The following is a 52,825-nucleotide window of genomic DNA, read 5'->3' on the forward strand; positions in this document are numbered from 1 at the left end:
AGTTCCGGCTGTCGGACTGCGGCAGTGGTGTGTGGGGGAGCCTGGCCTTCGACCCGGCGCATGTCGGGACCGGCTTCCCGTTTCCCGCAGATCTCGCTGATCTGAATCCGCGTGACGCGGACTGCCTTGTGCCTCTCGGGACGGGGCAGATCCTGGTCCGGGAGCACCGCGGCGGCTCGGAGGAGGGGGACGTTCTGCACCGCTGACCCTGCCGGAGCGGGCGCGCCCGGCCATGGCAGCGGCCTCCGGATTTTCCGCAGAAAATTCCGAGACTCGGAGATCCATGGGCGGCTCAGCGGTTCGGACTGTCTGCAGCACGTTGTCGCGCCGTCGGACACCTGCCCTCGGAAGCAGCTCTGGCGGACCCGGATTTTCTGCGGAAAATCGGAGCCGGGGAAGCCTGGAGGAGCCTGGCTTGTCCGGCTCGCGGGACCGGTTTCCTACGCCATTGGACCGTGGCCGGCAGTAGGTTGTCACGATGACCGACTCACTGCCGCCCGGTGGCGTTGTGCTCGATGCGGATGAACTGGATGCCAGATGGGCGGACGCATGGCGGCCGGAACAGATCGCGAAGCGCTTGGACGGGGTCAGCGTGACCTGGTGTGTCGCAGCAGGTTGGGCGCTGGACCTGTTCCGCGGGAGGCAATCGAGGCCACACGGCGATCTGGAGATTGCGGTGCCGGCGGCGGGATACCCGGAGATTCGGGACCGCTTCCCCGAGTACGTGTTTGACGCGGCGGGTTCGGGGCGGGTCTGGCCGGCTGCGGGAGCCGAGGCGCTGGCGGCCACACACCAGACCTGGGTGCGGGATCCAGCAACCGATCAGTTCCTGTTCGACGTCTTCCGCGAGCCGCACGAGGGCGGGACCTGGATCTGCCGACGGGACGAGAGTCTGCGGCTGCCGTACGAAACGATCATCGAGTGGACAGCCGAGGGGATCCCCTACCTGGTGCCGGAGCTGGTGCTGCTGTTCAAGGCGAAGGCGGCGCGGTCCAAGGATCAGGCGGACTTCGACGGCGTCCTGCCGCTGCTGAGCCCGGCACGGCGGGACATCCTCAGCGGGTGGCTGAAGCGTGTGCACCCCGGTCACCCATGGCTGGCGGAGCTGGCGGGGTAGTACGTGTCGGACGGTCAGGCGTAGCTGTCCGGATTGATCCGGACGCCAGGGATCGAGCGTCCGCGGTGTCCGGCCGAGTTCGGCCTCCTGGCCGGACACTCTTGATCACGTCGCAGGCTCAGCCGAACTCGGGTCCGGCTACGTCTCAGATCGTCAGCGGACGCTCCACTCGCTGCTCGGAACGCAGTCGCGCGTCGTGCCCGTGGCCCTGCTCGGTCACGTAGTCGAAGAGCCGGTGGGTGAGCTCGGGCCGTACCTGCCGGACCAACCGCAGGGTGTCCAGCCATATCTGCGGACTCTGCAGGGCGTTGACAGCCACACAGGCCAGGGTGCCGGTTCCCGGTAGTAGAGCGTCACAGCTGGCGGCCACCGTCTGCTGGTGGCGCATGCCGAAGCGCAACGGCACCACGCTCACGAACGACGGGTAGTTCCCATGAGCCCATTCGGCATCGTCGGCAACCTCCCACAGGTGGCATCAGCCCCCTTCGTCAGAGTCCGTCTCCGCCGGGCTTCGGATTTTCTGCAGAAAATTCTCCGCGCGGCCTGCTGTCACGCCGGGCGGACGCGGACCGGGAGCGAGAGGTACGCCAGGTGATCCGGCTCTCCCGCGACCGCCCCTGCTGAAGAGCCGAGCCGCAGAGTTCGTTGTGTGCGCGGCCCGGTTCGGCCGGTTCATGAGTAGCCGTACTCGACTCCGAGCCCCTTACCCACTCCCCGGCTGGAGCTGGCGTCCTCCGTCGGCGACGTCAGGCGAGCATGCGACGTGCCGTCTTGCGCAGCTGCTCGTCCAGGTGCTGGGCGCTGTCCGCGAGCTGGAGCTCCAGCAGGCGCAGGGCGGCGTCCGGACCTCCGCCGGAGGACGAGGACTTCGGCGTCCTGGAAGGCTCAGTCGGCGAAGCGGTGGATGAGGGACTGGGCGGGGTGGTGGCGAAGCAGGTGCGCTGGGTTGGGCGGAGGGGTGTGGGCGTCCTCGGGGGAGAAGCCTTGCGTAGAGCCCGTTCCGGCCCGGGCCGGAACGGGTGGGCTGCCGTAGGGCGAGGCATTGGTATCGGCGTGGGGGAGCGAGGGTACGGCCGGCGAGCGCGGCCAGTGCCTCGCGGCGATCGGGTCAGGAGGGTCGGTCGCGAGGTGTGGATCGCCGAGTGACCGAGATCGTCTGGGTGCGGTGGCCCGCGAGGGTGGCGGTGGGGACGTGGGGGAGGAGGTCGCCGGCGAGCGCGGGGTCGGGGCGGGTGGTGCTCGGCAGCGAAAGGGAGAGGGCGACGAGCAGGATGCCGAGGTCCCAGCGCGACCGCTCGTGTGGCAGGACGTCGACGCCTCGGCCGGTTCCAGCAGGGCCAAGGGCGGCGGCAGCGCGGATGGCGGGCACCGGGTCCGTGAGAGTCGATCGGAGACCGCGGTGGACGGAGGCCGCATCCGGCCGGAGCTGCGAGCAGGCCGCCCGCTCGTGGACGGTGTGTACCGCCGTGTGTGCGCGGAAGGGGACACGGCGGACGACGACACCGAAGCTTGGTGCAGTGCCTGACAGAAGAACATGAACACGGTCGTGCGGGGGCCTGGTCCCGGTCGTCGGAGTACACGGCGCGTATCGAGCCCGGGATGTTGCTGCCATCGCCGTAGGCGGCTCCGAGGGACGGTCAGTCGGTCGTTCCCAGCTCTTCAGGTGATCTCACGTCTGCGACCCTTGGGATCGGCTGACACCGCTCGCAGGATGCGCTGGGGGACCCAGCCCGGGCTGGAGGGACGCGATCCCGCTCCCGGAGCCGGGCGTCATTCCTTCTGTTCCGCCCTCCGATTTTCCGCGGAAAATCCTGCGGATCCTGGTGGCTGCATTGCTGTGGGGGCCCCGGGCTGCCGGGCAGGGACTCAGGCTGCGTTGAACGATCACTCTGCCCAGGCGGCTCTTGGTGGGCAGGAATTTTCTGCGGAAAACTTCCGTGCCAGGGCCATGGCCGATCCGGCGCACGGAGGGCGAGATGTCAGTGCTGTCGGGGATGCTGAGGGCCTGTTGTCATCCAGCAAGGGGGCCGCCAGGTGTCGATCCGAATTGCCAGCCGTCGTCGTTCGATGGCCTCACTGACCGCTGGGTTCCCCGGTGCCGAGATCATCGACGTTACCTCCAAGGGACCGGACCCGTGGGTGCGGTTGAGCCCGTTCTATCCTCACGGCGGCATCCCGGTCCCCTATAGCGACGGTGTGACCAGCCAGTCGGTGGAGGGAATCTGGCAAGCCCTCAAGGTCTTCCAGAACTCCGATGTCGACCCCACGAAGCTCGCAGTCACCACGATGATGGGGCTGAAGCGGACGGTGAGCCGATACGGCCCGGTTCAAGGCCACCGAGCCGGTCTGCACGGCGAGCGGCTGCTGCCCTACGAAACGGCTCGGCGCCGGATCTACCTGCCGGCCTACCGGTGGATCCTCGAGCACTGCGTCGGCGACCTGGTCGAGCTGCTCAGGAGCAAGGAGAACGTCGTACTCCTGGACTACACCACCAACGGGGACGTCAACGATCCCACCAGCCCGCTCTCCCACGCCGCGCTCATCCAGTTGCACATCGAGGGGCACTGGCCCAGTGAAGACGAGACTGAGGCTTCCGGCGGGATCACCGATCGCATGCCGTAAGTGGTCCCGCGTCGGACATGCCGGGTGCGCGGAGGATGCTGAGGGCTCGCAGCCATGGCCAGGACTGACCCACTGATTTTCCGCAGAAAATTCTGAAGGGACTTCGGGTAGCTGAGGTTGGGGCCGCGATCCGCCCCAGTCGGCCAACGACCCCGCCTCGCGGAGTCGGGCACGATGGCTGACAGCATTGGGCGAGGGGCGCCGGCGACACTGATTGCCTGGCACTCCCGGCACTCCCAGGTTCGGGGAGCCGACTCCCTGCCCTCGCGAATTTTCTGCGGAAAATCCCGGACGTCGAGCAGAGCCAGTGCCGATTCGTCCGGACGTCGACAGATCCTGCGCCACCGACCCGCAGTCGCCTCGGCTTGACGGCCACCGTTGCGTCGGCTGCCGGGGGGACAAGTTCGCTCCCCTGACGACTCCGGATTTTCTGCGGAAAATTTCGGAGCGCCGGTCGGCCGAGCTTCTCGGCAACGCCACGTCCGATGCCGAGCAGGCGGCACGGCAGTTCCTGGCCTGGCTCGAACCGGGGACCGGGGCGGCCGTCCTGCCGATGACTCACCGTCCTGGACGAGGTGGCCGATCCCGCTGACCTCACTGGGTCGTGGCCGCCCGCCAGCCCGCAGGGGGCGGACCCTAGTCACCAGCCCCACACCGGCGCTGCCGCCTGGGACCTGTCCACCGAACGCGCCGACTCCCTCTACCCTCCTGGTCTGGCCCGCCCCATGCTCAGGGATGGCCGTCTTCCTCTCGTCCACGGCATCGCCGAAGCCGTTCTCGACAGCCCTCCCGTCCTCGCTCACCTCTGGGTCGGCCGGGCCCCAGCGCCCGGGCACGCACCCGGCGCCCAGGTCATCGCACGGCCAACCTCGCGGTCGCCGCGCGCCAGGCCGGACAGCTCGCCATCGCCCGACGGCGACGGGCGGAGGCCGACAGTGAGCGCAGCCTGGGCGGTACCCACGAGGCCGCGCTCCTGGTGCGCGGCAACCTCATCAGCACGTACTCGGACAGCGGATTTCCGTCTCGAGGCGCTCGCGAACGCCTCCCGGCGCGCTGCCGATGTCCTGGATTCGGACGGACAGCCCCAGGCAGCCACCACCTACTGCGCTTGCTCCGCGACCGTCAGGGTGATCGGCATTGCGGCACCGACCAGTCCTATGGGCGGCGCCGGATCGTGAGCGGATCAGCAGGCTCTCGGATTTTCCGCGGAAAATTTCTCGTGTCCAGTGTGGCCGCAGGGCACCGTGTGGAGGTTCAGGGCGGACAGCCGGGGCCTCCAGCCGTCCTCGGTTCCAGGGGTGGGCCCGGTGCACTCCTGGCGCGTGACGGCCTCAGGTTTTTTTCAGACGTCACGGCGCCAGCGATCGGCGGCGAAGCGGGACAGCGCGACCTCCAGGTCGAGCGGTATCACCTCGGTGAAGCCCAGGTCCCACACCCTCACCCAGCCGTCCGAGTCCGTGAGGGATCGCGGCGTCTCCCGTCCGGCCACCGGCTTCATCGCGAGACAGTACGAGACGTTCAGAGTGGGGGAGCCGGTCTCCACGTTCCTGCCGGATCGGACCCTGAGCACCCGTACCTCCGCCACGTCATCCCACCGCAGCCGTAGCCTGCGGCCGTCGTTGAGCTCCACGCACTCGCTGTCGATGCGCAGCCGCGTCGCCACCGCCCGCAGGGCCATTGCCCCCAGGGCGAGGACGCCGAGCACAGCCAGCAGTAAGGGCCACCACCGCACCAGTAGCAGCCAGGTCTGGCGCAGGTCGGTACGGAAGCCGGGGCCCGAGGACATCGGGGAGACCACCAGGAGGAACACGGAGATCAGCGCCAACAGGTCGAATGCGAACGCTCGCAGGACCCCGATGCTCCGCATACTGCTCTTGAGCACCACCTCGTGTGGCCCTGCGGAACTGCCGGGCCTCCCGCCGACTGCCTCGCCCGCGAGCCGCTCTCTGAGCCCGGCGTGCCGAAACTGGTAGATCCCGCCGACCCGTCGCAGCACGCCCAGCTGGTGGCCGTCCTCGAGGAAGCCCAGAACGTCCCGTGGCAGATGCCGACGCCCCGCCAGGATGAGGCGCGTGGCGGTCCAGCGGCCCCATCGGCTGAGGGCTATCAGCACTGCGGCCGAGCACGACCAGCCGATGAGGAGACCGCCGCCGATGAGCAGTGGATCGCCGTTGAGCCAGTGGAAGATCGCCAGTGAGGTTCCCGCGATGGTCGGCGCGACCACTGCGGATTCGACCAGAGCGATCCTGCGCTCGTCGCGCAGCAACTGCCTCGGCTTGGCCGCGATCTCGGACTCGGCCGACCGGGTCAGGAGCACACCGGCGAGCAGGGGAAGAGCGAAGAGGCACAGGTTCGCCGTCATGCTGCCGGGCAGGGCCACGCCGACGGCTGCCGTAGCGACGGCCGACACTGCCAGGAGGAGGCGGCCACTGATTCCGGGCGCCGGCCGTCGTGGGCGATCGTCGAAGCCACTGAACAGGTGCCGCGTGACGATCCTTCCGAACGCCGTGGCGATGATGGCGACCGCGGCGACGGCCCCGAGCACCTGGCCCATGCCCGGGATCCCGAGCCCGGGCCGCGGGGGAGAAGCCCCCAGGAGGGCGGCCAGGCCCGCGATCGCATAGCTCGCAGACGTGCCGCAGACGGCTACGGCGATGATGACGACGGCGCCCCAGACGCCAGGCTCGGTCAGCGGGCTCCGCACCTGCCACCAGGCGATGTCCTGCGTGCGTCGGCGGTGGAGTTCGCCGGCCAGGTAGCGGACGTACGCGGGCGCGCTGCCGGACCTCCAGCGGCGCACCGGTCCGGGGAGGTAGGACGGCCGTGGTCCCTGCGCGCAGACGGCCGGAATCAGCCCGTCCAGGAGATGGCCCTCGATGTCGGTCTGCGTGGGCAGCCGTGTCGCGTCGAGCAGCTCACGAGGATCGGCGTCCTTCGGCGCGTACACCGTCCCCGCGAGCCAGAGCATCAGGGGCGAGGAGAGGGTGGTGGCGACCGGCCCTTCGGGGTCGCTGTCCATCGCATCGAAGAGCGACTGCCAGGATCCGATGCGGTCCCGATGGCACATCTGGGCGAGGTAGGCCCTACCGGCCTCGGGCGGGACCGGGCAGGCGCGCAGCACCGGAACACCTCGCAGGAAAGGCGCCGCGTCGACGGCCTCCTGGTAGGCCTCTGGTCTGGATGCCAGGACCAGAGGATCTCTCGTCCCGAACGCTTGTTTCAGCGCCTTCACGGCTTCCTTGCGGGCCAGCGGGGGTAGTTCGTCGAAGCCGTCCAGCACCGGAACGATCCGTCGGTTCTGCACCAGCGACTTCACCATGTACTGGTCGAAGCCTCGGACGAGTCCTCCGTAGTCCTCGTTCATCCGCCTGATGACCCAGTCCTGGAGACTGACTTCGGGCTCCCAACCTGACAACGACAGGACGACCGGAACGGCCTCCCCGGAACCCGGCTCCCTGCCCTCCAGCAGCTCGACGACGAGAAGGACAGCCAGGGAGGACTTACCTGCCCCGGGCGGCCCGGTGATCACCAACTGGTGTAGTGAGAGCGTCTTGACCCGGTCGACCAGACCCTCGAGCCCGACCCGCTCAGAGTGCTCCTCGCCGGGCCCGCTCTGGTGTCCCTGGTCCAGCTTCCACGGAATCACCATCGGAACCCGTTCTCGCAGACCGCGGACGTTGGCCTCGTCACGCCACTGGTCCAGGACCTCGCGGGCCAGCCCGTCCAGCGCATCGTTCTCGGCGTTGACAGCGAAGGCAGACCGTCCGCCAGCGGGGGCGGAGCCCACATAGATGTCGCGGACGCTTCCCGCCTGGATCACGTTCCGAGGCGAACCCTCGCTGTGGTTGTGCACCTCTTCAGTCATCCCGACATGCTGCCAGGCCGGCGTCTGCGGGCGACGGGCTTCTGGCGGACCGGGACGGCGGCTCTTTGATGGCTCGTCCGGACGGATAGACGCTCATAGCTGCGGGCGGTCGTGGATTTCGCGTTGAGCGGTGTCTGCATTCAACGCCGAGAACATAAAAGACGTAGTAAACGGTCAGTAGACATCGCGGGTCAGAAATGACCTGCTCACGCCAGCCTGGCCTGGTGGACCGTCAGCCGGGCTGGCGTGCTGGCACTCCGCAGGATCGGAAGGACGGCAACGTCGTCAGAGTCGGGCCGGGCCGCTCGCATGATCCGACGGTCGCTCTTCGTCGGAGCCTGGGTGGGGGAGGAGTTCGGCGATGATCTCGGTGCCGAGTGCGTATGCCGGCACGCCGGCGGTGATGAGTGCGGTCTCGGCGACGCCGATGAGATCGGCGATGCAGGCTCCGGCGTGGAGTGCGCCCTGGGCGTGGATCCGAGCGGGGTGTGGGCGGCCGAGGGCCAGCAGCTGCCCGAAGTGGACGAGTTGCTGGACGCGTGCTCCCAGCGGGCTGTCGGTCAGCACGATGTGGCGCAGTGCCGCGATCGCCTCTTCGGTCGGCAGCCGGCCGAACTCCTGGGCCAGGCGCAGCCGGTCCTGGACCCCGCCGGGAACGGTGCCGAGGGTGGAGCGGTAGCGGTCGCGTACGGCTTCCGTGCGGGAGGCGAGGGTGTCGTCCGTCATGACGCGACCCGCGCGATCGCGGCGCGCACGGCCTCCTGGGCGCCCGGGGGGAAGTCGACGGCCCCGCCGATCGCCGCGGCGGCGATCTCGGCTTGGGCGCTCTCCTCGATCGCCACCACGAGGTGGGCGGTGGCCGCCGAGTCCGGGCCGAACACCAGGAGGCCGTGGTTGGCCAGCAGGACGGCGGCCGTCGTCGGGCGCTGCTGCAGCACGTCGGCGATGCCGCGCACGGATACGTCCGATCCGCGCGGTCCCCAGGGAACCACGGGGACGTCCTCGGCCTGTCCGAAGCGCAGCATCGGCTCCGTGCGGCAGGGCAGTGGCCGGTGGGCCACGGCGAAGGCGGTCGCGGAGGGCGAGTGGGTGTGGATGATCGCGCCCACGTGGGGGCGGGCCCGGTACACGGCGCTGTGCATGGCGATGATCTCGGCGCTGACGGACTGCAGCTCGCCTTCGAGGACCTGCCCGTCGAAGCCGACGGTCGCCAGCTGTTCGGGCCTCAGGCCGCGGACGAATCCCGGTGTCAGCAGGAGGCGCTCACCGTCGAGCCTGGCGCTCAGGTTGGCGTGCCCGGAGTGGGACATCACCCCGGCCGCGAAGAGCTTCTCCGCGGCTTCCACCAGCTGGTCGGCCCGTTCGTTCCGTACGTTTCTGTCGCTCATGGCGGTGTCTCCAAGCGTGTTGCCAGCGGCTCTCGTTCGCCGCTGTCCTCGTGCCGGCCACTCTTCTCCTTGAACTAAGGTTCAAGTCAAGTGCCCGATCGACGAGGAGCAGGAGGAGCAGAACGTGCGCATGACGATCGGCCGACTCGCCGAGATCACCAAAGTGCCCGCTTCGGCCATCCGGTACTGGGAGCGCCACGGCCTGCTGCCCACGCCCGAGCGCGAAAGCGGGCAGCGGCGCTACCCGCCCGAGGCCGCCGAGCGGATCACGGTCCTGCGCACGTGCCAGCAGGCCGGGCTGAGCCTGGCCGAGATCGGCGAGTTCCAGCAGGAGCAGCCACGCCGAGAGGCCATGATCCGCGCCAAGATCACCGAGATCCAGCAGCGCATGGTCGATCTCGACCACGCCCATCAGCTCCTGACCCACGCCCTCAGGTGCAGCGAAGAGGACATCGTCAGATGCCCGAAGTTCCGAGAGCAGATGGCGGCGTGGCAGACGCCGGATCCGGCGCCGTGAACCGCGTGTGGTGCCGACCCCGCCGGTGATCCGCTCACCAGCGGATCACCGGCGGATCACCGGCGGTTCGGTCCGCGTGCATACCCTCTGGCTTCCCACCTGTACCCGGGCGCTACCGTGCCACCATGTGCATCTCGACCAGTGAGGCCGCGTTCTCCGGCACGATCGTCTATTGCGGTCGGCAGCAGCACCCGCTGCACGGTCTCGTTCATGTCCTGGGCTACCAGAACACTGCCGTCAACCTCGCTGATGGTCCGAACGCGATGCTGCTGCACGTGCCGACCAGCCGGCTCACCCCCGGGCACTTCCTCACCGTCGGACGCAGCGGTGATGTTCTTGAGCGCATGGTGGCCGCCGTTCGACCCATCGCGGTGGCGGTCGACGAGATCACGTGGATGAGCTGGGAGCCAGAGACCGTCAAGATCTTCGAGCACGACGTCTACACAGTGCTCCTGGCCGCTGACCCCACCGCGATCCCTGCCGCACTGCAGCTGGTGCCGTCACACCGGCGGCCGGACCTCAACCCGGACCTCATGCGTTTCTACGCCGACCACTTCCCCGACCACACCATCGCCGTCTGCTGCTTCGACAACGCTGACGCCCAGCGCGCCAAGCCCCTGCTGCTGTGGTATGAGCCGCTCGACCCCGACCGGCTGACCGTGCCCGCGCTGGACTGCCACACAGGAGCAGCCCCGGACCTCGACGCCGCCGTCCCCGTGGATCATTGGGTCCTGTTCTCCACCGACCAGGCTCCCTCCGAGTGGGGCGAACCTGTTGACTACCCCGGGGACATGCGCCACAGCCTGCGTTCCTTCCTGCCCACCGCTGTCGTGGGCCAGCACTACGGCGGAGGAGATGCCCTGCTCAACGGAGACTTCACCATCAGCCACAGCGACCTTCTCGCCGGCGACCTCGACCGCATCGAGCGCTGCCAGCCGACTCGCCGCTGACCCGGCGCAGCAGCGCTCCGAGTAGTTCCGCACCGGTATCCCTCCCCGATGCCCAGCAGCGCGACCGGGAGGACGTGGACGCCCACCCCCTCACAGGGCTGTTCGGCCGAGACGACCCGCCTACACCTCCTCGACGGCGGCTCGTTCGGGACTACGGGCGCCACCCGAAGTCTCACGGCAGTGCCTGCCGGATGCTCCACCGGTGCGGATGTTCCGGCCCGGCGGGGCAGGTGAAGACGTTCAGCAGCCCGTACCGGCCGAAGACCAGCCGGACGGGGCAGGGGGTGGGTGGCAGGCGGGCTGAAGCAGTGCCAGGCTGCGGGAGGCCGTGGCAGGCCGTGGGAAAAGCAGCGTGTAACGGTTCGGGGCGTCGGAGCCAAGTAGAGACGTAAGGCAGTGCTCGTCGTCCCAAGGAGTCATCCGTGTCAGCGGAGCATCCGATAGCGCCACCCTCGCGTGACCCGGCGGCGTTCGCCGTGTTCTACCAGCAGCAGTTCGATACCGTGCTCGGCTTCGTCACCCGGCGCACCGACAGCGTGCACCTGGCAGCCGATCTGACGGCCGACATCTTCCTGACGGCGCTGGAGCAGGCCGACAGTTACGACGCCCGCCGTGGCGCGCCCGTCGCCTGGCTGTACGGCATCTCCCGCAACGTGATCGCTGCGCACTTCCGCGGCAGTGTCCGCGAGCTCAACGCGGTGGCCAGGATCGCCGGCCAGCGGATGCTGGACGAGCAGGACGTGTCCGCGATCGAGGGACGCATCGACGCGGCCCGCGAGGCCCGCGGGCTGGCTGCCCAGCACGCCGCCCTGTCCGAGCCGCTGCGTGCGGTGCTGGACCTGGTGGCCGTCGACGGGCTGGCCGTCCGTGAGGCTGCCAAGGCGCTGGGCATCAGCGCGGCCACCGCCCGGGTGCGGCTGCACCGGGCCCGCAAGGCTCTGCAGAAGGCCGCCCCGCAGGCCACCAGTACCGCCGGCATCAGCGGCGCTACCGGCACGTCCAGCGCTACCGGCACGTCCAGCGCTACCGGCACGTTCAGCGCTACCAGCATGTCCAGGACCACCAGCACGTCCAGCACCACCAGCACGTCCGTGAACGCACTCCTGGAGGCCGCCTCGTGACCACGCCCCTGCACTTCCGGCAGCAGCTCGGCGCCGAACTCGCCGCCCGTGCAGCGGACTTGCCCGCCACCGGCGCCACGGCTCGGATCCGGCCGCGCCACACCCGCAGGCTGGTGGCGACCGGCCTCGGGCTGGCCGCCGCGGTCACCGCGGTCGTCCTGGTGCCGCACAGCGGCTCCACCGGCGGGACCGCCGCGCCACAGGCCGGCCCCGCCACCTCCCGGACGGACGGCGGCGGCTCGACCGCGGTGCAGCTCACCACCGCCTCCTACTCGGTGACCCCCAACAAGGACGGCACCGTCTCCTTCCAGCTGATCGGCGCCGACTGGTCCGGGCTCCAGGGCGCCCTTCGCTCGGTGGGCGTGCCCGCGCTGGTCATGACGCCCTCGGACTCCTGCCACACCCCGGTGGCCACCGACGGCAGCCGACTGGAGTCGGTGATGTCGCTGGATCCCGCCAACGGGCGCATCGCGGTCCTGCACCCCGCCGCCATCCCGCCCGGTGAGAGCCTGCTGCTGCTCGACAAGGACCCGAAGGGCGCGGTCCACCCGAGCACCGTCGGGAACCTGGAGATCTCGCTGACCAGGCAGACTCCCGCTTGCTTCCCGCTCTCCCAGACGAACGAGGTCGGCGTGGGCTGATCCGTCCGTAGGCCCACCCTGCGGCCGTGACGGGCTGTGGCACGGCCTTCCGGCAGTCTCGGCGGGCGCCCCGACGATCGTCGGGGCGCCCGCGCAGGTCAGCGGCGGCGCAGTGACGGGTCGAGCAGCGCGGGCGGGGTGTCGGACTTCTCGTGTGCGGCGAGGTCGACACCGGGTGTCACGATGGCGTCGATCGCGTCCAGCACGTCGGCGGAGAGCACGGTGTCGGCGGCGGCGAGCTGCGCGTGCAGGTGCTCCCGTGTGCGGGGACCGATGAGCGCGCCGGTGACGGCGGGGTGCGCGGTCACGAAGCCGAGCGCGAGCTGGATCATCGTCAGACCGGCGTCGTCGGCGACCTTGGCCAGTTGCTCGACCGCGTCGAGCCTGGCCCGGTTGGACGGGATGGTGGTGTCGAAGCGCTGCGGCATGAGCGTGGAGCGGTTGGTGGTGACCTCCCGGCCCTCGCGGATCGCGCCGGACAGCCAGCCCGAGGCCAGCGGGCTCCACGCCAGCACGCCGAGGCCGTACTCCTCGGCCACGGGCAGTACGTGGGTCTCGATCCCGCGCTGCAGGATCGAGTAGCTGGGCTGTTCGGTGACGTAACGGCTCAGGTGGTGTTCGCGGGCGGCCCACTGGGCCTGCACGATGCGGTAGGCGGGGAAGGTCGAGGAGCCGAAGTAGCGGATCTTCCCGGTGCGTTGGAGGTCGGTCAGGGCGGAAAGGGTCTCCTCGTCGCCGGTGCTCGGGTCCCACCGGTGGATCTGGTAGAGATCGACGTGGTCGACGCCGAGGCGGCGCAGGCTGTTGTCCAGCGCGGTGACCAGCCAGCGGCGCGAGCCGCCCCGGTGGTTGCGCTCCTCGCTGACGGGCAGGCCGGCTTTCGTGGCCAGCACGATGTCGTCGCGGCGGCCGGCGATGGCCCTGCCGACCATCTCCTCCGACTCGCCGCCGCCGTACACGTCGGCGGTGTCGATGAGGTTGATCCCGGCATCGAGGGCGGCGTCGACGATGGCGGTGGCCTCGTCCTGGGTGGTGTGCCCGATCCTGCCGAAGTTCATCGCGCCGAGTGCGAGGGAGCCGACCTGCACACCGGTGCGGCCCAAGGTGCGGTACTGCATGGCTGTGTTCCTCCATGACGGATTGGATGGGTCGGACGGGTCGGACGGGTCGGACGGGTCGAAGCGTGGTGGCGATGCGTGGCGCCGGCGGGCTACTTGGACTCGACCCGTCCGAGCGGGTCGGGTCCGGCTGCGAGCAGCTCACGCGCCGTGCGCCAGGCGGGATCCCCGGGGTAGAGCGCGCTGCGGAGGTAGGCCCAGGTGAGCCGCCGGACGGCGGCGACCCGCTCGGGGTTCTCGTCGGTGGTCTCGGCGACGTCGTATCCGGAGATCCCGCCGAGGCCGTGCTCCGCGCCGAACAGCGTGAGCAGGGATTTGGGGCCGGGGGAGAGGACGTACGGGTCGGTGTGCCAGGCCGCGCCGCGAACCGTGAGGTGGGCGGAGAGGTCGCGGTCGCCGGCGACGACGAGTGCGGGCGTCGTCATCCGGGAGAAGTCGGTGGTCAGGAAGAACGGGTAGTTCTCGGCGGTGGACCGGGTGAGGGCGTCGCCGCCTCTGCCCGGTGCGGCGAGCAGCACGCCCGCCGTGATCCGGGGCTCGGCCAGGTCCACCTCGGTGCCGTGGTCGGGGTCGGTGAGCCGGGCGCCCAGCAGCAGGCTCGCGGTGTGCCCGCCCATCGAGTGCCCGGCCACGGCCACCTTGCTCGGGTCCAGGCGTCCGAGGAGCTGCGGGACGGCGGTCTCGATCGCGTCGAGGCGGTCGAGGATGCGCGTCATGTCCTCGGCCCGTGACCGCCAGTACAGCGGTGCCCCGGGGGTGTGGGGATCCAGGCGCAGCGTCCTCGAGCTGAGATGGGTGGGCTGGATGACGACGAAGCCGTGCGCCGCCCAGTAGTCGGCGAGTGGGGCGTAGCCGTTCAGTGAGGAGAGGTTGTTCGAGGGCCCCTGGCCGTGCGAGAGGAGGATGACCGGCAGGTCGCCTCCGGTCATGGGGGCGGTGACTCGCAGGTTCAGGTCCACGGCGCGGCCGGGAGCCGGCAGGACCACCGGGTGGACGGAAAGGACGGGGGCGGGCTCGCTGACGGTGTCGGCGGCGTGAGTCGGTGCAGTCGTCTGTGCAGTCGTCGCTGCACGCATCGGTGCGGTCATGAGGTGCCTTTCCCTTCCTGCGGCTCTGCTGCCGGTCTCGCTCGGCTGGCGGGTGCGGCGGACGGGAGGGCCCCGCTCCGGCTAAGCTCAAAGCGGAACCTTGTTCCAGTTACGATACGGAACAACGTTCCGCTTAGTCAACCATCGTCCGGACGGAGAACGTGGTGTCCACCGCAGACCGGTCCGCGCAGGCGCCGACCCGAAGCAAGCGGGCCGACGCGCTGCGCAACCAGCAGGCGCTCCTCACTGCCGCCGCCGAGGTGTTCGCCACCTCCGGCATCGACGCGCCGATCCGCGCGATCGCGGCCAGGGCCGGCGTCGGTGTCGGGACCATCTACCGTCACTTCCCAGCCCGGGCCGACCTCGTCGTCGCCGTCTACCGCCACCAGGTCGAGGCCTGTGCCGAGGCCGGCCCGACCCTGCTGGCCGACACCGACTCCCCCCTCACGGCGCTGCGCCGGTGGGTCGACCTCTTCGTCGACTTCCTGGTCACCAAGCACGGGCTCGCCAACACCCTGGAATCAGACAGCGGCTTCGACGCGCTGCACTCCTACTTCCTCGACCGCCTGGTGCCCGTCTGCGCGCAGCTGCTCGATGCCGCGGTCGACGCCGGCGAGATCACACCCGGCACGCACGCCTACGAACTGATGCGCGGCATCGGCAACCTCTGCATCGGACGCGACAGCGACCCCCGCTACGACCCCCGCCGACTGATCGAACTGCTCCTCCAGGGACTGCAGCGACCACCGTCACCCTGACGCCGACGGCCCTGGACGGCCCTGGACGGCCCCGGACGGCCCCGGACCGCCCTCGACCGCCCTCGACCGGACCCTTCGGTGTATGCGAGGGGCCTACCAGAGGGGAGCCGCCGCTTGGGATAGTGTTTGAAGCTAGCTGTAGACGCGTGGAGGTCTGGGTGTGTTCGTGACGACCGGGCAGGCCGGGTCGGCGCTCGGGTGCTCGATCCCGACGGTGAAGAAGCTGATGGCCACCGGCGTGGTGCCCGGGGTGCGCGAGACGGGTCGGCAGGTGTTCCCGTTGACCGCACTGCAGGCGTTGCAGGCCCGGCCGGTCGCCGACCTGAGCGTGCTCGGTGCGGCGGAGGTGGCGGTGCTGCGCTCGGACGCCCTCCGGCGAGTGGACGGGCCTGGCCGGGAGTGGGTCGGCTTCGGGACGGCGCTCGACGAGGAGCAGTTGCTGGCCTCGCTGTCCGGCTGGTGGCGGTGCGATCCGGCCCGGGTCGCGGCCGGCGGGGTGCTGCCGGTGACGGTGACCGGGTTCGTCGTGGCGGTGCTGAGCGGCCTGACGGAGTGGGAGTCCGACGGCGCCGCCGGCACCGCAGCCCGCTTCCGGTTCCCGAAGTCCCGGCTGGCCGGCCGTCTGACCGACCTCACCGCACCGGCCAACGCCGCCACTCCCGCCGACCCGCAGGACGCCCGCCTGGCCGACCTGCTGCTCGGCACCCGCCTGCCGTCGGTGTCCGGCGGCCCGATTGCCTACGTCCCCACGGTCGGCGCGGCCGCCGCGGCTGTCGACGTGGTCGCTGCGGCCGTCGCCGTGGAAGGGGAGTGACCCGCTGATGGACCGTAGGACGTACACCGCCGAGCTCGCCGGTCTGCGGGAGCTGCGCGCCGAGATCGCCGCCGCGGAGAAGATCGTCGCGGCCGCGCGCAAGGAGCTGGACAAGCTCACCGTCCAACGCGCGCGCCGGGTGACCGGGCTCGCGGGGTTCGAGGGCGCGAGGGCCGACGCCATCGCCAAGGCCGCCGGCCTGACGCTCGGCGACGTGGTGCGGCTTGCTCCGGTGCTGGACCCGACCCCGTCCGCCGTTCGCGCCGCCACGGCGGAGGAGCGGGTCGCCGCCGGGCCCGCGCCCGTGCCCGCGCCCGCGTCCGTGCCCGCGCCCGTTCAGGCGCCCGTACAGGCGTCGGCGCCCGTGGCAGAGACAGAGACAGAGGCAGAGGCGGCGCCGCAGCCGGAGCCACAGCCGGAGCCCGTAGTGGCGGTCGCGGTTGCCCCGGCGCTGACCCGCTCCGCCGCTGCCGTCACCGAGCCGGCCACCGCCGAAAACCTCGCCGCCGCTTCGTCAGCCGAACCGGCGGCCTCGGTCGCTCCAGTCGCTCCGGTCGCTGCTGCGGAGCACCCGGCAGTCGCCGCCGTCCCGCGCCCGGCGGCCGTCGCCGGGCCGCGTGACCTGCCCACCATCCCCGAGGGGCCGGCGGGCGCCCGCTTCGAGGCCGTGACCACCGGCCTGGTCTCCAAGCGACCGAACTTCACCCAGCAGGCCCGCGCCACGGTGTTCCTGGACGCCGCGACCGGTGATCTCGCGGTGCGCGACCGCGTCGTGCGCCTCGCGCTCGGTGCCCGGACGCCCGGCGAGATCCTGGACGCCGTCCTCTCCGCCGCCCCGGGCACCGAACGCGTCTACATCACCGCCGGCGCCCCCTGGCACGACGGCGCCGAGCGTTACAGCACGCTCAAGGACGCCGTCGCCGCCTGGCTGAACACTCCCTGCGAGCGGTGGACCACCGCCGTCGGCGCGGGCCGCGACAAGCTCGCCGGGCACTTCGTCCACCAGCGCCAGCCCGTCGGCCGCTACGCCCCCGCCGCCGCCCCCGACGGCGAGAGCACCGAGATCCGCTCGGTGGGGGAGTGGTTCGACCCGGACGGCGCCGACGTGGTGACGGTGCGCGAGGCGTTCAAGCTGCTGTGGCAGGCGCTGCGCCGGCACTGGGACGACGTCGTCCTGATGGGCTCGCCGTCGCAGACCGGACGGGACCTGTGGTCGCGCACCGTCCCGGTCAAGGGCCGGTTCGCCGGCGGCTACCCGGTGCTGTCCGAGGAACTGCGCGGCCTGCTGCACGCGACCGGCGGCCAGGGCCGCACCGAGCTGGTCCTGCCCCCGCGCGTCCCGGCCGAGCTGCCCGCCCTGGTGGAGTACGACCGCACCTTCGCCTACGCCAAGCACCTGTGGAAGTCCCCGGTCGGCACCCCGCAGCGGATCACCGCGCGGGCCTTCGCCGCCATGACGGAAGCCGAGCAGACCAAGGCCCTGATGTCCTGCTCCCACTGGAACGTCCGCGTCACCGTTCCCGCCGGGTGGAAGCACGTCGGCCTGCTTCCGGCGCCCGTCACCGGCGACCGCGCCTGGGTCTACCCGTCCGAGCCGGGCGCCACGTTCACGACCTGGGCGGGCGGCGCCGAGATCCACCTCGCCCTCGCCAACCACCTCGCGCCGTGGCGGATCGAGGTCCTCGGCGGCCTGGTGTGGGAGGACGGCAAGCCGCTCGACGAATGGGGCAAACGCCTCAAGGCCGCCTGGGCGGACCTGACCAACCTCTCGAAGGCGCACACCGACGCCCGGCAGCGCACCGCCGCCTACCTGGCCTCGCGCGCCGTACGCGCCGTCCTGCTGTTCGGCCTCGGCGGCTTCGCGCAGCGCCCCCGCCTGGTCTCGGGCACCACACCGGTCGGCGAGACCCTGCCGGCCGGCGTGGAGATCCTCGGCCAGGACGACGCCGTGGTGACCTGGCAGCGCCAGGCCGGGTTCTCCCGCGACCCCTACGCCCACCCCGAATGGGCCGCCTACGTGTGGTCCGGAGCGCGGGCCGCCCTGCTGGACATGAAGTACCGCCAGGGCAAGGATGTCGTCGGCAGCGCCGGCGCCCTGCACGCCCGGCCCGGCACCGTCGTCTACTTCGGTACTGACGGCATCGCCCTGACCGAACGCCAACCCTGGCCCTACCGGGGCGAACCCGGCGACTACCTCCTCAAGGGCCACCTCACCGGGCCCGTCCCGCACCCCACCAGCCAGGAGCAGTACCTCGCCCTGCGCGCCCGCGGCCGCGTCGAACTCGCCTCCGGAGTCGCCGCCGGACTCGCCGTTGAAAACGCCGCTGCCGGTGCCGCCACGGGCGCGGACGGAAGTGAGCCGCAGTGAGCCCCGCCGACCCGAACAACCCCAACGAGGCCGCCCGCCTCACCCAGCAGCTGATCGACCAGCGCTACACCAAGCGCCAGATCGCCGCCATGCTCGGCCGTGACGCCTCGCTGGTCTCCCAGTTCTTCACCAAGGGCAAGGGTGCGGCCTTCGTCAACGCGCTGCGCCAGGTCCTCCGCGCGGTGCGCGGCGGCGAACGCGACACCGAGACCCTGACCGCGATCGCCCAGGAGAACGTGGAGCGCCGTCGCACCAAGACCGGACAGAAAGCCCGGGTCCGGGGCAAGGACGTCGTCGGCGAGGCGGGCGGATCGATGGCCGGACGCGCCGGACGCCAGGCCATCCGCTCCGGCGCCTCCCACCTCGCCCCCGTCGTCCACGAGACCGGCCGGGCCGGCGGCCGCCTCGCCTTCACCGTCCGCATGCGCGCCGACCAGTACGTCTACTCCGCCGGGTCGGAGAAGGACTCCGGCGGCCTACGCCGCGGCTTCGTCCCCCGCTCCGACGGCACCGAGGAACGCACCTACGGCTCCGCCTCCACCGGCGGCTTCGACGCCGCCGAATGGTCCCGCCGCGTCGCCGCCCACCACGGCGACGTCACCGAGGCCATGCGGACCTGGCTCGTCGAAACCGGCCGCGCCGTCGAGGACGCCGACATCCAGTACCTCGAAGTCCGCGCCTGGATCCCCGCATGACGGACCGACACCCCGACCGCCCGGCCTGGTTCACCGGCTCCGACGACTCCCTCGCGCTGCTGCGCCGCGCCGCCGGGGCAGTCGGCGTCCCCCTCGACCCGGACACCCCGCCCGGCGAGGAGGACGCCCAGCAGCTGACCGATGAACTCGGCGACATCCTCCTGACCGAACACTGCTTCGACGCCGACCGCGACTGGGAGATCACACCGTTCGGCGACCTGGTCGAAACTCTCATCGACACCCTCAACCGCTACGCCTACCCGGACTGAACCCACCCACCGGTCCGCACCCACGATCGGTCCGCAGCCATGATCGGCAGTACCGGCAGTACCGGCAGTACCGGCAGTACCGGCAGTACCGGCAGTACCGGCAGTACCGGCAGAACAGGAGACACCGCGCCGTGGACACCACGACGACCACCGCCACCGCCACCACCACCGAGACCACGGTCCCGGCGCAGGCGCCCGGTGTCGCGGCGGTGAACCCGTTGCCGTTGCACTGGTTCCAGAAGGACGCCGTCGCCGCCGCCGTGAAGGCCGTGAAGACGGGCGGCCGGGCGACGGTGGTGGCGGCGACCGGCTCCGGCAAGACGCTGATCGCCGCCGGGTGCGCGCGCCGACTGGCGCCCCGGGGACGGGTGTTGGTGCTGGTGCCGACGATCGAACTGCTGGAGCAGACGGCCGAGGCGTGGTCGCTGCGGGGCGGTCGCAGGGGCCTGGCGGTGGCGGCCTGCTCGCGGGAGGAGGCGCTGGAGAGCGCAGAGGCCGGCGGCCGGGTCAGGGCGGAGGTGTCGACACACGCTGCGCGGATCGCTGACCTGGTCGCCTCGGTGCGGCCGGGGGAGGCGGTCACCGTGTACGCGACCTACGCCTCGCTGGAGCGCATCGTCCAGGCCCACCAGCAGTTCGGCCTCCCGGCCTGGGACCTGGTCGTGGTCGACGAGGCCCACCGTACGGCCGGCTCCGAGGGCAAGGCGTGGGCGGCCGTCCACGACGACGACCAGGTCCCCGCCGTGCGGCGGCTTTACTGCACCGCGACCCCCAGGATCGCGGACGACCGGACGGCGACGGCGGGCCTGGACGACCTCACCGGCGACACCGACACCGACACCGACACCGACACCGACACCAACGCAGACGCCGACGCCCAGGCCCAGGCCCTGCCCGCGCTGTGCTCGATGGACGACGAGCGGATCTACGGCCCCATCGTCTACACCTGGACCCTCGGCCAGGGCATCGAGCACGGCTACCTCGCCGACTACCGCGTCCTGGTGCCCGTCGTCACCGACGAGGACCTGCGGGACCTCCTCAACCTCCCCGCCATCGCCGACCTGCGCTCCCAGCGCTCCAACGAGGAACTGCTGCGCCTGGCCCTGCAGATCGCCGTGCTGCGCGCAGTCGCCGACCTCCAGCTACGGCGTGTGATCACCTTCCACTCGCGGGTGGCGGCGGCGCGGGAGTTCGCCGCCGGCCTGCCGGAGGCGGCCGGGTTGCTCGCGGACGAGGACCGTCCGGAGCGGATCTGGGCGAAGGCGGTGGCAGGCACCGACCGGCTGCGCGAACGCCGGGCCGCGTTCGCCGAGTTCAGGGCCCACACCGGCGAGCGGCCCGGCGAGGAGGGCGAGGAGTGCGGCATCCTCGCGAACTCCCGACTGCTGTCCGAGGGCATCGACATCGCCGCGGTCGACGCGGTCTGTTTCGCCGACCCCAAGTCGTCGGTGATCGACATCGTGCAGGCGGTGGGCCGGGCGCTGCGCCAGTCCTACCGGCAGGGCAAGGTCAGCTGGGTCGTCATCCCGGTCTACCTGCCGACCCCGGAGGTCGGTGACGACACCGCCGACGCCGACCCCGCCGAGGTCCGCGAGGCCGGGGAGGCGGTGAAGGCCGAGGCCGACAGCGAGATCGAAGCCTCGTCGTTCCGGACGATCTGGCGCGTCCTGCGCGCCCTGGCGGCGCACGACGCCCGGGTGGTCGGCCGCATCACCGAACTGCGCGCCCACCGCGCCCAGCCCCAGCACGTCACCACGGCGGAGGCCACCACGACGGAGACCCCGGAGAACGCGGTCACCCAGGCCGGCGAGGGGGAGCAGCGCCCCACGGCGCCGCAGTCGCCGATCGACTGGTTGCGGATCGACGCCCGGCACCACGCCGGCGCGATCCTGCAAGCCGTGAAACTACGGGTGTTCAACCCGCGGGCCACCGAGTGGCAGCGCATGCACGCGGTCGCGGCCGTGTTCCACCTGGAGCACGGCCACCTCGACCCCACCGACCGGACGACGCACGCCGAGCTGGTCTCCTGGCTCGCCCGTCAGCGCCACCTGAACGGCCAGGGCCTGCTCGACCCCGCCCGCGTCTCCGAACTGGAGGCGCTCGGCATGATCTGGTCGAAGAACGCCAACGCGTGGGAGCGCGGCCACGCCTACGCGAGGGCCTATCAGCGGCAGCACGGCCATCTGGCGATCCCGGCGACCGCGAAGCTGGACGACTACGCGGTGGGCGCGTGGATGCGCCGCCAGCGCAGGGCGGAGAACCTGACCGAGGAGCAGGCCGCCAAGCTCGACGCGCTGGACGAGCTGTGGCGCCTGGAACCGGACTGGAACCGCTCCTACCGCCGCCTGCTCGCCTACCTCACCGCCGGCGGCACCCTCACCGGCCCCGTCAACCGCACCGGCGGCGAGGCCGACCCGGCGTTCCGGCCCGGCACGTGGCTGCGCAAGCAGGACAAGGCCCGCACCGAGGGCAAACTGACCGATCAGCAGACCGCCCTGCTGGACGCCCTTCAACCGCGCCGCGCCGCCGGCCCGGTGTTCCGGGTCGGCGGCGCGGCGCGCCGGGGACGGCCGGCGGGTCAGCCGCGGGAGAGGACGACCGCCGAGTAGTACGAGCCGGCGATCCGGTGGCACGCCTCGCGCTCGGCGGTGGTGTGAACGCGCGGCCGGCTCGGGGCCTCGCAGGCCTCGGTCAGGTCCTGGAGGAAGACGCCGTCGACACGGGCCTTGGGGGAGGGGCCGGTCAGGCTGTTGCGGAAGCCATCTTCTCCGTACAGGTCCTTGTAGTCGTGGTACCCGAAGTCGTGGCGGATGCAGGCGAGACTGAAGTCGAAGCCGTCGATCCTGTCCGGTGCGGGGGAGTTGCAGACGTCGGTGTCCCAGTTGAAGTTCGGGCGAGCCGTCGATCAAGTCGACTTCGAGATGCCCGATGGACGGAAGGAGGAGTTCTACCTCAAGCGCGAGCGGCCCGTTGGCGCCGTGCTCGCCCTCACTCCCGACCGGCACGTCATCCTCGCCCGCCAGTACCGGCCCGGCCCCGAGCGCGTCCTGCATGAACTCCCCGGCGGCTTCATCGAGCCGGGCGAGCAGGCCGCGGTCGCCATCGCCCGGGAACTGCTGGAGGAGACCGGCTACCAGGGCACGATCGCCGAGATCGGCTCCTACTGGCACGACGCCTACTCCAACGTCCGCCGCACCGTCTTCCTCGCCACCGACTGCGTCAGGGTCGCTGAACCGACCCCCGAACGCACCGAGTTCATCGACGTCGTCACCCTCCCCCTGCACGAGTTCCGCGACCGCGTGCTGCGCCTGGGAGCGATGACCGACACCGCAGCGGCCTACCTCGCCCTCGACCACCTCCAGCTCCTGTAGCCGGAGGTCAGCGGCACGGGGGCCGGGCCGACCACACCACGCCCGCCCGCTACCTGGGAGGACCCCCCGTGACCGAATGGAGCACCACCCCCACCACCACCACCATCCAGTACTACAGCAGCACCCTGCTCTGCTTGCCCGAGCGAACCGTCGCCCTGGTCCTGGCCGGCGGCCGGGGCACCCGGCTGCGCGTAGCCGCCGACCCCGAGCTGCAGTCCACGCCGAAGGTGCTCGTGCCGATCGACACCACCAACGGCCCGACCCCGATGCTCGGTCACGCCCTAACCCAGCTCACCGCTATCGGCATGCGCCGCATTGCGGTGCTCACCAGCACCGACCCTGCCACCGGCGCCCAGGACGTCGAGGCCTACGCCCTCACCCACTGCGCCCGGCAGGTGGAGCTGACCATCCACCGCGAGCACCAGCCGCTAGGCACCGCCGGAGCCGCCTACGCCGCCCTGGCCAACCTGCCCGACACCCCGCTCGCGGTGCTCCTGCCTGCCGACACCCTCGTCCCGGTCAACCGGCTGCTCGCCGCCGTCGCCGCACACCGCGCCCGCCCGGCTGCCGTCACCTGGACCGTCACCACCGACCCCGGGCCCGGAGCACAGAACACCGGCCGCCTCTTCCTGTCGCCCGTCGCCGCCGGTCGCCCGGCACATCCCAGGCTGCCCCACCGGTCCTTCCACCCTCATGTCATCATATGAAGACATCAACTGATGACTAAAGCGGGGAGAGTGGTGGGTCGTGTACGCAGCAGGCTTGCGACAAAAGGCGTTGGTGCCCGTTCTGGTGTTCCTCGGCATGGTGGTGGCTGTCATCAGCAGCCTCGGTGCGCCCCTGGTGCCGACGATCGCGGCCGTCGATCACGTCTCGCTCACCGACGCGCAGTGGTCTTTGACCGTCACCATGCTGGTCGGCGCGGTGGCCACCCCGGTCATGGGACGGCTGGGCGACGGGCCCCGGCGGCGGGCGGTGATGCTCATCGCCGTCGCCACCGTGCTGGTGGGCAGCGTGCTCGGCGCGCTCCCGCTGGGCTTCGGGTGTCTGGTGGTGGGCCGCGCCCTGCAAGGCGTCGGCCTCGGGCTGACGCCGCTCGCCATCGCCACCGCCCGCGACTGCCTGACCGGTGAGCGTGCCCGCTCCGCCGTGGCGATGCTCTCCATCACCACGGTGGCCGGCGTGGGCCTGGGCTATCCGCTCACCGGACTGCTCGCCCAGTCCTTCGGCCTGCACGCCGGCTTCTGGTTCGGCGCGGCCATCAGCGCCGTCGCCCTGGCCGCCGGGGCACTGGTGCTGCCGGTGGCCGCCGCGAACCGTCGGCCCGAGCCGCTGGACACGCTCGGCGCCGTCCTGCTCGGCCTGGGCCTGAGCGGCGTGCTGCTCGTCCTCAGCGAGGGCGAGAACCGGGGCTGGACCGCGCCCGGCCTGCTCGCCCTGGCCGCCGGCGCCGTGCTGCTGCTGGCCTGGTGGGCCCGCCACGAGTTGCGCACCGCCCACCCGCTCGTCGACCTGCGCTCGCTGCGTCACCGCGTGGTGCTGACGGCCGACGTGGCCGCGCTGGTCGTGGGCGTCGGGATGTACCTGCTGATGTCCCTGCTGACGCGATTCGTGCAGACCCCGGGCTCCGCCGGCTACGGCTTCGGCGCCTCGGTCACCGTCGCGGGCCTGGTCCTGCTGCCGTTCTCGGTGGCCAGTGTGCTCTCCAGCAAGGTCGTCCCGGTGCTGGCCCGGCGCACCTCCCCGGCACTGGTGCTCCCCATCGGATGCGGACTGTCGCTGCTGTCGATGCTGGTGTTCCTGGTCGCCCGCGACCGGCTCTGGGAAGCGTTCGCGGTCATGGCGATCGCCGGGCTGGGCGTCGGCTGCACCTTCGCCGTCATGCCCGGACTCATCGTCGGCGCGGTACCGGCCGACCAGACCGGCAGCGCCGTCGCCTTCAACCAGGTGCTGCGCTACGTCGGTTACTCCACTGGCAGCGCGCTCAGCGCCGCCGTGCTGCAGGCCCACACCGCGCCTGGGAACGCGCTGCCCTCCGGCGACGGCTACCGCGTCGCCGCCCTGATCGGCTGTGCGGTGTGGATCCTCGTCGCGGTGATTACCATCGTCTTGCCGCGGCGCCGTGCCGCGACGGACCCCGGCGCGACCGCCGGAGCGGGCGGAAGGCCGTCGGTGCGGTCCGCGAACGAGGAGTTGCCGGTGAAGGAGTTGCCGGTGAACGAGTTGCCGGTGAACGAGTTGCCGGTGAAGGAGTTGCTGGTGAACGAGAGCACGACCAGGGCGACCTCGGGTCGCGACAGCGGAGCGCGCGGGTGAGCCAGACCCCCGCCCGGGCGCGCCGACGGGACGCGGCCCGCAGCCGCGAGGAACTGCTGAACGCGGCCGGCGAACTCTTCGCCGAGCGCGGATTCGAGCGCACCACCACCCGCGAGATCGGCGAACGCGCCGGTGTGGACCCGGCCCTGATCGCCCGCTACTTCGGCGGCAAGACCCAGCTCTACCTCGCCCTGGTCCAAGCCGAGCACGGCGACGAAACCCCCGCCGACCTGCTCGACACACAGCGGCTCGGCGACCTGTTCGAACTCTTCGAACGCCGCACCAGCCCGATCCTGCAGATCGTCATGCAGCCCTCCGGCGACCCTTCCGTCCAGGAGGCCGCGCAGGCACACCTGGACCGGCGGCTGGTCGACCCGCTGCGCGAGCGCTTCGAGCGCGACGGCCTGGACCGCCCCGAACTGCGGGCGGAACTCGCCGCCGCGGCCTTCAGCGGGGTGATCCTCGCCCGCTCGGCCGGCACCCTCGGCCACCTCGCCGGGGCGCAGCCCACCGAGGTGCTCGACCTGCTCCACCAGTTGCTGAGCGGAGCCGGCGGACACCTTCCGCCCGCCGACGCACCCGCTGACGAACCCGCGCACGCACCGTAGTTCACCCACAGTGGCCGGCGCTCCGGCGCTGTTCGCAGCCGGCTCCCGGCGGCGACGCCCCCTGCGAACAGGGCGTCGACACGGTCGCTGCCGAACCGCGCCCGATGTCCGGCGCGCCGACCGACAACCTCCGGCCCGGCGACGCCGTCCACTCGCCCGGCGACGCCGTCAGCCCGCCCGGCGGGCCTGCCGCCGCCGCACCAGGACGTCCTCCCTCACAGCGGGGTGAGGATGTCCTGGTGCGCCCCGTCGAGGACGAAGCCGTTGTCCAGCCGGACCCGGACCGTCACCTGCTTCCCCCGCTCCCGGTGCGCGGCCCACTCCGGCTCCAGTACGGCGATCTCCGCCTCCAGCCGTTCACGGCTCGCCACCGGCATGGTGTGCCCGTAGTCCTCGAACAGGGCCTTGAGTCGCTGGTACTCGCGGATCTCATGACTCTCCGGGAGCTCCCCGTCCACCCGCTCGACGGTGCCCTCGAGCCCGGCTCCCAGCGAGAAGAACCCGACGACGGCCCCGGGCTCCCCGGCGACCGCCTCGCCGATCCCGAGGTCCTCGGCCAACCTGACGCGCCGGCCTTCCGTGAGGGTCATCCGTCCTCCGCCTCTCCATCGATCCGTGCCGCCGGCGCAGCCGGCCTGCGGTCCCGGCCATTATCCGCCGGGCGCGTCACGGCGCTGGACTGCCGGCGACAGGGTTCCTGGCCGCGGTCCCCGTCCTGCTGCCGCTCACTCGTCCCGCTCGCCCCGTCCGGGCCGGGCCGCCACTCCAGGAATATTCCGGGCGCCGTCGGCTCGCCGCCCTCTAGGCTTTGCGATCATGCTTCCCAGACGACTGGCCGGGCTGCTCGTCGGCGCCCTCGCCCTCACCGCGGCCTGCACCGGCTCACCGGCCTCCGGCCCCGCCGCATCGGACCGGGCCGCCTCCGGCCCGACCGCCTCCGACCGGGCCGCCTCCAGCCCCGCCGCCGCCAAGGCTCCTTCGCCCAGCGCCCCGGCGACGCAGGACCCCCCGCCCGACGCGAACCCCGCCTACACGGCCAGGGTGCGGGCCATGCTCCCGTACGACGTCCAGTCGAGCTGGTGGAGCTGGGCCGCCTCGATCGAGCAGGCCCGCAATCCCGTCCTCGACCGCGACGGCCACCTCTGCGGCCAGGGGCAGAAGGCCGACCTCTGGTTCCTCGCCGGCACCACGGGCGGAGCCGTCACACGCTCCTGCACCGTCCCCGCCGACATGCCGATCATCTTCCCCGTGGTGAACCTGATCGGCGTCCGCAGCGACTGCCTGGACTTCATGACCGCCGCCGAGGGCAGCGCCACCCTGGACGGCCACGCACTCACCGTCGAAACGATCGACCCGACCCCGATCGGGTTCGACGCGGTCAAGGGCAACCCCTTCACCGCCGGCTCCGGGAAGCTCTACCAGTACGCGTGCGGCCTGTGGGTGCGGCTGGAACCGCTCACCCCCGGCCGCCACGAGCTGAGCCTGCGAGGCAGCGCGGGCGGTTTCGCCACCGCCGCGGACTACCACCTGCAAGTCGGCCGCCCCACGCCGACCCCCGGCACCTGACCACCCCGGCCTCACCCCCGCCCCCACACCCCGGCCGCCCAGCCGTCCAGCCGGCGCACCATGTGCAGCCTGAGGTGGCGTGGATCCATGGTTCCCGCCTCTCCCGGAAGCCGGTCCGATGCCTGGGGCTGATAGTCCGATCGGCAGCGCGCCATCTGCTCGGAGGTATGACGGCTCAGCGTTGGGTGTGACCTGTTGGCCGTGGTGGCCCAGTGGTTCGTTGAGCGGCCGGGTTTCGGGGTGGGGTTTGAAGGACGGTTCAGAAGGACCGAGCCGTGGTGGATCGGGTTCGGGGGTTGTGGGCGGTTCGGGTGAACGTGCCGGACGGCCCGGGTGAGCTGCTCGCCCTCCAGCGACTCCGTCAGCGGAGGGCGAGGGCGATGGCGCGGGCGATGGGTTGGCCGGTGTGGGACTCGAAGTAGCTGAAGGCCGGGCTGGGGTTGACCTCGAAGCAGTAGACGTCGCCGTCGTCGGCGAGCATCAGGTCGATGCCGGCCAGGGCCAGTCCCAGTTCCTCGGCGAGGTGCAGGCATCGCTCGGCCAGGTCGTCGGGTAGCTGGCACGGGGAGAGCTCGGCCCGGCCGCCGTCTTGGTGGGCGTAGCGGTAGTCCACCCGGTCGGTGTCGATCCGGGTGGCGAACACGTCGTCGGCAACGGTGTGCACGCGGATGTTGGTGCCCTTGACGCGCTGCTGGAACTGCACGGGGCAGGAGCGGATGAGGGGCAGGCGGTCCATCGCGTCCCGGTCGAGGAGGTGGACGACGGATCGTTGGCAGCTGATCGACTTGTAGACCAGCTCGCCGTGGCGTGCCTTGAAGTCGTGGACCAGCTCGGGGTCGTTGGTGACGAGTGTCTCCGGCACCCGGAATCCGGCGTGGCGGATCAACTGGGACTGGTAGGGCTTCGACAGGTTCGACGCCGTCGCGGCCGCCCGGTTCATCACGCGGCCCGGGGCGATTTCGATCCAGGTGCTCAGGGCCTCGTGCCAGGCCTGGCACCTGCGGAGGGTGTCCCGGCCGGCCGCGCCTGCTTCGTTCGCTTCGCGGGCTTCCGGCAGTCGGCGCCAGTCCATGAGTCGGGCGTAGATGCCGGTCACTTCGGCGCAGTCGACGGATCCGCCGTTCCCGGTCAGCCGTCCCCGGACGCCGGTGGCGGTGGCGTTCAGCTCGAACGGCAGCTCCAGGAAGAGCCGTTGGTGGAGAAGCGTGTAGGGAAGGCCCAACTCGTCGAGTTCGGCGGTGACCCGGGCGATCGGCGCCTCGCTCGCGATGCCGCAGAGGATGATCATCGAGTTTCTTCCGAAAGGCCGGAAGGGCCGGAAAGGCCGGTGAGGTGGTCGAGCAGGCGGTCGAGGAACGGGTCGCCGCCGGAGCGGAGGTCGGGTAGCGGGGTCGCTCCTGCGAAGACCACCTGCTGCCCGCCGTCACGGTGCAGGTCGAGCCCGAGCAGGTCGGTGCCGGCGAGCCGGGCGAGGCGTACGTACGCCTTCTCGTCCTCGGCCGCGGTCGCGCCGAAGCCGTGTTCGCCGAATACGTGTTCGCCGAGCACCAGGACACCGCCGGAGCCGGGCGCGTCGCAGGGTGGCTCGGGTTCGGGGCTGCTGGAGATCCGGGCCGGTGGCACCGGCAGTCCCGCCCTGGCCGCGAGGACGGTCCACTCCGCAGTCGAGCGCCAGGCTCCGCACAGGCCGGTCGCGCCGGGCCGGTTGACCGAGACCGGGGCGAGGCAGGTGAGCAGGCTGAGCAGGAGGGCGCTCAGTTCTTCCTGGGCGTACCGGGCGTCGGCGTGGGTGTCGAACGGCAGGAGCCCGAAGGGTGCGGCGGCCACCCGGTTGAGCACGCCGGAGACGTCCCGGCTGGCCAGGACGCGCCCGTCGGGCAGGGCGATGTCGAAGGCGGCTCCGTGCCGGCCGACGCGGTGGGCCGACCTGGTGGAGCCGAGCAGGGCCTGCGGGGAGAGCAGTTCCAGCGGTTCCAGTCCGCGTTTTCGCAGTCCCTCGTGGGCCCACAGGGCCGCCTGGTCGCCGGGATCGCAGAGCACCAGCCACATGATGCGGGGCCTAGCCTCTGCCCGGGCCCGTCTCGGGGTCCTCGTTCCTGAGGGCGCTGTCCGCGAGGTCGGGGCGCTGGTCCGCGGGGATGAAGTGTTCGGACTGCTGACCGGATGCGGGCCCGGCGAGCGGGTTGACGTGCGTCTCCAGTTCCTTGCCGACGTGGTCCTTGTGCTCCTTCTCCTTGCCTTCCTTGTCCTTGTCCTTGCCCTCCTTGTCCTTGCCGTCCTTGCCGTCCTTGCCGTCCTTGCCGTCCTTCACCTGCTCGCGCGTGAGCTGGAGGGTCTTGTCGGCGCTCGTGGTGTCGTTGCAGTTCAGCGTGAAGTGCGCGGTCTGCGTGGGTGCGGCGAAGTGGCCGCCGGGGGTGACCTTGAGCACGAGCTGGCCGCAGGTGTTGGGGGCGAGACTGTCGGGGAAGCTGTGCAGGACGAATCCGGCGCCCATGTCCGCTTCGACCGGTCCGGCGAAGGTCAGCGTGCCCGGGCCGATGTTGGCCACGGGGATCACCTGGTCGGGCGCGGTGCCCTGGACGGTCACCTTCACGGTGGTGTTCATCTGGAGCCGCGGCTGCCGACCGTCCGCGACGGACCCGGCCGAGGTCCAGACGAATCCCAGCTCCTGCGGGTCGTTGTTGGTGATCCGCAGGTTCCAGGCGGAGACGCCGGGGGCGGCGACGTCCAGCTGGACCGTGAAGACATCGCTCGTGTCCCGGGTCCAGGACGCGGTCGCGACCGTTTTCCCGGTCTCGTCGGGGATGGCCGCCTCGGCGGGTTTCTGCGGAATGGCCGTGATCAGCCCCTGGCCCGCCCGGAGTTCGATGTCCGGTGCCCTTCCGCGCAGCGGCTGGCAGTTCGGCCCGACGGCCACCACCTGCAGGAACCAGGGCGACACCGTCGGATCCACGTCGAAGGCGACCAGGCCGGTGGTGGCCTGGTTCGCGAGCCTGAGCTGGCCGGTGTCGGGAAACATCTGGAATACCACCGTGATCGCCTTCTCTGACTGTCGGGTTGTGGCGACTGTCGGGTTTCGGCCCCGGGACGCTCACCACGTGCCGAGCGGCGCCGAGGGCGAAGACCGCGACCACACTGCCCTCGACCCGCACGCCCTCGACCGCACCGCCCTCGATGCCGTCGCGCTCAAGCGGCCGAACCGGCCGAACCGGCCGAACCGGCCGAACCAGCCGAACCAGCCGAACCAGCGGACCCCGGGGACCCCGGGATGGGGAGCGCGGACGACGACCAGGGCACGCCGACATCTTTTGGCAACCGCCGGCCCCTCGGTCCTCCCAGGCTATTCCCGGTTCGACCACGCATCAATTGGGGTGACTGTGCGTAGACATACCCCCGGAGCGGCCCTTCCCTCCCTGACCGACCGTAGCGGGATCGACGGCCGGCCGGGTGGGCAGGCGCTCCCGCAGCCCTCGGGTGACGACCGCTTCCACGCCCCTGCCGCGCCCGGCCGGTCGCTCCCGCGCAGCCGCGTGCCCGGGCGGCCGTGTGCCCGGGCGGCAGTGGCTCAGCCTGCGGAGTCGACCAGGAACCCGAGTCCGGCCGTCGCCCCGGCGTAGACCAGGACCAGCAGCAGGCTGCAGAAGATCAGCAGCCAGCCGGTCACGATGCCGAGCAGGGCCAGACCGCGGTCGCGGCCGCCCAGGCGCTTGCCACGGCGACGGCCCAGATGCCCGGCCGGGATGGCGACGACCCCGGACACGAACATGGCGAACGTGTAGTAGCCGCCGTACAAGAGCCAGAACATCGGCGTGGCGAAGACGGCCACGATCAGGCCGACGCCCAGGGCAGCCGACCAGAAACTGACCCGGGCAGGCGTGTTGCCGGCCTCGACGGGCGACACGGCTGCTGTCGGGCGAGAACTGCTGGTCATGGGCGGTCTCCCTGTCGGGCTCGGTGCGTACGCCACCCTAGGAGAGGGGCTGCCCCCGGTCCGACGGGGGGCCGGGCCCGGACGCGTTCTCGGGCCGTTCGTCGCTCGTCGGAGACCCCGTCCTTCGTGGCGGACCGGCCGGGCGCAAGTGTCGGGCGAACGTCGGGTCAACGTCGTGGCCGCAGGTGTCCCGCCGCGGCGAGGATGTGTCGTGTCAGCCGGTCGGCTGGCACGACAAGCGCCACGGAGCCCGGCACCGGATCGGCCCGGTCGTGGTCAGGCAGGGTCAGCGCGGTGAATCCCCGTGCGGACGGACACCTGCGGGACGGGTCTCCGGTCGGCATTGCTTCCGGATCGTGCACATGCTCCGTACGCTCACTCATTCTGCGAGGAGAGTTCATGCGCAAGCAGATCTGCACCGGCCTCGGAATCCTGGCCCTGGCCGCGGCCGCCCTCGGCGCGGGCATCGGGTCGGCTTCGGCTGCCGACGGCGGCGCGGCCGCCGACCGGGCGTCCGGTACGAACGCGAAGCCCGGTGCGGTCCGCGCCGTGGCGGCGTTGAACTACGTGGGCCAGTACCGGATCCACAGCAACTACAACGGCAAGTGCCTGGACGCGGACCTGAACACGATCGGCGCCAACGGCACCAAGGTGCAGCTCTGGGACTGCAACGGCTGGACCAACCAGAACTGGACCCTGTGGACCGACGGCAACATCGACTACATCCAGAACAACTACAGCGGCCGCTACCTGGACGCGGACCTGAACACGATCGGCGCCAACGGCACCAAGGTGCAGCTCTGGGACTACAACGGCTGGACCAACCAGCGGTGGAACGCGGCCAGCTACGGATGGGTCAACGGCTACAACGGCCGTGTGCTGGACGCGGACCTGAACACGATCGGCGCCAACGGCACCAAGGTCCAGCTCTGGGACAGCAACGGCTGGAGCAACCAGGGCTGGTGGCTTGAGTCGATCTGACCCTCCCCGGGTCGACCCCGGGCAGCCTGCCCCACCAGGAACCGCCCGGAACGGTGGCGCCGGCCTCATCCGAGCCGGCGCCATCATCCCTGATGCGCAGTCAGAGTTCATAGGGATGGAGCGTGATGTTGCCGCGACTCCGTTCGGCGGCTCTGCAACCCAGCCGTGGTCCCGCCGTGTCGGCCGTGTCGGCCGTGCCGGAAACGCGAGAGGACCCGGGAGCGTAGCCAGCTCCCGGGCCCCTGTTTGCCGCCCAATTGCGCACACCGGCACGTTTAAGGGTCGCGGATCAGATTGAAATCGACGCGTTCTGCCATTGAACTACCGTGCCACGGAGCGGCACAGACAGGACTTGAACCTGCATTCGTCGATATTCGTCCGCACCCGGTCGATCCGGTGTTCGGCGGCGAATGCTGAGACTGGAGCGAGAGTCTGAGATTCAAGGGGCCTGCCTCTGCCTGGCTTGGGCTACCCCGGCCGGTGGTGCCGGGGGGAGGAATCGAACCTCCACTGTGACCCCTGGTCAGCTTCAACATCAGTGTCAGCTTTTCGCACCGCGCAGCGCCCCCCGCCCGGTCTCCCGGGACGGGGTCCTTGGCGCGCTCGGCGCACCCGCCCGGCTCCCCGGGCGGGTGATCGTGAGGCTACCGGAACAGGTAGCCGAAGACGGCGTCGCCCACCCGCCGGTCGGTGACCTCGACCGCGTTGGCCTCCTCGCGGGCGAACTTGACGGCCTGCTGGAGCTTCTCCACCCGCTCGGCGAGCTCGTTCACCCGGCGGGCCGGCAGCGCGCCGGAGAACTTGACCGTGGTCCAGTAGCCGACCGCGATGTCCTCGTAGTAGACCTCGACCTGGGCCGGGTGCTTCTCGGTGGCCTCGGCCTTGACGTGGTTGCGCGGCACCTTCTTGGTCCGGATGGTGCGCACCGGCTCGGTCTTCCAGGAGTCGGTGGACGGGTCGAGGTTCCAGGACTCGGAGGCGTCCAGCACCGGGAGCTTCTTCACGAAGGTGAACAGGTCGGTGAGCTGCTTCTCCAGGAAGAGCAGGTACGGCACCGGCACCTGGGCCAGGAGCACCTGGCCGTCCACCACCACGTCGGCACTGGCGTCGATGTTGGCCCAGTCCTTGGTGGCCGTCACGTCGAACAGCCGGGTGAGGGTGTTCGCGGTGGACCGGAGGATGTCCTCGGCCTTCAGCTGCACACGGGTCGACTCCGGCGGCAGCTGCTCGCCCTCCTCGTCCTTGGGCTGGTAGGTGCGGGAGATCCCGGCCAGCAGCGCGGGCTTCTGCAGGTCCTGGTGGGCCTGCGTCAGCTCCTGGAAGGACTTGGACTTGACGCCCTTTTCAACGGCGATGATCTGGTTCAGCTTTGCCACGTCGAGGACGCTATCAGCCCCGAACAGACCGCGAAACTCAATTGTTGATCGAGCAGCTGTCCCGGTAAGTCTCGCAGCACGGCAGCGGGTTGAGGTCCGGATGGTTCTCCTTGAGGGAGCCTGCTCGGCGCCCTCCCTGGTAGCTGGTGTCTTACCTGCGCCGGCGCAACGCCGACGCCCGCCACCCGACGTCCTCGCAGCCCAACGCCGAGAACGCGCCCGCATCCGCAGCGAGAAAAGACTGCGCTGGGGCGGGCGGCCCCTGGCTGACGTGGCCTGAACGCGTTCCCTCGGGTGAGAGGGACTTCAGCGGCGCCGTCGCCCCGGGATCAGGGCGCTGAGCATCGCACAGATGATCGCCCCGAATAGCAGCCCGCCCCACGGCATCCCGTCGACCGGGCGATGCCGAATCACCCCATAGCCGAAGGAGCCAAGCCCGCCACACACGAAGAAGAGCAGGAAGCCTCGAAGCGCGGACCACCATCTCGGGCGGCCTATATCTGAAGTCACGGGAGGGCATTGTCCACACGCGACGGTGCCCGACCACGGCCACAGGACTGATCACTGGCGCTGCCAGGGCTCGCGGGCGGGCGGGCGGCGGAAAATGAGTTGCCTGCGGGACGTGGCCTCGATCACGATCGCCCGCATGGACCTGTAACGGCTGCCACGTAGCACCAGCCAACCTGTCGCGCGGTCGACCTCGGAGTCTGACGACTCGGCCCCGAGGCGATGACTCGCGCCCTCGTGTGCATCCGTCAGATCCCAGGAGCCGCAGCCCGGCCTGCGAGAGAGCTCCTGCTGAGTCCTGAAAGCAACCACATCCATGAATACCGACCGCAAGGCCCTGTGGGCCGTGCGTCAGTCCGCCTTGCCCACCGTCGTACGACCCTGCCTGGACTGCTCCGGCACGCGTCACCGTCCCTCGGGCAAGATCCGCGTCAACGCGAACGGCAAGCTCCTCGACGTCTGGCTTCTCCTGAGCTGTGCAGCGTGCGACCGTACGTCGAAGGTGCCCGTCCACGAACGCGTCCACGTCTCGTCGCTGGAGCCCGCTCGCCGGGTGGCGTACGAGAGCAATGACCCGGCCGTGGTACGGGAGCTGACGATGAGTGCGTCGCTCGCCGCGAAGAACGGCTACCGCCTCGACTGGACCGGCACCTGGGAACTGGAGACCCGCACGCCCCTCTACGCACTCGACGACCCGACACCGCTCAAGGTGCTGGTCAGCTTCGAGCTGCCCGCGCCGGTCCGCGTCGAACGACTGCTCATGATCGGGCTCGGTCTGAGCCGCACCGAGATACGACGCATGGTCGGGGACGGGCGTATCCACCTGCCGCCGGCTCTGGACGCCAAGGTGCGTCAGGACTTCGAGCTCACCATCCACGGACCCGGATCCGTCGACGTCGCGAAACACTCGAAGCTCCTCGGCGCTCCGACCGACGTGCGCACTGACCTGAGCCACGTCGGGTTGCACGACACGCTGCAGCAATCATCGCGCTCGGCGACGGCGGGAGCGTAGAAGAGGGACAGCAGGGCCTCCTGGACAGCCTGTTGGCGTAGACAGCCTTCGAACTGCCAAGAGGCCCTGCTCTGTCCGGCACCCGCCACCGTCACCCGATCCCACAGTCACCCGATCGAGACTCCTGCTCGACCAACACCCAAAAGATCGGAACGACAACAGCCGCTGAGGGAGCCTGTTCGACCTTCGGGTGACGTCACTGCGCTCGGCTGGCCAGCCGTCCGATAGGGGACTCGGCGCGGATCCGGGCGGCCTGGAAGGACACCTGCTTGCCCCGGCCGCCGAGTACGACCGTCTTCCCCGTGAGGGTGGCGGTGGTCGTGGGCCAGCCGGACCAGGCGTCCACTTCGAGGTTCGTCACGCCGAGGCAGAGCAGGACGAACTCGACCGCGTTGTGGCCTCGCTCCTGCCACAGCTGCGCGGCGCCGGCCGGGACGGCGAAGGCGAAGAACCTCAGCGTGACCGACGCCTCGCGTTCGTCGATGAGGACGGAGGTCAGCTCGTAGTCGCTCAGTGGTGGCGGCGGGGAGCCGAGGACCATGCGGACCGTCTCGGGGCTGGTCAACTCGGCAGACCAGTCATGGGCACCGTTCATAGAACACCTTCGCCGTTGTGGGAGGCAGCACCTGGTTCGGGTGCCGGCGCTGGTCGAGCCGGCTCTCGAACCACCGCGGGGCCGCATAGGGATCGGCGTCGCCGGAGCGGTAGGCGTTGAGATGGCCGGCCTTGAGCTCCGCATGCGCGGTGAAGTCCAGCGTGAGCCCCGGCCCGCTCACCGCGACCGTGATCCGGCGTACTCGGCCCTCGACGAAGGGGGTGAGCCCGATGTCGACCACGGTGTGGTGGGGGACACCCCGCATCCGGAGGTCCTCGTCCACACCCATGAACTCGATCTGGGCCTCGAACCGGTCGCATCCGGCGTCGGTCCACGCCGCGGGAGCGAGGTCCGGGAAGCGCGGGAACTCGACCCGCAACGTCACGGCGGCGCCGTACGGACTCAGGTGCACCGATCTGAGAACCAGGTGCTCCAGGGGCGGCAGCTCGGAGTAGAGCGCGGTCAACCGCTCGGAGTGGATCAGGAGTTCCGGCCAGGTGTCGGCTGACACGGGTGGGTCCCTTCGCTCCGGGTGCTTTCGCGCCCTGCTGGCCGATCCTCGTCCCCGGTGCAGTCGGAGATCGAATAACGGGCGCCTGAGCTGGGATGATACTGCTCCCTCGGTCCGGGCCCGGATCACCGACGCCGACGGCAGGCGGATCGGAACGACCCTCGAGCGCTCCCAGGAAGCTCCCAGAAAACGGCAACCGAACGGCCGTTCCATGCCGTCTCCGCTGGCCAACCGCCCTGAGAAGGGCAGTTGGCGACCGGACGGCCGCCCCGTCCTGCGGCTGCGTGCCTACCGGAAGCCGAGGTGCTCGTCGGCGCCGACCAGCTCACCGCTGGCGGCCCACAGGCCGGCGGCGACGGCCGGGTCGGCCATGTGAGCGGGGACGGGCTCACGCCGTGGTGTGCCGCGCAGGCCGAAGACCCTCGGCCCCCACAGCTGCCCTCCCTGCACCTCCGGGTCGAGGACGGCACGGACGACGGGCCATGCCCCGGCGTCCTTGCCCTGCACCAGGAGCCCGGCGGGCAGGCCGCGCAGCCGCTCGCCGGGGGTAGTCACGCGCACCGGCGGGCGGGACGGGGTGAGGGAGTCCAGTGCGCCGCCGGGGTGGGCCACCACGCTGAGCACGGTGCTGCCGCCGGCGCGCAGACGGCGGTCGAGTTCGAAGCCGAAGCACATCTGCGCCAGCTTCGACCGGCCGTAGGTGCGCTTGGGCCGGTAGTCCCGGGTCGACTGCAGATCGCCCAGGTCCAGTCGCTCTGACCTTGCCGCGAAGCTTCCCACCGTCACGATGCGGCCCCTCGGCGCCGCGGACAGCAGGGGGGCCAGCCACTGGGTGAGCGCGAAGTGGCCGAGGTGGTTGGTGGCGAACATCAGCTCATGGCCGTCCGCGGTCTCTCGACGCGGCGGGTCGTCGAGCGCGACCCCCGCGTTGTGGACCACCGCGTCGAGGTGATCGAGGTCCAGCCTGTCCACGGCGGCCTTCAGGGACGACAGGTCGGCGAGGTCCAGCCGAAGGTGGCGCACGTGCGCGCCGGTGACGCGCGAGCGGATCGAGGCCATGGCGGCCTCGGCCTTCGCGGCGTCCCGGCTGCCGAGCACGACGACGGCGCCGGTCGCGGCGAGCTGCTCCGCGACGAAGTAGCCGATCCCGGCATTACCGCCGGTGACCAGGACGGTCCTGCCCTCGGCGGACGGCAGGCGGTGAACATTCCACGGTCGGCCCTGGGATGAGGAAGACACGGTGACCGACTCCTTGTACTCGGGGGGCTGCGTGCTCACGGCGAGCACCAGCCCGCCCAAGGTCGCACCCCCCACCGGCATACGGTCGGCATACGGCCGACATGCCGCCGACATGCCGCCGACAGATCACCGTCACCGCCGACAGGCTTCCGACCACCTGGGGGCACGGTCTCCGCAGACGGTGTGCTGGAGAGGGCCCGTGCCGACGGGGCCGACACCTCACGCCGCGTGCTGCGTGCCGCGTGCCGCCCGTGTCTGCCGGCTCGGGCCGGGGGGTCACGCCGGTTCGAGCCGGTTAAGGCCGGTCCGAGCCGGGTTCACCGTTGGAGGACGCGCCGCAGCCAGTGGGTGCGGGCGTCGTGGGCGTCCTGGGTGAGGGCCGCGTTCGGGGCGATGGTGTCGAAACCGTGGCAGGCGCCGGGCCACACGTGCAGTTCGGCTTCGCCGCCCGCCTGCCAGATCGCGTTGGCGTAGCCGACGGCCTCGTCCCGGAAGGTCTCGGCGGACCCCACGTCGACGTACGCCGGGGGCAGCCGGGACAGGTCGGTGGCCCGGGCCGGGGCCGCGTACGGCGAAAGGTCGGCGGCGCCGTACCGGTCGCCGAGCAGGGCCTGCCAGGCGGTGGCGTTGGAGGTGCGGTCCCAGGTGTCGTGGCCGGCCATCTGGTGGCTGGAGAAGGTGTCGCCGCGGTCGTCGAGCATCGGGCTCAGCAGCAGCTGGCCGACCGGCGACGGACCGCCGCGGTCGCGGGCCAGCAGGGCCAGGGCCGCGGCGAGCCCGCCCCCGGCGCTCTTGCCGCCGATGATCACGCGCCGCGGGTCCACGCCCAGTACGTCCGCGTGCTCGGCCGCCCAGGCGAGTCCGGCGTAGCAGTCCTCGACGGCCCCGGGGAAGCGGGTGCGCGGCGCCAGCCGGTACTCGACGGACACGACCGCCAGCCCCAGTGGCAGCGCCCACGCGCGCAGCAGCCGAGGCAGGACGGACCACGCGTTGCCCGTCACCATCCCGCCGCCGTGCAGGTAGTACAGCAGCGGCAGCGCCTGGCGAACCCCGGCGGGCCGCGCGCTGACGAGCGTGACGTCGCTGCCGTCGGCCCGCGGCACCCGCAGCTCCTCCACCTCGAACCGGCCCCCATCGCGCAACCGGTCGAGCGTCGGGCGGGGCCGGGCGGCGACGTCCCGCTCCTGCCACGCCGTCAGGCGCTCCGGGGTGAGCACCTCCCGCGCCCGCTCACCAGCGGCCGCCACCGCCGCCCGCACCTGCCGGTCAAGAGGGGGCACGCGCCGACCCCCCGGCTCACCCGCCACCAGTACCCCCTCGCCGAGGGGCACCCGGCAGCGCCCCGACCGGCACAGCCTGCCAGCCCCACCCGCGCCGCCCCGCAGCGCCCCCGGCCGGGGAGGTCCCCCGAGCGCCGACGGATGGCTCGACTTCACCGCGGGACCGCGGGGACCGCGGGCCGGCGGGCACGACCGGTCCGCTCGACGAGTGGCCGTGGCCGGCACGTTCACCGGGCGCGCGGGCCGTCAGCGATGGCCCAGCACGTTGACCACCCGTCCGCTGGGGTCGCGGACGAAGAATCGCCGTACGCCCCATTCCTCGTCCTGCAAGGGGTGGATGATCTCCGCACCGCTCTCCCGCATGACCGCGTAGGCCGCATCCACGTCGTCCACCTCGACGCTCATGTCGGGGGCGACGGGCGCGGTCTTGTCACTGGTCATGACGCTGATCTGCGCGGCCGGGCTGGACGGGGAGGCGAGGGTCATGATCCAGCCGTGGTTCATGACCTCCTCGAAGCCCAGGAGGCCGTAGAACTCCCGGCTCTCCTGCGCGGCCTCGGAGCGGATGTTGGGCACGACACGGCGAACGGCCATCGACGACTCCAAACGGGGAACGAACCTGACGTTGTCTCCCCAGGAGTACTACGGCGCGCCCGCCGCCGGCCACCCACTCCGGCGGGGACGCGTCGAGGACGATCACAGATCGGACGGCCCGTTGGCCGGCCCGTCCGACCGGATCGTCGGCCTCAGTGGTACCAGGCCGTGTCGTTGCTCTGGCTGCCGTTGGAGATCGCCATGGCCACCGCGTGGACGACGCTGTCGTGGTAGAACTGGCCCGTGTCACCGCTCCCGCCAGGCCCGAAGGAGATGGTCTGGGAGCTCATCGCATGGGTTTGGTCGTTCCGATCGAAGATGGTCAGCCAGCAGGTGGTGGTGTACGAGTCCAGGTGGCCGTAGGCCCAGTTGGCCGCGAGGTTCAGATGGCCGATGCAGCCCGGAACCGAGATGCTGACCGAACCGGTCGTGCCGGCGTGGGCGGTTCCCGACATGCCGACAATACTGATGCCGGCCAGCGAGGCGGCAGCGATCATTGCTCCGATACGACGACGCATGGTTCCTCCGTGGTTCGTTGGCCCCGGGGCACTGGAACGGTGGACAACAGCGACCTCTGGCATGGGGCGCCCCCTGTCGTTGTCCGCACAGCAGTCTGCCCGTGCACCGGCAGGTCGAGGAACGACGTTGGCCGGACGTTTCCCTGACGCTTCGTCCGGTGCGCGGCCCGTGCCAGGCCGACCTCCCTGCCGACCCGCCTACCGCTGGGTGAGCGCCCGGGCGACCAGTGGCTCCGGGGCGTCAGCGGTGGCGTCCACGCGTACGTCACCGCTGACGCGAACCCGGGCTTCAGGGCACCGAGATGGGGCTGCCCGTCATCTGGTACCACGCCGACCTTTGGTACCTCGCCGACCTTCTCGGACGCTCCGACGCCCTGGGCTGCCGCCCGCGCGGCACCCGGCGTGGCAGGTCGGCTCTCGGCCGACGTGGTACCTCCGGGATCAGGCGCCCCAGCCGTAGGCGTCCTGGGTGGAGAGCTCCCGCCAGACCTTCGGTTCGATCTGCGTCGTTACTCCTGCGGCTTCGAACATCGGCCGGATCTCGGAGTCCTGCTCCTGGAAGAACGACTCGAAGCTCTGCCGGTCGGGCCACTCGTCCAACACCATCAGGCGGCTACCGTCCTCGGTGCCGTAGAAGCGGTGGGCGATGAGCCCATGACGCTTCGCCGCTTCGAGGACCCCGTGGAAGGTCTTCCTGTTGTCCTGGGCGTACTGCTCCAACGCCTTCGGATCGCCGGCGACCTCCAACGTCAGGATCACGGACATGGCTCCTCCTCTGCAGTCACGGACATGTACGGAGATATTGGCAACAAATGCTCCACAACCGGGGCAAACACGCTGCACCGCCTGCGCTCGGCCGGGCGAAACCCCCTTGACCAATGGTCAAGAGTCGTTGACCATTACTCGCATGCCTACCGATGATCTTCCCGAGACGTTCCACGTCACCACGGACGAGCAGCTACGCGCCGTCTCCAATCTCACGCGTCACCGGATCATGGCCGTGCTCCGCTTCGAGCCCGCGACGATCACGCAGATCGCCGAGCGGGTGGGCCTCGCGAAGGGGAGTTCCAGCTACCACGTACGACTGCTCGAACGGGCCGGCCTGGTGAAGGTGGTGCGAACCCGGAAGGTCCGGGGGGTCACCGAGCGGTACTACGCCATGGCCGCGCGGTCGATCGAGCTGCCGGATCCGGGCGAGGGAGGGCCCGACGTGCTGATGCGGCATGCGGTGGCGGACCTCGAGGCGTCGCCGGCCGACGGCGAGCGCCACGTACGGATGGCGCATCTGCGGCTCACCGAGGAGCAGTTCGCCGAGCTGGGGGCGCGACTGCAGGCGCTGGCGGACGAGTACCGGGAGCTGTCCGATCCGTCGCTGCCGGACGCGTCACTCGTCTTCGCACTCTTCCACCCGGCACAGCGCGCGCAGGCCGAAGGGGACGCCAAGTGACCTACGACGTCAAGAAGTTGCCGACCGGGTTCGGACGGCTGTGGACCGCTCAGACGGTGTCCTCGCTCGGTGACGGGGTGTCGCATGCCGCGCTGCCGCTGCTCGCGCTGACGTTGACGCGGGATCCGATGGCACTCGCCGTCGTCACGGCCGCCGGAACGCTGCCGTGGCTGCTCTTCGGGGTGCTCGGCGGTGCGCTGGTGGACCGCTGGGACCGTCGGCGCACGATGTGGGTCACGGACGCGGCGCGTGCGGTGCTGCTTGCGATACCGGCGGCAGCGGCCGCGCTCGACGTGCTGAGCATTCCGCTGCTCGCGGCCGTCGCCTTCCTGCTCGGCCTCGGCGGACTCTTCTTCGACACGGCCGCCACGGCCTATCTGCCGGATCTGCTCGGCCGCGACACCGCGCTCCTGGAGCGCGCCAACTCCCGCCTGCGTGGCGCCCAGACCGCCGCGTCCGGCTTCGCGGGGCCGCCCGCGGGCAGTGCCCTGCTCGCGCTCGGGCGGGCGCTTCCGCTGCTCGCCGACGCGGTGTCGTTCGCGCTCTCCGCGGTGCTCGTACGGTCGCTGCCTGCCGCACCCCGGCCCGTACCGCAGGCCCGTGAGTCGCTGCTGCGGCAGGCCCGGGCCGGCGCGTCGTACGTCTTCCGGGATCGGTTGCTGCTGGGGCTCGCGCTGCGTCCGGCGGTCGGGAACATCGCCTTCCTCGCCGTGGAGACCGTACTCGCCCTCTTCGCGCACGATCGTCTCGGCGTCGGCACCTTCGGCTTCGGCCTGCTCCTCACGGCGGAGGCCACCGGCGGTCTGCTCGGCGCGGGCATCGCCTCCTTCCTCGGCCGACGGCTCGGCACCGGCGCCGCACTGACCTGCACGGCCGCCGTCGAGGGACTCGCCATCCTGGGCTTTGCCGCCGCCCCGAACCCGTACGTCGCCGGCCTCGCGCTCGCCGTCTGCGGAGCGGGCATGGGCGCCACGATGGTGCTCGGCCCCTCCCTCCGGCAGACGATCGTCCCCGCCCACCTGATGGGCCGGGTCGCCTCCACCTCCCGCATGCTCGGCATGTGCGCCGCCCCCTTCGGCGCCTTCCTCGGCGGCTGGCTGGCCACCACCTACGACGTACGCACCCCGCTCTACGCCGCCGCCGGCCTCCTCCTCACCATGACCGCCGTCACGTCGACCATGACGAGCAACCGCCGGGTCGAGGCGGCGCTGCGTGCCGCCGCCCCGGTCGATGGTCCGGATCAGCAGGAATCCCGGGTTCCCGTTCACGCGGGCGCCAAGTGAGGTCCTGACCGGGCCGGCGTCGCGTACGGCGAAGGCCTGGTAGGTGAGGGTCAGTGGGCTGACGTCCGGGTTAAGGAGGTGTTCCTGGGTCCTGCCGTGCACGGCGTGGGCGTTCCACGGGAGCCGGTCAGCGGTGCTTCGGGTCCTCGGGTCCGTGGTGCCGGGAGAACTGCTCCCGAGCCGGACGCCAATGCGATCGAATCTGCTCCACCAGGCTCTCCCACTCGCGCAGGACCTCGTCGTGGGGAGGGCGCTGCCCCCGACGGATCCGGCCGAGCTCGTCGCCGACCTCCCGTCCGAGGGCCGCCGATCCGACGACGACCAGCATGACGGTGAAGAGCGCCGAGATCATCGCGACGACAGCGCCCACCGGGCCGTAGCGAGTGGTGTAGGAATCGAAGAGGTGCGGCAGATAGACGGTCGCGCCGACCGAGTAGGCCGATGTCAGGACCGCCCCGACGACGGCGAACGGGAGCAGCTCCCGCCAGGCGATCCGCTGTGCGGAGAGGAGCCGGCCGCTCCAGAGGAAGAAACCTGCCGTCAGCGGCGCCTGGCACAGAGACACTGTCAGTTCGAGGCGCCCACGACCGAGCTCGACGCGCAGCCAGCCGGTGACGACCAGGTACGCCAGGAGGACGAGAACCCACCGCAAGCCGTTCGGTGTGTTGCGCACGCTGAGCGGCTTGAGCTGCCAGGTCTGTTCGAACAACCGCTGCGCGGACCGGGTGAAGCTCAACACGGAGATCACCAGGAAGAGAGTCCCGAGGACGCCCTCGCCGGCGGTCGCGTCGGTGGCCGACGAGAAGAGCTGTCTGACCGCCTCGGCTCCACCGCTGGTGAGGCCGTACCGACTGATGATCGGGTTCGCGACGTCCTGGTGTCCGACGAGGCCGAGGAGGGCGCTGGTGAGCATCGCGAGCGGGACCAGCGCCGCCAATGCCCCGGAAGCCAGCGCCATCGACCGGTCGAAGCCGACGATTCGCTGGAAGCGGTTGACGACGCGCAGCGTGAAAGCCGGACGGAACCAGAACGTCAGCGTCTTGGTGAGGCGCTCGTGGTTGATGTGTGCCGTGCCGCTCTCCTCGGGTATCGGAGCTCCGCAACGACGCGAGCCTAGCGCGACCGCCCTGCCCGGGAAGGTTCCGACGCGGACGCGGGTGCGAACGGCCTTCGGTCCGGGCGGGGAGGCTGAGACCGGCCCCGACCGCTGTCGCTTCCAGGGCCGTCAGGCGCAGACGGCGCCGGACGCCTGCCAGTTGGAGGGGTCGACCATGGTGGCGGGGACGGTGGTCTCGCGCGGGAGCGCCTTGTCGTCCTTCAGCCGGTCGACCATCTGTTGGACGGCGAGCGCGCCGACCTGGGAGCCCTTGAGGAGGAGCGCGGCCCGCATCGCGGCGGGCTTGCCGGTCAGCCAGTCCTTGCAGGCGAGGTAGGCCCCGATGCCGACGCCGATGACGTTGTCCGGTCCGAAGCCCGCCTCACTCAGGGCCTGGATGCCGCCCTCGGTGTCCTCGTCGTTGCAGCCCCAGACCACCCAGTGCTTGACGCCGGGTTTGGAGGTGAGGGCGTAGGCGGTTCGGCGGCGGGCGTCCTCGACGGTGTTGGCCGCCCACACCTTCGCGGTCTTCAGCGCCGCACCGCCGTGGACGGAGAACGCGTCCACCGCCGCGTTCATGCGGTCCCGGCAGACCGGGATGTCGCTGTTCCCGATCGACAGCGTCCAGGTGTCGGCGGCCTTCCAGCCGGCCTTGGTGTATTCGCCGGCCGCGCGTTCACCCACCGCGGCGCCCATGGTGGCGCCGTTGAAGCCGACCCGGGGCACCAGTCCGTTGGCGAAACAGGCACCGGGATCGGTGTAGTCGGCGCAGATCTGGTCGTCGGCGGAGAGCAGGGGCAGGCCGGCCTGGCGGGTGAGGGCGACGAGTTCGGGGCCCACGGATGGGTCGGGCACGACGGCGATGAGGCCACCCGTCTTGTGGTCGATCGCCTTCTTGGCCTCCGTGAGCGAGCGGTCGCGGTCGTTGCCGACGTCCACGAGGGTCAGCTCGACGCCGAGCTCGCGGGCCTTGGCCTTGGCCCCGGCCGCCTCGTCGACGAAGTAGCCCTGGTCGCCCTGCTTCTGCAGGAAGGTGATGGAGATCGGGCCGTGGCCCGAGGTGCCCGGCCCTTCGCCCGAGCACCCGGTCAGCGCCAGGGCGAGAGCGGCCGCGCCGGCCGCGGCGGCGGGTGCCGGTCGGCGGGCTCGAGTGGAGCGCATGGCCTGGTTCCTTTGAACGGCGACCGTCCGGTGTGCGGCCGGCGGAGCGGATGAGTGCGAAGCGCAGGAGGGCAAGAGCGTAGGAGCGTGGGAGCGCAGAAGGGCAAGGCAGAGCGAATGTGACGGTTTGAACGTTCAAACCGATCAGAAGCCAACGTGTTCGAACGCAGAGCTGCTAGGAAACGCCACGTTCACCTGGCCGTCAAGATCTCGCGACGACGAGATGCAGGCCGATACCCGCTCGTTATCGCTCCTGGGAACGGCACTTGAGTCGGACCGGGGCGAGCCACTAGCCTGCGCCTGCCCCTGTTGAGGCCTGAGTGGCTTCCGTCGGCTCTCGACATTACTCAACACATCTCAACAGGCGATCGCTCTGGCACCCCCACTGCCCACCATCTTGGAGCACCCATGCGCCCACGCCTGCGCCCACGCCTGCGCTCATTCACCGCAGGGTCACCCCGCGCCATAGCCGGTGCGCTGCTGTCGCTCGCCCTGGCGACCTCGGGCCTCGGCGCCGTCGCGCTGACCACCGCCACCCCGGCCGCCGCCCTGGACAACGGCACCGCCCTCACCCCGCCGATGGGCTGGAACTCCTGGAACTCGCTCGGCACCAACGTGACCGAGCAGCAGGTCAAGCAGACCATCGACTTCATGTCCGCCAACGGCCTGGTGGCGGCCGGCTACGACACCGTCACGATCGACGACGGCTGGTCGCTGTGGCACCGCGACGGCCAGAGCACCGACCTCGTGCGGACCTCGTACGGTTCGATGCAGCTCTACGACGCGGCCGGGAACCCGGTCGCCGGCACCGACGGCACCGGCAACGACCCCACCTCCGGCCACCTGGTCCCGCGCGCGGACACCTTCCCCTCACAGACCGTCAACGGGCAGACCGTCAACGGCATCCAGTACCTGGCCTGGTACGCCCACAGCAAGAACATGAAGTTCGGGCTGTACGCCACCGACACCTACCTCACCTGCCAGATGCACCCCGGCAGCCTCGGCCACGAGACGACCGACGCGAACGACTTCGTCTCCTGGGGCGTCGACTTCGTCAAGTACGACGACTGCCCGTACGGCCCGCCGATCACCGGCCCGGACGGCCACAACTACGGCACCCAGGGCGAGGGCAAGGAACTCACCCAGTCCATGTACGCCCGGGTACAGACCTTCCAGCGGGCGCTCGACGCCGCCTCCGCCGCCCGGGGCAGGCCCAAGGTCGCCCTCAGCCTCTCCGCCCAGCCCGTCCACACCGGCGTCCCGTACCTGCTGAACGCCAACGACCCGGCCCGCACCGACCCGGTGGTCCAGGCCGCCGGCACCCCGCCGTACCAGTCCCCGGGCTATGCGCCGACCGGCGTCTGGTGCGGGCAGGTCGCCAACATGTGCCGGATCGGCGGCGACCGCGCCAGCGACCTGAGCGGCGTGCTGTACGGCGGGCAGCTGCAGACCGCGCTGCAGTACCCGGGCAACGTGCGCCCGGGCAGCTGGAACGACATGGACATGATGTTCGCCGGCTGGCAGGACGTCTACGGTTCGTGGGGCGTCACCGACACCTGTTCCTGTCACAAGCCGTTCACCGACGACGAGTCGCGCACGGAGGTGTCCGTCCTGTCGATGATGGCCTCGCCGCTCGTGTCCGGCGCGGACCTGCGCGCCGCGGCCGACTCGCAGCACACCGACGGCGGCACCACCTGGTCCACCGGCATCACCGCCGCCAGTCTGGCGATCATGAAGAACGCCGACGTCATCCGGATCGACCAGGACGCGCTCGCCAAGCCCGCCACCCTGGTCGGCGCCGCGCCGAACAGCAGCACCGGCCCGGTGGTCCTCAAGCGCCGACTCGCGGGCGGCGACACGGCCGTCCTGCTGGTGAACCAGGACCCGAACAACTGGCAGACGATCGGCAGCAGCCTCGCCTCGCTCGGCCTGACCGGCAACGGCTACACGTACAAGGAGCTGTGGACCGGCGCCACCGGCACGGTCGCCGCCGGCGGCACGGTCGGCGGCAACTGGGTCGCCCCGCACGGCGTCGCGATGTTCCGGCTCTCCCCCCAGGCCGCCACCGTGGCGGCGGCGGTGATCGGTGACGGCAAGTACCACGGGATCAGCGCGGGCGGCACCGGCGGCCAGGCCCTGGAGGTCCAGGGCACCTGCAGTGCCGCGGACGGTGCGATCGTCGACGTCAACACGTGGTGGAACACCCACACCTCGCAGCAGTGGAACTTCGCCGCGAACGCCGACGGCACGGTGCACATCACCGACAACTGCTCCACCGGCACGCAGGTCCACGGCACCCTCACCGCACCCGGCTCGGCCGGCGCGGCGGCATACGTGACCAACGGCTACGACCCGAACAACGCCCAGCAGAAGTGGCGGGTCGTCCAGAACACCGCCACCGGCGCGCTGACCGTCACCAACGTCGCCACCGGCCTGGTGCTGGACGCCCCCAACCCGGCGGCCACCTCCGCCGTGGTCACCGATCAGCCCAACTCCTCGGCGGCGCAGGGCTGGACGACCCTGTCCTGACCCGGCACCGCCGCCTTCCACCACCCCGTGGCCACGGGACCACCACCCGTCGGCATCGGGAGAAAGGCCGACGACCCGGACACGTATAGTCACACGTTCCACCACCAACAGACGCACCCGAAACGGTCGGGCCGTCGGGCCGTACCGCCCGCGGGCCGGCCGCGTCCGCGTGCGTACCTAGGAGTGCCACGTGACTGACAACGCACAGCTGCTGGCGCGGCAACGGCGCGCGATGATCCTCGACTGGCTCCGGCAGCGGGGCGGGGTGCGGGTGAACGAACTCACCCGTGAGTTCGGCGTCTCGGACATGACCATCCGCCGGGACCTGGACGCCCTGGCCCGCCAGGGGCTGCTGGACAAGGTGCACGGCGGCGCCGTCCCGGCCGGCGCCCCGAGCAGCCAGGAGCCGGGCTTCGAGGCGAAGTCGTCCTGGCAGCTCTCCGCCAAGGAGGCGATCGCCCGGGCCGCCGCGGAACTGGTCCGCCCCGGGATGGCCGTGGGCCTGGGCGCGGGCACGACCACGCACGCCGTCGCCCGGGAGCTGGCGTCGGTGGACGGGCTGACCGTGGTGACCAACTCCCTGCGGATCGCCGAGGTGTTCGAGCAGGCCGGCCCGGGGGCGGGGGCCGGGACCACCGTGCTGCGCACCGGCGGGATCCGCACGCCCTCCGACGCCCTGGTGGGCCCGCTCGCCGACCAGGCGATCCGCTCGCTGCACGTCAACGTGCTCTTCCTGGGTTGCCACGGCATCTCCGTCGAGGCCGGGCTGACGTCGCCCAACCTCGCCGAGGCGGAGACCAACCGGGTGTTCATCGGCTCCGCGCGCCGGGTGGTCGTGGTCGCCGACAACACCAAGTGGGACACCGTCGGCCTGGCCACCTTCGCCGCCCTGGACCAGGTCGACGTGCTGGTCACCGACGAGGGGCTGTCCGCCGAGCGCCGGACCGTCGTGGCCGAGCAGGTGGGCGAGGTGATCGTCGCAGAGTCAGTCAACTGACCCTCTGGTCACGGCAGTTGTTTCCTCGACTCCCGGTGGGGAGAGCGGGTGGGGCGCAGTCGCGCGGCTCCGGCGGATGCGGATAACGGGATCGTCTCGAATCGACGCGAGCGGGAACGAAGGTCTTGACGAACGCCCGACAGGGGAGTTTCCTGTGCGAGCACGTTTGATCAAGTTTGGTTCTGATCGATTGTGTTTGATTCAAGCGCTACCGGCTCCGCGGATGTTTCCCGCGGGCTCTTCCCTCACCCTTCTCTCCTTACCGGGAGTCTTCGCATGTTCATTCGTCGTGGTCGGGTTCTGTCCGTTGCCGTGCTGGGCTGTGTGTCCCTGGTAGCCGCGGTGGGCTGCTCGACGGGCCAGGAGTCGTCGTCGGGCGCGGGTGACACCGCGAAGGTCGAAGGCAAGGTGTCGCTGACGTACCTGCAGAAGCAGGGGGACCAGGAGTACTTCGTCGGCGAGGCGGCGGGCGCGAAGGCGAAGGCCGCGGAGCTCGGGGTGGACCTGAAGGTCGTGAACCTGGGCAACGACGCCAATAAGACGGTCAGCGAGGTGCAGTCGGCGATCGCCGGCAAGAGCAACGGGCTGATCGTGGTCGTGCCGGACCCGGCGGTGGGCCCGCAGGTCGTGCAGACCGCCAAGGACGCCAAGGTCGCCCTCCTCACCTCCGACGACCAGATCTGCGTCACCGGCCCGGCCCCGGGCGCCTGCGCGAAGAGCGATCTGGTCCCCCGGGTCGGGTTCAGCGGCGAGCAGATGGGCGGGGAGGTCGGCAAGCGGGCCGCCGCCGAGTTCAAGAAGGCCGGTTGGAACGCGGCCGACACCCGGATCATCTCCGCCTGGAAGCAGGACGTCACCGTGTGCGGCGACCGCGTCAAGGCCGCGAAGGCCGCATTCGCCCAGGCCGCGGGTGACGGCGTGAAGAACATCGACGTCGCCACCGACAACACCCCCACCGGCGCCCAGGACAAGACCGCCGCCACCCTCACCGCCAACCCCGGCGTGAAGCACTGGATCGTCTGGGGCTGCAACGACGAGAACGTCCAGGGGTCCGTCACCGCCCTGCAGAACGCCGGCGTCAGCCCCGACGACATCGCCGGCGTCGGCCTCGGCGCCTACCTCGCCTGCAAGGACTGGACCAGCGGCAAGCCCACCGGCATGAAGGCCGCACTCTTCATCAACGGCAAGGACGTCGGCGCACTGGCCGTCCAGACCATGTACGACAAGCTCAAGAACAACAAGGACTTCCCCGCCGAGGGCTTCGCCCCCACCACCATGGTCGACGCTGCCACGTGGCAGAACAGCGGCATGACCTGCAACTGACGGTGCCGCACCAGAACCGTCCGATTCGCACCTCCAGCGAGGCACACATGACCGCACCCGAATCCCCGCCCGGCGGCGGACCGTCCCCGCAGCCCGTCCTCGGCCTGGCCGCCGAGAACGTCGGCAAGGCCTTCGGCAGTGTCCGGGCACTGCACGGCGTCACCGTCGCCTTCCCGCCCGGGCAGGTCACCGCCCTGATGGGCGAGAACGGCGCCGGGAAGTCGACCCTGCTGCGCATCCTGAGTGGCGACCACCGCCCGACCGAGGGCCGGGTCCTGCTCGACGGCGTCCCCCTCGACCTCTCCTCGCCGACCGACGCGCGCCGCGCGGGCATCCGGATCATCCCGCAGGAGCCGGAGATCATCCCGCACGTGTCGGTCGCCGAGAACGTCTACGCCGGCAGCCTCCCCCGCCGGGCCGGCCGCCGCCTCGACCGCGCCGAACTGCGCCGCAGGATCACCGCCGACCTCGCCGCACTCGGCTTCGACCAGGTCCTCGACCCTGACCTGCTCGGATCCGAACTCACCGCCGCACAACGCCAGTTGGTCGAAATCATGCGAGCGCTCACCGGCGCCGTGCCGCCCCGGGCGATCGCCTTCGACGAACCCACCTCCTCCCTGTCCGAACACGAGGTGGAGGCGCTGTTCGCCCTGATCGGCCGGCTGCGCGACCAGGGCATCGCGATCGTCTACGTGTCGCACCGGATGAAGGAGATCTTCCGGCTCGCCGACCGGATCGCCGTCCTGCGCGACGGCACCCTCACCGGCGTCCTGCCCGCCGCCGAGACCGACGAGCGCGAGCTGGTCCGGCTGATGGTCGGCCGCGACCTGGCCGGCCTGTTCGTCCGCCAGGACGTCGCCACCGACCGGGTGGTGCTGGACGTCCGCGGCCTCACCACCGACGACGTGCGCGACGTCAGCCTCCAGGTCCGGGCCGGCGAGGTGGTCGCCCTCGCCGGGCTGATCGGCGCCGGCCGGTCCGAACTGGCCCTCGCCCTCGCGGGGGACGCGCCGATCCGCTCCGGCGAGATCATCCTCGGCGGTCGGCCGGTGCGCCTGCGCTCCCCCAAGGACGCGATCCGGGCCGGCCTCGGCCTGGCACCCGAGGAGCGCAAGGCCCAGGCACTGTTCCTGCACCGCGCCATCCGGGACAACACCTCCCTGGTCAGCCTCGACCGGCTGCGGCGCCGACGCTTCGTCAAGCGCGCCGCCGAGAAGCAGCTCGCCCAGGAGTACGCGGACCGGCTGCGGGTGCGCGCCCCCTCGATCGAGACCGAGGTCCGGACGCTCTCCGGCGGCAACCAGCAGAAGGTGGTGCTCGCCCGCTGGCTCGCCCGCCGCCCCGAGCTGCTGATCCTGGACGAACCGACCCGCGGCGTCGACATCGGCGCCAAGGCCGAGATCTACCAGATCATCGCCGACCTGGCCCGCGACGGCGTCGCCGTCCTGGTGATCTCCTCCGAGCTGCCCGAGGTCCTCGGCCTGGCCGACCGGATCCTCGTCATGCAGAACGGCCGGGTCACCGGCGAACTCGGCCGCGCCGAGGCCTCCGAGGAGGCCGTCCTCGCCCTGGCCATGACGGACGACCTCGCCACCGGCCCCCGTACCACCGACACCGACGCCACCACCGGAGTTGCCCGATGACCACCCCCTCCGCCACCGCCGACCAGCGGCCGCAGGCCCCGGCCGGGCCCGCGCGGCCGACCGGTCCGCGGGCGCTGCTCGACGTCGTCGGTGGCCAGAACCTCATCCTGCTGCTGGCCCTCGCGGCCGTGCTCGCCCTGTTCGGCTCGCTCAACATCAACTACCTGAGCTGGAACAACATCCAGGTGATCGCCGAGGCGGCGACCATCGCCGGGCTGCTCGCCGTGGTCCAGACGGTGGTGATCATCTGCGGCGGCCTGGACATCTCGGTGGGCTCCCAGGCCGGCCTCGCCTCCGTGGTGAGCGCGATGGTGTTCACCTCCACCGGCTCCAGCGCACTGCTCGGCATGGGCGCGGCCGTGCTGGTCGGCGCCGCCGTCGGCCTGCTCAACGGCGCCGTGATCATCTACGGCCGGGTCAACCCGACCATCGCCACCCTGGCCGGACTGGCCGCGTACAAGGGCGTCGCCCAGCTGATCTCCGACGGACGTGCCCAGGGCTACGTGCTCGGCGACCCGCTGTTCGTCTTCCTCAGCCGCGGCAAGATCGCCGGCCTGCCGACGATGGTGTGGATCCTCATCCTGATCGCCGCCGCCGTGCACGTCCTGCTCACCTACACCGACATCGGGCGCAACATCTACGCCCTCGGCGGCAACGACACCGCCGCGCGGCTGGCCGGCATCAACCTCAACAAGTACCTGCTCTCGGTGTACGCGCTCACCGGCATGGTCGCGGCCGTGGCCGGTGTCCTGCTCACCGCGCGCACCGGCTCCGGACAGCCCACCTCCGGCAGCGAGGGCCTGGAACTCCAGGCCATCACCGCCGCCGCCCTCGGCGGCTGCGCCCTCAAGGGCGGCAAGGGCGGGATCGGCGGCACCCTGCTGGCCGTCGCCCTGCTCGGAGCCCTGCAGAACGGCCTCACCGTCCAGGGCATCAACACCTTCTGGCAGAACGTCGCCCAGGGCCTGCTGCTGGTCGCCGCCGTGGTCATCCAGCAGCGGCGCGGCCGCGAGCGGGCGGTCGGCCTGCCGGCCTGACCCGCCCTCTCCCGAGCCCCCTGGAGGCCGCCTCCGCCCCCCACCGGAGGCGGCCTCCGCCATGGGCACCGCCGACCATCCTGGAAACGCCGACCTCCGTGACGTGCCGGAGGTCCCGGAAGGCAGAACAGTGAAGAAGACCACCACCAAGCTCGCGGACGGCCGCGAGCTGATCTACTACGACACCGACGAGTCCGTGGTCCGCGACGCCACCGACCTGCGGCCGCCGGAGGCCACCACCAGCCTCTCCGCGATCCGTCTCGATCCCGCCACCGGCGACTGGGTCACCATCGCCGCCCACCGCCAGGCCCGCACCCACCTCCCGCCCGCCGACGAGTGCCCGCTCTGCCCCTCCCGGCCGGACCGGTCGAGCGAGATCCCGGCCCTGGACTACGAGGCGGCGGTCTTCGAGAACCGCTTCCCGTCCCTCTCCTTCGACGCGGCCGCACACGTGCCCGCGGAGTCCGACCCGCTGCACACCGGCGGTCCCGGCGCCGGCCGCTGCGAGGTCGTCTGTTTCACCGCCGACCACGACGCCTCCTTCGCCGACCTCACCCCCGAGCGGGCCCGCCT

The 52,825-nt window shown here is 71.1% G+C and carries 49 protein-coding genes and 1 pseudogene; 27 read left to right on the forward strand and 23 right to left on the reverse strand.

Annotated elements, in window-relative coordinates; genetic code table 11:
- Positions 1-478: 478 nt before the first annotated feature.
- Positions 479-1,117, forward strand: a complete 639-nt coding sequence (locus ACZ52J_RS33610) for a nucleotidyltransferase domain-containing protein (RefSeq protein ID WP_465624149.1) — start codon at positions 479-481, stop codon at positions 1,115-1,117.
- 145 nt (positions 1,118-1,262) lie between these two features.
- On the opposite strand, the gene ACZ52J_RS33615 is transcribed toward ACZ52J_RS33610, so the two are convergent.
- Both ACZ52J_RS33615 and ACZ52J_RS33620 read right to left on the reverse strand, forming a co-directional pair.
- On the reverse strand, positions 1,263-1,532 hold the full coding sequence (locus tag ACZ52J_RS33615) for a hypothetical protein (RefSeq protein ID WP_465624150.1): 270 nt from the start codon (positions 1,530-1,532) through the stop codon (positions 1,263-1,265).
- Positions 1,533-2,225: 693 nt separating this feature from the next.
- A complete protein-coding gene (locus ACZ52J_RS33620; protein ID WP_465624151.1) occupies positions 2,226-2,486 on the reverse strand; it encodes a hypothetical protein in 261 nt (86 codons plus the stop codon).
- A 665-nt stretch (positions 2,487-3,151) separates the two neighbouring features.
- Here ACZ52J_RS33620 and ACZ52J_RS33625 point away from each other — a divergent pair.
- The gene (locus tag ACZ52J_RS33625; RefSeq protein ID WP_465624153.1) at positions 3,152-3,739 is read left to right on the forward strand and encodes a DUF6939 family protein; all 588 of its coding nucleotides are present in this window, start codon (positions 3,152-3,154) and stop codon (positions 3,737-3,739) included.
- Between the two features lie 1,342 nt (positions 3,740-5,081).
- Here the strand turns inward: ACZ52J_RS33625 and ACZ52J_RS33630 are convergent.
- The 3 genes from ACZ52J_RS33630 to ACZ52J_RS33640 all read right to left on the reverse strand — a co-directional run bounded on the left by ACZ52J_RS33630 (position 5,082) and on the right by ACZ52J_RS33640 (position 8,992).
- Positions 5,082-7,604 (reverse strand): hypothetical protein, encoded by a 2,523-nt coding sequence (locus ACZ52J_RS33630; protein WP_465624155.1) that lies wholly within the window; start codon positions 7,602-7,604, stop codon positions 5,082-5,084.
- A gap of 285 nt (positions 7,605-7,889) precedes the next feature.
- The gene (locus ACZ52J_RS33635; protein WP_360503727.1) at positions 7,890-8,330 is read right to left on the reverse strand and encodes a carboxymuconolactone decarboxylase family protein; all 441 of its coding nucleotides are present in this window, start codon (positions 8,328-8,330) and stop codon (positions 7,890-7,892) included.
- Entirely contained in the window at positions 8,327-8,992 is a 666-nt protein-coding gene (locus tag ACZ52J_RS33640) for a class II aldolase/adducin family protein (RefSeq protein ID WP_360503724.1), read from the reverse strand. The genes ACZ52J_RS33635 and ACZ52J_RS33640 overlap by 4 nt, the downstream gene beginning before the upstream one ends.
- A 130-nt stretch (positions 8,993-9,122) precedes the next feature.
- Between ACZ52J_RS33640 and ACZ52J_RS33645 the strand changes: the two genes are divergently transcribed.
- The 4 genes from ACZ52J_RS33645 to ACZ52J_RS33660 all read left to right on the forward strand — a co-directional run bounded on the left by ACZ52J_RS33645 (position 9,123) and on the right by ACZ52J_RS33660 (position 12,221).
- Positions 9,123-9,509 carry a MerR family transcriptional regulator gene (locus ACZ52J_RS33645; protein ID WP_465624220.1) on the forward strand — a complete coding sequence of 129 codons (387 nt, stop codon included), beginning with the start codon at positions 9,123-9,125 and terminating at the stop codon, positions 9,507-9,509.
- A gap of 125 nt (positions 9,510-9,634) precedes the next feature.
- Complete coding sequence (locus ACZ52J_RS33650) at positions 9,635-10,459, forward strand: hypothetical protein (protein WP_465624157.1); 825 nt, start codon at positions 9,635-9,637, stop codon at positions 10,457-10,459.
- 422 nt (positions 10,460-10,881) lie between these two features.
- The gene (locus ACZ52J_RS33655; protein WP_465624159.1) at positions 10,882-11,580 is read left to right on the forward strand and encodes an RNA polymerase sigma factor; all 699 of its coding nucleotides are present in this window, start codon (positions 10,882-10,884) and stop codon (positions 11,578-11,580) included.
- On the forward strand, positions 11,577-12,221 hold the full coding sequence (locus ACZ52J_RS33660) for a hypothetical protein (RefSeq protein WP_465624161.1): 645 nt from the start codon (positions 11,577-11,579) through the stop codon (positions 12,219-12,221). Before ACZ52J_RS33655 ends, ACZ52J_RS33660 begins: the two co-directional genes overlap by 4 nt.
- 98 nt (positions 12,222-12,319) lie before the next feature.
- On the opposite strand, the gene ACZ52J_RS33665 is transcribed toward ACZ52J_RS33660, so the two are convergent.
- Complete coding sequence (locus tag ACZ52J_RS33665) at positions 12,320-13,339, reverse strand: aldo/keto reductase (protein ID WP_465624163.1); 1,020 nt, start codon at positions 13,337-13,339, stop codon at positions 12,320-12,322.
- A gap of 92 nt (positions 13,340-13,431) precedes the next feature.
- The gene (locus tag ACZ52J_RS33670) at positions 13,432-14,415 is read right to left on the reverse strand and encodes an alpha/beta hydrolase family protein (RefSeq protein WP_465624164.1); all 984 of its coding nucleotides are present in this window, start codon (positions 14,413-14,415) and stop codon (positions 13,432-13,434) included.
- A 176-nt stretch (positions 14,416-14,591) separates the two neighbouring features.
- Here ACZ52J_RS33670 and ACZ52J_RS33675 point away from each other — a divergent pair, with 176 nt between their 5' ends.
- The 6 genes from ACZ52J_RS33675 to ACZ52J_RS33700 all read left to right on the forward strand — a co-directional run bounded on the left by ACZ52J_RS33675 (position 14,592) and on the right by ACZ52J_RS33700 (position 21,940).
- Complete coding sequence (locus ACZ52J_RS33675; protein WP_360503709.1) at positions 14,592-15,185, forward strand: TetR/AcrR family transcriptional regulator; 594 nt, start codon at positions 14,592-14,594, stop codon at positions 15,183-15,185.
- Positions 15,186-15,345: 160 nt separating this feature from the next.
- The gene (locus ACZ52J_RS33680; protein ID WP_465624167.1) at positions 15,346-15,999 is read left to right on the forward strand and encodes a DNA-binding protein; all 654 of its coding nucleotides are present in this window, start codon (positions 15,346-15,348) and stop codon (positions 15,997-15,999) included.
- Positions 16,000-16,006: 7 nt separating this feature from the next.
- Complete coding sequence (locus ACZ52J_RS33685; RefSeq protein WP_465624168.1) at positions 16,007-18,367, forward strand: hypothetical protein; 2,361 nt, start codon at positions 16,007-16,009, stop codon at positions 18,365-18,367.
- A complete protein-coding gene (locus ACZ52J_RS33690) occupies positions 18,364-19,062 on the forward strand; it encodes a helix-turn-helix domain containing protein (RefSeq protein ID WP_465624170.1) in 699 nt (232 codons plus the stop codon). The genes ACZ52J_RS33685 and ACZ52J_RS33690 overlap by 4 nt, the downstream gene beginning before the upstream one ends.
- Positions 19,059-19,331: a hypothetical protein gene (locus ACZ52J_RS33695; RefSeq protein ID WP_360503697.1), complete on the forward strand. Its 273-nt coding sequence runs from the start codon at positions 19,059-19,061 to the stop codon at positions 19,329-19,331. Before ACZ52J_RS33690 ends, ACZ52J_RS33695 begins: the two co-directional genes overlap by 4 nt.
- 131 nt (positions 19,332-19,462) lie before the next feature.
- Positions 19,463-21,940: a helicase associated domain-containing protein gene (locus ACZ52J_RS33700; protein WP_465624172.1), complete on the forward strand. Its 2,478-nt coding sequence runs from the start codon at positions 19,463-19,465 to the stop codon at positions 21,938-21,940.
- Here the strand turns inward: ACZ52J_RS33700 and ACZ52J_RS33705 are convergent.
- Entirely contained in the window at positions 21,910-22,173 is a 264-nt protein-coding gene (locus tag ACZ52J_RS33705) for a phospholipase A2 (RefSeq protein ID WP_465624222.1), read from the reverse strand. The genes ACZ52J_RS33700 and ACZ52J_RS33705 overlap by 31 nt on opposite strands.
- On the opposite strand from ACZ52J_RS33705, the gene ACZ52J_RS33710 reads away from it, so the two are divergent.
- From ACZ52J_RS33710 to ACZ52J_RS33725, 4 genes are all read left to right on the forward strand, one after another.
- Positions 22,142-22,702, forward strand: coding sequence for an NUDIX hydrolase (locus ACZ52J_RS33710; RefSeq protein WP_465624174.1), 561 nt, complete (start codon positions 22,142-22,144; stop codon positions 22,700-22,702). The two genes, ACZ52J_RS33705 and ACZ52J_RS33710, sit on opposite strands and share 32 nt — an antisense overlap.
- Positions 22,703-22,770: 68 nt before the next feature.
- Entirely contained in the window at positions 22,771-23,409 is a 639-nt protein-coding gene (locus ACZ52J_RS33715; RefSeq protein ID WP_465624176.1) for an NTP transferase domain-containing protein, read from the forward strand.
- Between the two features lie 73 nt (positions 23,410-23,482).
- Positions 23,483-25,018, forward strand: a complete 1,536-nt coding sequence (locus ACZ52J_RS33720; RefSeq protein ID WP_465624178.1) for an MFS transporter — start codon at positions 23,483-23,485, stop codon at positions 25,016-25,018.
- Positions 25,015-25,626, forward strand: a complete 612-nt coding sequence (locus ACZ52J_RS33725) for a TetR/AcrR family transcriptional regulator (RefSeq protein ID WP_465624180.1) — start codon at positions 25,015-25,017, stop codon at positions 25,624-25,626. Before ACZ52J_RS33720 ends, ACZ52J_RS33725 begins: the two co-directional genes overlap by 4 nt.
- A 215-nt stretch (positions 25,627-25,841) precedes the next feature.
- Here the strand turns inward: ACZ52J_RS33725 and ACZ52J_RS33730 are convergent, their stop codons facing one another.
- Entirely contained in the window at positions 25,842-26,216 is a 375-nt protein-coding gene (locus ACZ52J_RS33730; RefSeq protein ID WP_360503676.1) for a hypothetical protein, read from the reverse strand.
- A 226-nt stretch (positions 26,217-26,442) separates the two neighbouring features.
- Here ACZ52J_RS33730 and ACZ52J_RS33735 point away from each other — a divergent pair, with 226 nt between their 5' ends.
- The gene (locus tag ACZ52J_RS33735; protein ID WP_360503673.1) at positions 26,443-27,192 is read left to right on the forward strand and encodes a hypothetical protein; all 750 of its coding nucleotides are present in this window, start codon (positions 26,443-26,445) and stop codon (positions 27,190-27,192) included.
- 361 nt (positions 27,193-27,553) lie between these two features.
- Here ACZ52J_RS33735 and ACZ52J_RS33740 read toward each other — a convergent pair whose 3' ends face one another.
- From ACZ52J_RS33740 to ACZ52J_RS33755, 4 genes are all read right to left on the reverse strand, one after another.
- Positions 27,554-28,480: an MvdC/MvdD family ATP grasp protein gene (locus ACZ52J_RS33740; protein WP_465624182.1), complete on the reverse strand. Its 927-nt coding sequence runs from the start codon at positions 28,478-28,480 to the stop codon at positions 27,554-27,556.
- The gene (locus tag ACZ52J_RS33745; RefSeq protein ID WP_465624184.1) at positions 28,477-29,241 is read right to left on the reverse strand and encodes a hypothetical protein; all 765 of its coding nucleotides are present in this window, start codon (positions 29,239-29,241) and stop codon (positions 28,477-28,479) included. Before ACZ52J_RS33745 ends, ACZ52J_RS33740 begins: the two co-directional genes overlap by 4 nt.
- A 10-nt stretch (positions 29,242-29,251) precedes the next feature.
- A complete protein-coding gene (locus tag ACZ52J_RS33750) occupies positions 29,252-30,211 on the reverse strand; it encodes a hypothetical protein (protein WP_465624186.1) in 960 nt (319 codons plus the stop codon).
- Positions 30,212-30,757: 546 nt separating this feature from the next.
- The gene (locus ACZ52J_RS33755; RefSeq protein ID WP_465624188.1) at positions 30,758-31,123 is read right to left on the reverse strand and encodes a hypothetical protein; all 366 of its coding nucleotides are present in this window, start codon (positions 31,121-31,123) and stop codon (positions 30,758-30,760) included.
- 399 nt (positions 31,124-31,522) lie between these two features.
- Between ACZ52J_RS33755 and ACZ52J_RS33760 the strand changes: the two genes are divergently transcribed.
- Entirely contained in the window at positions 31,523-32,104 is a 582-nt protein-coding gene (locus tag ACZ52J_RS33760) for an RICIN domain-containing protein (protein WP_465624190.1), read from the forward strand.
- 644 nt (positions 32,105-32,748) lie between these two features.
- Here ACZ52J_RS33760 and ACZ52J_RS33765 read toward each other — a convergent pair.
- A complete protein-coding gene (locus ACZ52J_RS33765; protein WP_360503656.1) occupies positions 32,749-33,480 on the reverse strand; it encodes a DUF7873 family protein in 732 nt (243 codons plus the stop codon).
- An 823-nt stretch (positions 33,481-34,303) separates the two neighbouring features.
- Here ACZ52J_RS33765 and ACZ52J_RS33770 point away from each other — a divergent pair.
- Positions 34,304-34,999 carry a DUF1062 domain-containing protein gene (locus ACZ52J_RS33770; RefSeq protein WP_465624192.1) on the forward strand — a complete coding sequence of 232 codons (696 nt, stop codon included), beginning with the start codon at positions 34,304-34,306 and terminating at the stop codon, positions 34,997-34,999.
- Positions 35,000-35,195: 196 nt separating this feature from the next.
- Here ACZ52J_RS33770 and ACZ52J_RS33775 read toward each other — a convergent pair whose 3' ends face one another.
- The 7 genes from ACZ52J_RS33775 to ACZ52J_RS33805 all read right to left on the reverse strand — a co-directional run bounded on the left by ACZ52J_RS33775 (position 35,196) and on the right by ACZ52J_RS33805 (position 40,501).
- Positions 35,196-35,594 (reverse strand): Imm50 family immunity protein, encoded by a 399-nt coding sequence (locus ACZ52J_RS33775; RefSeq protein ID WP_465624194.1) that lies wholly within the window; start codon positions 35,592-35,594, stop codon positions 35,196-35,198.
- Positions 35,578-36,105 (reverse strand): Imm50 family immunity protein, encoded by a 528-nt coding sequence (locus ACZ52J_RS33780; protein WP_360503649.1) that lies wholly within the window; start codon positions 36,103-36,105, stop codon positions 35,578-35,580. The genes ACZ52J_RS33775 and ACZ52J_RS33780 overlap by 17 nt, the downstream gene beginning before the upstream one ends.
- Before the next feature lie 288 nt (positions 36,106-36,393).
- A complete protein-coding gene (locus ACZ52J_RS33785; RefSeq protein ID WP_465624223.1) occupies positions 36,394-37,344 on the reverse strand; it encodes an SDR family NAD(P)-dependent oxidoreductase in 951 nt (316 codons plus the stop codon).
- Positions 37,345-37,661: 317 nt separating this feature from the next.
- On the reverse strand, positions 37,662-38,624 hold the full coding sequence (locus ACZ52J_RS33790; RefSeq protein ID WP_465624196.1) for an alpha/beta hydrolase: 963 nt from the start codon (positions 38,622-38,624) through the stop codon (positions 37,662-37,664).
- A gap of 246 nt (positions 38,625-38,870) precedes the next feature.
- On the reverse strand, positions 38,871-39,218 hold the full coding sequence (locus ACZ52J_RS33795) for a VOC family protein (RefSeq protein WP_384379104.1): 348 nt from the start codon (positions 39,216-39,218) through the stop codon (positions 38,871-38,873).
- A 152-nt stretch (positions 39,219-39,370) separates the two neighbouring features.
- The gene (locus tag ACZ52J_RS33800) at positions 39,371-39,736 is read right to left on the reverse strand and encodes a hypothetical protein (protein ID WP_465624198.1); all 366 of its coding nucleotides are present in this window, start codon (positions 39,734-39,736) and stop codon (positions 39,371-39,373) included.
- Positions 39,737-40,177: 441 nt separating this feature from the next.
- The gene (locus ACZ52J_RS33805) at positions 40,178-40,501 is read right to left on the reverse strand and encodes a hypothetical protein (protein ID WP_465624200.1); all 324 of its coding nucleotides are present in this window, start codon (positions 40,499-40,501) and stop codon (positions 40,178-40,180) included.
- 142 nt (positions 40,502-40,643) lie between these two features.
- Here ACZ52J_RS33805 and ACZ52J_RS33810 point away from each other — a divergent pair, with 142 nt between their 5' ends.
- Together ACZ52J_RS33810 and ACZ52J_RS33815 are read left to right on the forward strand one after the other, a co-directional pair.
- On the forward strand, positions 40,644-41,183 hold the full coding sequence (locus tag ACZ52J_RS33810; protein ID WP_465624202.1) for an ArsR/SmtB family transcription factor: 540 nt from the start codon (positions 40,644-40,646) through the stop codon (positions 41,181-41,183).
- Positions 41,180-42,466, forward strand: coding sequence for an MFS transporter (locus ACZ52J_RS33815; RefSeq protein ID WP_465624204.1), 1,287 nt, complete (start codon positions 41,180-41,182; stop codon positions 42,464-42,466). Before ACZ52J_RS33810 ends, ACZ52J_RS33815 begins: the two co-directional genes overlap by 4 nt.
- A 127-nt stretch (positions 42,467-42,593) precedes the next feature.
- Here the strand turns inward: ACZ52J_RS33815 and ACZ52J_RS33820 are convergent, their stop codons facing one another.
- Entirely contained in the window at positions 42,594-43,424 is an 831-nt protein-coding gene (locus tag ACZ52J_RS33820; protein WP_465624206.1) for a YhjD/YihY/BrkB family envelope integrity protein, read from the reverse strand.
- Positions 43,425-43,691: 267 nt separating this feature from the next.
- Positions 43,692-44,723, reverse strand: a complete 1,032-nt coding sequence (locus tag ACZ52J_RS33825) for a substrate-binding domain-containing protein (protein ID WP_465624208.1) — start codon at positions 44,721-44,723, stop codon at positions 43,692-43,694.
- A 408-nt stretch (positions 44,724-45,131) separates the two neighbouring features.
- On the opposite strand from ACZ52J_RS33825, the gene ACZ52J_RS33830 reads away from it, so the two are divergent.
- From ACZ52J_RS33830 to ACZ52J_RS33855, 6 genes and pseudogenes are all read left to right on the forward strand, one after another.
- The gene (locus tag ACZ52J_RS33830; RefSeq protein WP_465624210.1) at positions 45,132-47,252 is read left to right on the forward strand and encodes an alpha-galactosidase; all 2,121 of its coding nucleotides are present in this window, start codon (positions 45,132-45,134) and stop codon (positions 47,250-47,252) included.
- A gap of 190 nt (positions 47,253-47,442) precedes the next feature.
- Positions 47,443-48,249, forward strand: a complete 807-nt coding sequence (locus ACZ52J_RS33835) for a DeoR/GlpR family DNA-binding transcription regulator (RefSeq protein WP_360503621.1) — start codon at positions 47,443-47,445, stop codon at positions 48,247-48,249.
- 324 nt (positions 48,250-48,573) lie between these two features.
- The gene (locus ACZ52J_RS33840) at positions 48,574-49,572 is read left to right on the forward strand and encodes a substrate-binding domain-containing protein (protein ID WP_465624212.1); all 999 of its coding nucleotides are present in this window, start codon (positions 48,574-48,576) and stop codon (positions 49,570-49,572) included.
- 47 nt (positions 49,573-49,619) lie between these two features.
- The gene (locus ACZ52J_RS33845) at positions 49,620-51,215 is read left to right on the forward strand and encodes a sugar ABC transporter ATP-binding protein (protein ID WP_465624214.1); all 1,596 of its coding nucleotides are present in this window, start codon (positions 49,620-49,622) and stop codon (positions 51,213-51,215) included.
- Positions 51,212-52,252: an ABC transporter permease gene (locus tag ACZ52J_RS33850; RefSeq protein ID WP_360503613.1), complete on the forward strand. Its 1,041-nt coding sequence runs from the start codon at positions 51,212-51,214 to the stop codon at positions 52,250-52,252. The genes ACZ52J_RS33845 and ACZ52J_RS33850 overlap by 4 nt, the downstream gene beginning before the upstream one ends.
- 130 nt (positions 52,253-52,382) lie before the next feature.
- Positions 52,383-52,825 (forward strand): annotated as a pseudogene (locus tag ACZ52J_RS33855) (galactose-1-phosphate uridylyltransferase); the annotation flags it as partial.

This window comes from Kitasatospora sp. NPDC034035 (genome assembly GCF_055575755.1).

What these genes read in the sequence shown, in the direction of transcription:
- ACZ52J_RS33830 (WP_465624210.1), top strand. Translation starts at nt 45,132, where the DNA reads ATGCGCCCACGCCTGCGCCCACGCCTGCGCTCATTCACCGCAGGGTCA.
- ACZ52J_RS33695 (WP_360503697.1), top strand. Translation starts at nt 19,059, where the DNA reads ATGACGGACCGACACCCCGACCGCCCGGCCTGGTTCACCGGCTCCGAC.
- ACZ52J_RS33775 (WP_465624194.1), bottom strand. Translation starts at nt 35,594, where the DNA reads ATGAACGGTGCCCATGACTGGTCTGCCGAGTTGACCAGCCCCGAGACG.
- ACZ52J_RS33735 (WP_360503673.1), top strand. Translation starts at nt 26,443, where the DNA reads ATGCTTCCCAGACGACTGGCCGGGCTGCTCGTCGGCGCCCTCGCCCTC.
- ACZ52J_RS33810 (WP_465624202.1), top strand. Translation starts at nt 40,644, where the DNA reads ATGCCTACCGATGATCTTCCCGAGACGTTCCACGTCACCACGGACGAG.
- ACZ52J_RS33730 (WP_360503676.1), bottom strand. Translation starts at nt 26,216, where the DNA reads ATGACCCTCACGGAAGGCCGGCGCGTCAGGTTGGCCGAGGACCTCGGG.
- ACZ52J_RS33760 (WP_465624190.1), top strand. Translation starts at nt 31,523, where the DNA reads ATGCGCAAGCAGATCTGCACCGGCCTCGGAATCCTGGCCCTGGCCGCG.
- ACZ52J_RS33745 (WP_465624184.1), bottom strand. Translation starts at nt 29,241, where the DNA reads ATGTGGCTGGTGCTCTGCGATCCCGGCGACCAGGCGGCCCTGTGGGCC.
- ACZ52J_RS33805 (WP_465624200.1), bottom strand. Translation starts at nt 40,501, where the DNA reads ATGTCCGTGATCCTGACGTTGGAGGTCGCCGGCGATCCGAAGGCGTTG.
- ACZ52J_RS33635 (WP_360503727.1), bottom strand. Translation starts at nt 8,330, where the DNA reads ATGACGGACGACACCCTCGCCTCCCGCACGGAAGCCGTACGCGACCGC.
- ACZ52J_RS33645 (WP_465624220.1), top strand. Translation starts at nt 9,123, where the DNA reads ATGACGATCGGCCGACTCGCCGAGATCACCAAAGTGCCCGCTTCGGCC.
- ACZ52J_RS33755 (WP_465624188.1), bottom strand. Translation starts at nt 31,123, where the DNA reads ATGACCAGCAGTTCTCGCCCGACAGCAGCCGTGTCGCCCGTCGAGGCC.
- ACZ52J_RS33825 (WP_465624208.1), bottom strand. Translation starts at nt 44,723, where the DNA reads ATGCGCTCCACTCGAGCCCGCCGACCGGCACCCGCCGCCGCGGCCGGC.
- ACZ52J_RS33630 (WP_465624155.1), bottom strand. Translation starts at nt 7,604, where the DNA reads ATGACTGAAGAGGTGCACAACCACAGCGAGGGTTCGCCTCGGAACGTG.
- ACZ52J_RS33610 (WP_465624149.1), top strand. Translation starts at nt 479, where the DNA reads ATGACCGACTCACTGCCGCCCGGTGGCGTTGTGCTCGATGCGGATGAA.
- ACZ52J_RS33650 (WP_465624157.1), top strand. Translation starts at nt 9,635, where the DNA reads ATGTGCATCTCGACCAGTGAGGCCGCGTTCTCCGGCACGATCGTCTAT.
- ACZ52J_RS33665 (WP_465624163.1), bottom strand. Translation starts at nt 13,339, where the DNA reads ATGCAGTACCGCACCTTGGGCCGCACCGGTGTGCAGGTCGGCTCCCTC.
- ACZ52J_RS33750 (WP_465624186.1), bottom strand. Translation starts at nt 30,211, where the DNA reads ATGTTTCCCGACACCGGCCAGCTCAGGCTCGCGAACCAGGCCACCACC.
- ACZ52J_RS33710 (WP_465624174.1), top strand. Translation starts at nt 22,142, where the DNA reads ATGCAGGCGAGACTGAAGTCGAAGCCGTCGATCCTGTCCGGTGCGGGG.
- ACZ52J_RS33640 (WP_360503724.1), bottom strand. Translation starts at nt 8,992, where the DNA reads ATGAGCGACAGAAACGTACGGAACGAACGGGCCGACCAGCTGGTGGAA.
- ACZ52J_RS33850 (WP_360503613.1), top strand. Translation starts at nt 51,212, where the DNA reads ATGACCACCCCCTCCGCCACCGCCGACCAGCGGCCGCAGGCCCCGGCC.
- ACZ52J_RS33820 (WP_465624206.1), bottom strand. Translation starts at nt 43,424, where the DNA reads ATGGCGCTGGCTTCCGGGGCATTGGCGGCGCTGGTCCCGCTCGCGATG.
- ACZ52J_RS33770 (WP_465624192.1), top strand. Translation starts at nt 34,304, where the DNA reads ATGAATACCGACCGCAAGGCCCTGTGGGCCGTGCGTCAGTCCGCCTTG.
- ACZ52J_RS33685 (WP_465624168.1), top strand. Translation starts at nt 16,007, where the DNA reads ATGGACCGTAGGACGTACACCGCCGAGCTCGCCGGTCTGCGGGAGCTG.
- ACZ52J_RS33795 (WP_384379104.1), bottom strand. Translation starts at nt 39,218, where the DNA reads ATGGCCGTTCGCCGTGTCGTGCCCAACATCCGCTCCGAGGCCGCGCAG.
- ACZ52J_RS33740 (WP_465624182.1), bottom strand. Translation starts at nt 28,480, where the DNA reads ATGATCATCCTCTGCGGCATCGCGAGCGAGGCGCCGATCGCCCGGGTC.
- ACZ52J_RS33800 (WP_465624198.1), bottom strand. Translation starts at nt 39,736, where the DNA reads ATGCGTCGTCGTATCGGAGCAATGATCGCTGCCGCCTCGCTGGCCGGC.
- ACZ52J_RS33845 (WP_465624214.1), top strand. Translation starts at nt 49,620, where the DNA reads ATGACCGCACCCGAATCCCCGCCCGGCGGCGGACCGTCCCCGCAGCCC.
- ACZ52J_RS33670 (WP_465624164.1), bottom strand. Translation starts at nt 14,415, where the DNA reads ATGCGTGCAGCGACGACTGCACAGACGACTGCACCGACTCACGCCGCC.